Origin of the sequence: Pediococcus cellicola (genome assembly GCF_001438655.1) — a bacterium.
Classification (GTDB): Bacteria; Bacillota; Bacilli; order Lactobacillales; family Lactobacillaceae; genus Pediococcus; species Pediococcus cellicola.
Genome location: NZ_JQBR01000003.1, coordinates 1 through 57,671, shown reverse-complemented (window position 1 = coordinate 57,671; position 57,671 = coordinate 1). Strand labels below are relative to the sequence as shown.

Sequence of the window (57,671 nt, the reverse complement as noted above, 5' to 3'; positions counted from 1 at the left end):
ACGAAGGAAGCCACACCTTAAAAACATGGTTCTGTTTGATTACAACGACCAAATCAGTCGGTGGGCACGTCTATAGCGCGTCTGCTCCAGGAAAAATGCATATTAGTCTACTTAACAACATTGGCTGGCGGCAAGTAATTCCATATATTTGGTTCGCACTAACGGGGAACTTGCAAAACTCCAAGGCCATTACACAGCTAACGGCAACCAGTGCACGAATTACGAGTGCAACTGGTCAAGCCGTGACGACACGTATTGACGGAGACCCAGCGGTTAAACTGCCAATTGAATTGACCTATTTGACAGACCGCTTCGAATTGATCGTACCAACAGTCATCGAATAACGACGTATTTTTTATTAATGGCAGATTGTAAAATTAATCCGAACGCTGTTCGGACAAAAAAATCAGCTGCCTTTAAAATGGTGTTTACCACAAACCCATCTTTTAGGAGCTGATCTTTTGTCTAGTATAACCTATTCCGAACGAATTAAAATCGAAACCTTTTGTGAACTAGGGCTGTCCAATATCCAAATGGGCGTTCGGATTAATTTTACAATCTACTATAATCCTACCGATTTTTTAATATTATTTTATTCATCAATTTCCGGCGCCGACCCAAGCTCTGCCTGAATCATCCAGATTTTCTTCTCAATTGCGGTTTTGAGACCAATGAAAATATCTTGGGTACTGAAGTCTTTTTCAACATCGGATACTTCAATGCCGTGTTGGTAAAGGTCTTCCAAGTAACGATAGCCATCAACTAAGTGTGCGAGGCGTTCTGGGGTTGTTTTGTTCCATTCACCAGGCCAGTCTTGAATCTTAGTGTTTTCGGCCATTTCTTTTAAGGTCGAGTAAGGACTGCCATCAAGCGCAATCAGCCGTTCAGAAATGACATCGAGTTGGCTGTCAATTTCTTCCATGAACTCATCCATCAAGGGGTGCAACTTCAAAAAGTTGGGTCCACGCATGTACCAATGCGTCTGATGGATAATCATTGACATCTGGCTCAAATCGGCAACGAGTTGATTTAATACTGCTTTGGTTTTCGTATATTTCATTAGATTGATCTCCTTTAGATATGGTTATTATAACATAGTGGTAGCTTAATCTGAAACGTTATACACTGGCAAATTAAGTTATTTATAGCCCGTAGAATTAAGTCGTTTTGAAAAGATGGAGACGTTATATGGTAGATTGTAAAATTATTTACGTTCTAAGATGACTAATATAGATAATTTGGCTAATTATCCATGTAATTTTTGTTGCAACGTATCACCAATGCCATCTACCTTCTTAGCAGCCAAGACGGTGCCACCGATGAGAACACCACCTACAATGAGCGTAGAAGCGATCATAAACTTAAATACACTTTTCAAGACGTCCATAAAATTCCCCCCTTACTTTTTACTGGTTCGACCAACAACTAATGAAACAATCAGAACTAAAATAATTGCCCCGATGATCGATGGTATCAATGCCATGCCAGCTAATGAAGGGCCCCAAGTGCCAAGGAGCCCTTGGCCAATCCATGCACCAATCAAACCAGCTACGATGTTTGCAATCCAGCCCATAGCAGCACCACGGTTAGTGATTGCGCCAGCAATGGCACCAATGATTGCCCCGACGATTAATGACCAAATAAGTCCCATATTTACTCACTCCCTTAGATAACACGACTAGATTTATTGTCAGACTTTACTTTATCAACGCTGTCACCTAATGTTTCCTTCGATTTCTTTGCGCCCTTACTGACGGCTTCCTTCGTTTTGTCTGTGGCATCGCTCACGCGATCTTGCAGAGAAATCGAATCTTTTTCATGTTGCTCCTTTGTCTTGACATCAACAACATTCACATTTACCTCAATTACTTCTAATTCGGTCATATTCTTTACTTCCCGAACGATAACATTTTTGATCTTGTCATACAGTTTAGAAATATCAATGCCGTATTCAGCAACAATGTCGAGATCCACTGCAACCTGCTTTTTTCCAACCTCTACATCAATTCCTGATGTGACATCTGAAGTATTAACTAGTTTATCAGCAACATTTGCGAAAAAGCCGCCATCTACGGTTAATAAGCCATCTACTTCAGAAAGTGCGATACCAATGATCTTTTGAATAACCTTATCATCAAATGTTAAATTGCCTTTAACACCAGACTTTTCGTTAGTTGTTGTTTTCTCACTTGGCGTTCCATTCTGCATAATTTTTCCTCCTTATAATTCAAACAGTTATTTAAAAACATTTGTTAAGATACCAGTTTTTTGAATATAATAACCCGCGGTAATCCCGATTGCCATAAAAATCAAAACAAAAAGTGTCTTGAAAAATCCAAATGTGATGATAAGGACCGCTAAGAGCAATCCCATAATTCCACCAATTAGTGGCCAAAAATAGGCTTTAATGAGTTCGGTCACGTTATCACCTCCTAGACAACTCGAGATTTATGCACATTAGCGTCCAACTCATTAAAATCAACGAGTCTGATTTTAATTTTTTTCTGTTCAGAAATTCCAAGACAAATACGCAAATCTTTTTTTAATTGATTAAGAAAATTTGCAGTCTGTTTCTTGGCATTGACTGAATTTAGTAGATCACCCGATATTTTAAGTGTGATCCCTTTTCGTGATAACTTAGATGATACCTTGGGGTTGCCAATAAAGGGTTCATGTTGAAGTGCTGAAAGCGCAAAATGTTCAATAGCTTTCTTACTGACGGTCACTTGACCATCAGACTTTTGATGAAGATATAATGATTGTGACCGTGGCCAAAAAAGTGTGATAAGCAAAAAAATAATTAACAGTACCGCCAAAATTACTCCACTCCAAAAGAGGTATATCGGTTCGTACTGCTCCAACCAACCAAGCTTTAATGACATGGGAGTACTAGTACCAATGGCCGTTGACCAATTTTTAAAGACAAGAGCTATGGATAAAGGAAATGCAAGGATAATAACAACTACTATTAAAGCCTTAAATATAAATCGCAAATCATCACCACCTTTACCATCATTATAGCAGACAGGTAGTGATGATGAAATTATATGCACTTATAAGAAACCAATTAAAATTTTTATTTGACTAAACCAATCTGGCCACTAGGGTATACCCTAGTGGTCTTTTTTATTTCTGTGCTATACTAGGAATTACAAGTGTTCATTAGAACTGTCCAAAAGGAGAATTGGAAATGGCTAAAATCGGTTATGCGCGTGTGAGTTCCAAGGAGCAACATTTAGATCGACAGTTAGCGGCTTTAAAAGACGTTGATAAATTATTTACGGATAAATTAAGTGGGGCTAACACTAATCGGCCAGAACTGCAAAAAATGCTGGCCTATATTCGTGAGGGTGATATTGTAATGGTCACTGAATTAGATCGCTTAGGCAGAAACAACCATGATTTGACTAAGATCATGAACTCCATTCAAAATAAGGGTGCCACCCTAGATGTGTTGAATTTACCGTCCATGACAGGGATTGCTGACCCAAATTTACGTCAACTGATGACCAACTTGATTATTGAACTCTATAAGTATCAGGCCGAAAGTGAACGTAAGCGAATCATTGAGCGCCAGCAACAAGGGATTGCCTTAGCTAAGCAGCAGGGTAAATATCATGGGCGCAAACCCCAATATGCCAAAGATGATCCCCGTTTGCAACATGCTTTTAAGCTTTATCGAGCTGGCATGAGTGACATTGATGTGTCCCGAAATACAGGTATTAAACGGACGACCTTTATTCGATACCGTGTGAAATACGGTATTAAAAGAAAATAGGGCCCCCTTTTGGTTAGCACATGTTAACTGAAAGGGTTTCTATTTTCTTTACTTAAAAGTTGTCTCAGGAATCAGCTTACATCCAAATTGTGTACAATCTATATCATGAGAACTAATTTTAGAGTACGATACAGTTGATTAACAATTTCGATAAAGGCGATGATGGGATGAAAAGCACGACGAAATGGGTAACACGGTGGCCCGAACGAATTAGTTACGGCTTAAGTGACGCCGCCGATAATTTAGTCTTTCAAATGATGACGACCTATTTGCTATTCTTTTACACGGATGTTTATGGACTGACACCAAGCGCGGTGGCCATTTTATTTGTCGTGGCGCGGGTAGCTGACGTTGTTGAAAGTTTTGTCATCGGGATCATGATTGATCACACACATTCACGGTTTGGCAAGAGCCGACCGTTCTTCCTATGGTATTCGTTACCTTACGTTATTTTTGCGGTTCTCACCTTTGTGACGCCTAACTTTTCGTATAATGGTAAATTAATCTGGGCATATGTGACGTATTTAGGCCTTGGATTTCTGTATACGGCTGTTAATCTGCCAATCACGTCAATCTTACCAACGATGTCGCAGAATACTCGTGAGTTGACGTTGTTGGGTGTCATTCGTCAATTCTTTGGCAGTTCGGTTCAAATTGTGGTGGCGGTATTCACATTACCCTTGGTTGCGTTCTTCGGCCACGGTAATCAGCAAAAAGGGTTCTTGGGCACAATCATCGTGTTTAGCCTGATTTCATTTCTTTTGATTATCAACACGTTTGTCCATGTTCGCGAACGGTTCGCGAATCCTGAAATTGCCCACCAACCGTTAACAACTGTCCTAAAAATGTTGAAACATAATCAGCCATGGATCGTTATGTCAATCGTGATTCTCATGTACTGGCTGGTGACGGCAATTAAGAATCAGACAACCATTTACTATTTTAAATATACGGTGGGAAACGAAAACCTGGTGCCACTAGCTAACAGTTTTACCCTGGCAGCGTTAATCGGGGTATTGCTGATCATTCGAATTACCGAGGTTGGCAGTAAGAAGCAAACGATGCTTCGCGGTATTTTAATAGCGCTGGTTGGTCAAGCCGTGATTGCGGTTGGGGTTTATACCAAAATACTGTGGTTCTTGTTTGGCGGTGTCTTGATTAACTCGATTGGCAATGGGATCATTATCGGCCTCGTCTCAATCATGATTGCTGACACAATCCGTTATGGTGCCAGCATGGGGATCCAAGCCGAGGGAATTCTGGCTTCAACGGATGACTTTGGCGTTAACGTCGGCCTTGGTGTTGGCGGCTTGATTACAGCTGGTTTGTTTCACTTTTCGGGTTACGTTGCCAATCGAACCCAGAATGCCGCAACTCTCACCATGATTAATTTGAATTATGTTTGGATTCCGTTGGTTATTTATGTGGGGATGTATTTTGTATTGCGGCTTTATGATGAGGGGCGGATTGAACGAGCAATAGAAGCAAGAAAATAAGTCCGAATTATATTCTAAATAATAGTTTTTGATTTGCTAACTAACACCGGTGCGGTGTGATATTATTACCTTTTTGCGCCAACGGTTATTGCAATTGGCCAAATAATCTTGCAACCTCACTTTTGAAATGCAATAGATTGTGAGTCGTTCCAGTTAGCACTATACTGAAACTGAGTCTAAATCTAAAAGGAGTGGTTTGCATGGCTGAAAAGTATACAGCAGAAATCGTGCCATTGAACGCTGAGAAGATTGGCACCGCGCCGCACGGTGCCGCGACGTTCACGATTGATGGTGCGCAAATGAAGATTCATATCGATATGTTTGATACACCTGCTAATGTGCAGCATTGGGAACATTTCCACGGATTCCCGGATGGTAAGCCAGCAGAAATCGCCACAGCGGCACAAGATGCTAATGGTGACGGTTTCGTTGATCTGCCAGAAACAGAACCGGTTTCCGGTACAACGATGGTGCCATTTGACGCTGAACCGGCCAAGATGCATGTGCCAAATGACAGTTACCCAGTGGCTGATGCAGAAGGTCACTATGCTTATGACAAACTCGTTGATCTGAAGGAATTGCAGACAGCGTTTAAAGCCGCTTTTGGCAGTGACGATTTGCAGCTTGATAAAAGGGTCATTTATATTCATGGTGTGCCGGATACCTTGAAGCTACCGGCTACTGTTCAAGGAACTGTCATGAACTACGATGCCCACGTTACTTTACCAATTGCAGTTGGGAAAATCATCAAAGCTTAAACTAATTAGTTGAATAAATAACCTATAAGTAGTCTTGAAGCTTACTGGCAATACGCCAGCTGTTTCAAGGCTACTTTTGGGTTTGAAGACCTTATTTACCTATAAATAGAGCTTTTTACATTATATGTACAGATTAATACCTATAATGTCAATAAGTATGAACTGTTAAAAATATCTTGTTAAATAACGAACATTATCATTCCTTTGCGCGGGGTCAACTTGTTAAGCTGGTGTTGGAAGAAGAGAGACGCCAGAAACAATGGAAGGAGGCGCACAGATGCCTAAGAAGTTGATCCATATCGTCATGTTGGCGATGTTGATGCTGACCCAGGTCGGCAGCGCCGTTGTCCCTGTAGCCGACAACGGTGAGACAAACATCACCGAACATGACCGTGCGGCGCCAAAATCCGATCCATCCTCACACCAGAACGATGCGAGCGGACAAGCGGCAATTAGCCAAGACACAATTGAGTCTGACAAGAAACAGACAAGTGCAGCAATGAGCAGTTCTGAGAACCTGTCTAGTATCTTTTAAGAACTATCTTCAGGAAGGCCAATACAACCATTTGAAGACTGCTGTTAAGGGCGCGTTCACAGTTTTTCCAAAGTCGCCGACATTTGTCTAGCCAACTCCATGAACGTTCAACGATCCATCGTTGCGGTAGCACCGTGAACATATGCAACTCGTTGCGTTTAGCTACCGTCGTCTTAGCATTCAAAATGAGCTTCACCTGATCCGCAAAGTCATTGCCAGTGTAGCCACCATCAACCATGACATGCTGAACGAGCTCTAAAGTTTGGCTAGCCAAACTAAACATAGCCAATGCACCTGAACGATCTGATACATTAGCTCGTGTCACGAGAATGGCTTGTGGTAAACCATTAATATCAACCGCCATATGACGCTTAATCCCTGAAATCTTTTTGCCGCCATCGTAGCCACTATTTTTCGTTAAATCAGTGGTTTTAACACTTTGAGCATCAACAATCACAAACGACGTTCGGGCCGATCGGCCCTGTGCAAAGCGATAGGAAGCAACAGTTTTTTTAAAAGCCTTTCTAATAGCGAATCAGCTGTCGGGTCTGGTTTATCTCGCCACATATCGTAATAGCGGTAGACAGTGTGCCATTCCGGGAAATCGTGCGGTAATTCACGCCATTGACACCCTGTAGTAAGCGAGTAAAGGATGGCATTGAATACGTCATAAAGATCACAACGACGCGGTCTTGTATGCTTGCGGAAGTTTTCTAAATCAGGTTGTATTAACGCAAATTGCGCTCGAGAAATATTGCTTGGATAATCTGGCATGACAAACTCCTCAGTCGTTTTTCCACAATTCTACCAGATTCAGCAGATACTAGACAGGTTCTAATAACTTGGCCTTGAGGTCGAGACTGAGCCGATTACTTTTTTCAAGGCCGATCTGCTCATCAAGCAAAAAGATGCGTTCATTGGTACGAACATCTTCATAGTACCGACGGCGAAAAGATACAGTGCCAATGCTGGTATCGACATGGCGTTCACGCATACCTTTGATTTTAAAAAACTGCTTCCGGTAGGAAGAATCCGCCAAAACCTGATCTTGTTGTTCCAGCATGACACCAAGTAATTGACAAAGAGTCTTTCCAAAACTTTTTTGAGTTTCGATGACTAGATTGGCAAAGTCTAACTTTCCTGTCAGTAAATCAAAGGCAGAGTTTCCAAATGATGTCATCATTTCTGTGATGATTTGTTGTAAGATAGAGTTCAAGAGTGATTCCTCCTAATTGCTAGCTGGTTGATTTGTCATTAACATTCTAGCATGAGTAGGGATCGCTCCCTTTTTGTTTCTGATAATTTACCCACTTAAACTTTACGCTAAGCCTTAAATTTCATCTGTTGTCCTGTATTATATAATGAGTCTGTAATTTTGGGAGAATTTAAAATTTACTTTGTAAAAACAGACTAGTCTTTTCTTTCGTTAAGCTCAATTATAATTCTAGACTTTTGAAGGTAATCAATTTGGTACTTGTTAGTTAATTGGGCCAAAAAAGGTCCTAGTTTATCATTGTTCGGTTGCAAATTATCTAATAATCTTAAATACTGATGTAACTCTTCATCGGTACATTTTTTTTTGAAATATCCCCAAATATGTTGATACGTTGTTGTTAATGTTTGTTTTGTTGGCGAAACCGATTCAAGTGAGTCAATGATGTTCCCTAGTTCTTGTGTCTTTTGTGGCGTCCATTGATTATTCTTCGCCAGTAAACGAATGTAATCATATTGTTGCTGTGATTTAGACATTACCCAATATTTGTTGACTGCCCAAACTTTTTGCCAATTCATATTTTATCTCCATTTTATGTCATTATACGTAAAGCATCAGAGCGTTCTACTGAAGTAGATTGAAAAGCTTGCGCTAAACTCGTGAATGGACCTTCATGAGTTTTGTGTCTAGTTTGCTTGATTAAGAGACTTCAACTTCAGATTGAAAGAGCACCTTTCAAGAAACTTTAATTGTTTATGGTGGCTACCGTGCTCACATTAACAAGTAAAGCCATCCAAAAACACCCAAAATTAATAAACCAATCAGATTTAACACAGTGAACACTTTAAGGAAATGCCACAATGACTGTTCTTCGCTAAACAGCAATAATTGTTTTACTGCAAGCAAATTTGCAAGGGAGGCCACAATTGATCCCAATCCACCTATGTTAACACCTAGGAATAAGGCTGGTAAGTACTTTGTAAAATTGGCCAGTAAGATAGCGGCTGGAACGTTACTAATCGCTTGGCTAGTCATTAGGCTAGCAATATAAACGCTCTGCGGTGTTTGCATTAGCTGATTTAACCAGAGAGTAATATAGGAGTTGTGACTAATAGCACTAACAAAAAGGAAAAAGCAGACGAATGTTAAGAGCAAAGCGTAATCAACATGTTGAAAGACGTGCCAATCAATTCTCAAACCAACAATAATAGTAACAATAATAACTAATGAAATTGGTATCAAGTTAAAAATTCCGAGCATAATAAACCCAATCAGGGAAGTTGCAATACCAATTTGACTAACATGAATGGTAGTTGATTTTGCGGGAACCATCGTTAAGGACTTTCGTGGTACCCACAAGCTTAACGCTACCAGAAGAATCAGACTGGCAATCATCAGAGGAGCCGATAATTTGAAAAAGGTTAATATATCAATGTGATAAGATGTCACAAGGAACAAATTTTGAGGATTCCCAATAGGTGTAAATGAACTTCCAAGATTGGCCGCCATCACGATTAGAGTTAATGGGTAAGCAATTGCTCCCTTCTGATGCCGATTTACTGTCATAAAGGTGGGAACTAAAGTTAGGATAGCAATGTCATTGGTTAAAATCATTGATCCACCGAATGCCAATAAGATAAAAAATTGCGTCATCTGTCGAGTATGTTGTGATTTGACTAAAAGCCAGTTACTTAATGCATCCAAAATATGCATGGTTCGTAATAACTGAACCCCGATCATAAGCGATAAGAGCGTTCCAATCGTGTTCCAGTTAATATCGGTAAACCGTGGCGTCCCAATCAAAAAACTCAATCCCGCGCAAATTAAAGCAGTAATAAAAATTTTATCGCTGATGGTGCGGCGAAAAACTAAGCCCATTAGGCGCTCTCCTTTTTCCTGATTTTATAGTATCAGTTTGTGTAAAATACTTTGACGTAACTAGGGAAAGGTTTGTATAGTCATTCTTGTGCCTGTACAATTCTTACTTTTACAAATTTTCTACATACTTTTTTTGTCCTTATGATCAGATGTATCTTAGTATTCAAAACAGCAACAACTTTTTTAACGCTGTTCAGTAACCAGATCTCAACATAAATCCAAAGATTCATGAACACCCACACTCCTTTGGAGACAGAGCGGTTTTTCAGTGACGCCATTTCCGATGCCTGAAAGGATATGAAACAAATGCTGAAGACAATCAATAATTGGTGCTACTGGTCAACTCGTTAGAAAATGTATTGATGGTTCATTAATCTTTCTAAATGAGTTTCTCCCTATTATATATGCATGTTAACCAGAAATGGAACTAATCAGATTTCAATAGCGATAAGATCCTTAGAACCTTAAGAAGCCAAAGTCATGTGCAAATCCCAATGATTATTTACCGAAACCAATCTGAGAATGATTACGGGTCACTTATATGTAACTAACAATACTCTCCGTTCGCATTAGTTACAATAGGGTAGGCCCTAGCTAAACAACTTGATATCAATATACGCAAAAAGCCCGCCCATAGGGTGATGAGCAGTCCAATTACGCATATTTTACCGAGATAAATTTTGTACACTTAGGTGTACGATGTATATTATAAGCGGCTTGGTTAATCAATAAAATCTCTTCCGTTGAGAAGAGACTTTATCCGTTAACAATATTTTCGGCAAAGTAGCTTAATTGAAGTTACCTCCTTAAGTTTATCTTGGTAAATAAAAAAGCAAAAAATATTTTACGTAGTTTTTTAGGAGGCCTTAGCTGATTAACTCTAAGTTGGTTATTAACAGAATGGAGGAATTTTATGGCATCAACTCATCATATCGAAACCGTTATTAACGGCCATCATGTGAATAAGAATCATTATTTTAGTCTTAAAAGTTATCAATGGCGGGTTCGCCATCACAAAACCATGGGGAAGAATCTTGCGATTGGTCAATTAGCTTGGGTAGAAGTGACTGGCCAGGTTAAACCGGTTTTAGTGATCATTACCGGGATTCACAAGTTAACCGAGGCTGCTGATCGCCAAGTCGCACGACAATTAAAGACCGTCAAGACGATTACAACTAACTCAGTTAAAGATTTGGACGCCATCACTCAGAATAACTTTGAGCAATACTTGGCCACCCACCCCCAGGGAGACCCTTTTTATCAACCTCAGCAATAAAGCAATCGCTAAAATTATTAGCTAGTTGTCTCAGGAATCAGCTTACATCCACGTTGCTTGGGTGACTTAGAACATCAGCTTAAAGATGGACGGTGGTAACGTAAACAGCCGCAGCGACCACATAAGCCGCGTATTACAGTGTGGAGAAAAAACAGGGTAACAAGCGTGAAAAAATAAAAGAAGACCAGATTTTGGTCTTCTTAAAAATGATAATTTATTTATCGTCTTTATCTAACTTTTCCTTTACGTTATCAACCGTATCTTTAACAGCATCTTTGGCATCTGACAGTTTATCTTTAGCCTTACCTAGAATACCTTGACCCTTACCTTCAGCTTCGCGGGCCTTGTCGTTCGTAGCCTTGCCTTCAACGTCTTTAGCTTTTCCACTTACCTTATCTTTGGTGCTATCAATCTTGTCATCTAGACTCATAATATAACCTCCCATAATGTATTTGTTACAACAGTATTATTCCACATTTTAATTTGCTTGTCTAATAAGGAGATCCTACAAGAGATAGTGTGAATGACACTTATAAGGTAGATTGCAAATTTAATCCGAATTTTTGGACAAATTTGCAATCTACCTTATAATTAGATTTAGAAGGATGCAATTTAGATAATGGAGGATTTCATATGAAAAGATTTAGACTTTGGTCAAAAATATCAATTATCATTTCTATATCTCAACTTTTATTAGCCATTTTTAAAGAAATTCAAAACTATAACAAATCTAAAAAACATCCTTCGAAAAATAAGAGAGGATGATGTTTTATGCATTGGTTATGGGTTTTAATTATTGGTGCCATCATTGGTGCTATTGCTGGAGCAATTACTAGCAAAGGAAAATCAATGGGGTGGATTGCTAATATTGTTGCCGGATTAGTTGGTTCCTCTATTGGAGAAGCTATACTCGGATCTTGGGGCCCTCAATTAGCCGGAATGGCAATTATTCCTTCAATTATTGGAGCAGTAATTGTTGTTGCTGTAGTTTCTTTCTTTTTAAGTCGTAGCACAAGATAAATTTTTCCCTATATGTTAAACTTTTTAACAATCTTTTAAATGAATCCATGGTTGTTATTGGCTGGTCAATTACTGTAGTAATTGGCTTTTTTTATAAATGTTTTACTTTAATTTCATGTAAAGCCACTCTAATTATTAACAAGCTGAAAGAAGTGGACGAATTGGCTATGCAAAATAGAAGTGGAAGAAAATATGGATTATTAAATTACAGTGTTTACGTCATATCTTTGGGAGGATTCCTATTTGGGTATGATACTGGTGTTATCAATGGAGCTTTGGCTTTTATGAGCAAGACTAGTCAATTAAATCTAACTCCTTCCCGTCAGGGAATCGTGTCAAGCTCTTTAGTCTTAGGGGCTTGCCTTGGTGCATTCCTATGTGGAAAATATGCTGATAAATATGGCAGAAAGGTTACACTTCGTTGGGTTGCAGTTATCTTTACACTGGCAACTGTATGTTGCGCATTATCATTCAATTATATCTTTATGACCACATTTAGGTTTATCCTGGGACTAGCTGTTGGTGCTGCCTCAAGTCTTTCTCCAATGTATCTTGCAGAAATATCTCCAAGAGAAGTTCGTGCTAGCAACGTCAATAAGAATGCAATTTTTATCGTTTTAGGGCAACTAGTAGCGTTTATTATGAACGCCCTTTTAGGCAGTCTATGGGGTGACTGGGATCCAATTTGGCGCGTTATGATTTTAATGGCATGTGTCCCCTCTATTATCTTATGGATTAATTCATTCAATATTGCTAGAAGTCCTAACTGGTTAGTACAAAGAGGGCATTTAAAAAGAGCACGCAATTTAGCTCATCGACTAGGCTTCAAAAAACAAACTGCTAACAGGATCATTGATGGACGTAAAAAGAATATCAAAACAGAGACAAAGCTCACTTGGGACCAAATCTTTTCGAATAAACGATTAGTCTACTTACTCTTGATTGGAATCATTATTGCCTTGATTCAACAAGTATCGGGTATTAATACAGTTATGTATTATGGCACTATCTTGTTAGAAAAGGTTGGTATGGGAGAACGGGGTTCTTTGTATGCGAATATACTAATCGGCTTAACATCTGTCATCGCTAGTATCTTTGGAACCAGAATGATTGCCAATCACAACCATCTGAAAATGTTAAAAATTGGGTTAATGGGTAATATTATCTTTTTAGCGTTGTTAGGGGTTATTATGCACGCAAACATGCTGCCACAGGTAGTTACAAGTACTTTGGTTCTAGCAATGCTTGTCCTATTTCTAGCGAACCATCAAGGTATTGTTAGCCCTGTTACTTGGTTGATTATGGCAGAAATGTTCCCTAATAGTGTCAAAGCTAGATTTATGTCAATTGCTACGGCAACCACATGGATCACTAATTTTTCAATTAGCTTAGTTTACCCATTGCTAATTAATGCTTTAGGAACAGCCACTGTCTTTTTTGTATTTGCCATAACAAATGGGTGCAGTTTATTTCTTTCCTTGACTGTTATTAATCAAGAGAAAATGAAAAAATCCTATCAGGAAAGTTCCAGCAAATAAAATTAGAAGGAGGAAAATAATATGGCTAACTTTTATATCAATCCTAATAACGTTGTACACGAATTGCCTAAAAATAATCAGCCAAAATTTTTTATGTTTGGTGTTCCTAGCTATACCAATCTTGGTGACCAGGCAATATCATTAGCCGAACGAAAATATATTGAAGCTGAGTTTCCAGATTACCAATATATTGAAATAGTAGAGGAAGATGATGATGCGGCTATTCCAGTTGTTAAGCAATGTATAACTAAACAAGATATTGTTGCCTTTACTGGTGGTGGAAACATGGGAAATCTTTATCTTAATCACGAGCGAGCACGCCGAAAAGTATTTTCAACTTTTACTGATAACCTAACCATCTCATTCCCACAGTCTATTCATTTTGAAGACAATGAAGCTGGACTTTATGAACAAAAGTTAAGTCAAGAGGCTTACCAAAAAAACCCCAATTTAGTTCTAGTAGCTCGAGATGCACAGAGTTACCATAGAATGCAGACTACTTTCAACAATAAAGTCATTTTTACACCTGATATGGTTTTATATATGAAATCTGTCAACTGGGAGTTCAATCGAAATGGGGCTTTATTCGTTTTACGGCATGATTCAGAAAAAGTTGTTAAAAAAAGTACGATTGACAATATAAAAGATATTTTAGGAAATGAACGCCCTGTAAAAAGAGTTGATACCGTTCTAGACGAACCACAAAAGATAACACCTGTTACTCGGGAGGCATTATTTGATTCAGAACTAGAACTATTCTCGCACCAGGAAATAATTATTACAGATCGCTGGCATGCAATGGTATTTTCCGTTTTAACAGGAACACCTTGCTTGTTATTTGGAAATAGTTATGGAAAAGGAAAGCATGCCTATATTGATTGGTTAGAGCATATCAACTGGGTTAGTTATACCGATGAGGAAGATACCGAAAGGATTAAACAACAAATAAACGCGGTCATGGAAGCTAAAACTCACGCTTATGATCTTATTCCTGATTTTAAACAGTTACATGATTTAATTCCACATAATCGGTAGGAAAAAGCCAACTTTTTGATAACATTTTTCATTTGATGTTAATCAAAAATTGGCTTTTTATATAACTTTTTTAGTGTATCTCTTAATAAGGTGGTCATATGAAAAAGAAAATCAACCTTCAATGCATATTATTAACATTTCTAACGTTCACAATGGGTTTGAGTCAATTTATTATAATAGGAATTATAAATAATTTATCGACAGATTTTAGAGTTTCTATCGCAGACATTGGGGCACTCGTAACCATATTTGCAATCGTTTATGCAGTTGCAACACCAATAATTAACTTATCTATTGGTAGTATCGCTTTGCATAAAGTTATGCTCTTTTTTATGCTGATTTTTTCATTTGGAAACTTATTGACAGCTATAGCTAGTAATTTTAATGTACTACTTATGAGTAGAATTATAACAGCCCTATCATCTGGGCCTCTGATGTCGACTGCTGTTACCTTTGCAGCTGCAATTGCTCCTCAGAGAAAAAGAGCTTGGCTAATATCTTGGGTGTTCTCAGGCTTCAGTATCGCTTCAGTTTTTGGCGTACCTTTAGGTACTTGGATAAGTGATAACCTTAACTGGCGATTAACTTTTTGGACAATTTTTTTTGCCTCAGTCTTTATTACTATCGTAGTTTTCTATTTGCTACCTCATAATTTAACACAAAATGGAACACATAATATATTCAAACAGTTAGCTATCTTAAAAGACAAAAGAATCATCTGGGGTATTCTGGTCCCGGTCTTTAATTTTAGTGCCATTTATATCATTTATACCTATTTGAAGCCAATATTAATTAAAGAGTTAAGTTTCTCCCACAATAATGTCATAATTGTTCTATTTTTGTACGGACTATGTGGATTGGTAAGCAACCAAGTGAGTGGGCGTATAGCAAACATGAAATGGAAACGCAATTTAAAAAAATTTTTTATTCTTCAAGCTATGAGTATCTTTCTTATATTCATAAGTGGAAATTTAACATGGCTAAAAATCAGTGCCATTCTCATAATGGCTTTAACAATGTCTATTTCTAACTCACCCATGCAATTGTATTACATGGATATTGCCAAACAAAATTATCCCCAATCATTGGTTTTAGCTTCTTCTTTTAATTCAATTTTTTCAAATGTTGGAGTTGCTACCGGATCTGCAATTGGAGGACATGTCGTGGCCACTGTAGGCTTAAGCGGTTTGGGCATTGCAGGTAGTGTCTTTAGTGTTTTCACAATAGGTGTTCTAACAATATTAATCAAGTATAACTATAATTAATAAGATCTTTTAATGCCTGTACTGATTTTGGCAATTATTATTCAGGTTCAGTATACCAGAGAATAAGTCTTAATATTTATGTTAGCTTCTTCATGTGAGGATAGATAGAATTTTAATAAACCATCAGCCCAAATTTTTATGCTTGTAAAATAGCAAGCTACAAGATAGTATGGTGGTTTTAAAATTGACTCGATAGGAAAACAATTTATTATCATAAAACACCACTTAACAAAAAGATTAAGTGGTATATAGGAGCAATTAAATAATGAACAATCGTCAATTAAGGAATATCTTGTATATTATGACCCTAATATTTATTTGGTAGATTGTAAAATTAATCCGAACGCTGTTCGGACAAAAAAGATCAGCTTCCTTTAAAATGGTGTTTACCACAAACCAATCTTTTAGGAGCTGATCTTTTGTCTAGTATAACCTATTCCGAACGAATTAAAATCGAAACCTTTTGTGAACTAGGGCTGTCCAATATCCAAATGGGCGTTCGGCTGAACCGATCACCGTCAACAATTTCTTATGAATTATCTCGATGTCAACCTTATCAGGCTGAATTAGCACAAACAGATGCCGAATACAAGCGATCACGATGTGGTCGGAAAACTAAGCTGAGCGATGAGTTAAAGCAAAAAATTCTCAACCATTTACGTCTAAGCTGGTCACCAGGAATGATTGCTCACGAATTTAAACTAGCTACTAAATCTATTTATAATCGGCTAAATCAGGGGAGAATTGGTTTCCCCTTGAATGATCTACCTGAACATGGCGTACGCCAACGGCGTAACGTTGACCAACGATCCAAATATAATCAATCTTTGGGGCGATCAATTGAATAGCGTCCCATGATGATTAATCAACGTAATCGCATCGGCGATTTTGAACTAGATACATTCGTTGGTCCTCGTGGGAATAGTAAGGCAGTTTTATTAACTTTAATCGATCACAAATCACGGTTCCTTTGGGCATACCGGTTAAAAGATCGGACGACAGCGACTGTTAATGAAGCACTAACTAAGTTCCTAACCACTTTTAATGGTCCGGTGCACAGCTTTACTGTGGACCGTGGCACTGAGTTTAGTGGGCTAGTATCACTTGAATCACAATATGGTATTAAGACCTATTACTGCCATGCTTATACTCCAGCTGAACGTGGTAGTAATGAACGCTTTAATCGGAATTTACGTTATTTTTATCCTAAAGGGACTCGTTTTGAGCACATTAGTGCTCAAGATTTAACGACGACGTTACTCCAAATTAACCAGCGACCGCTTAAAATACTCGACTGGCAAACACCGTATCAGGCTATGCTGACAAATTTGTCCAAAAATTCGGATTAAATTTGCAATCTACCATATAACTAAAATATCATATACAAAAATACGTAATAATTTTCCTATAGATCCTGATTTTTCTGAATAAGACGTCTTGCTAAAAACCAAAACCAAACCGATTGAATCGCACTATACTGTATAAGCATAGTAGATGTGGGTTCTAAACTAATATTGGCTACAGGGGGCATTTTTATTGTTTCTTGAGAACTCTGGTTATTAAATATTTTTACAAAGTTATCATAGCCTTCTGCAGGTGAAGTATCCGCAAGAATTAGTCGCAATCCTTGCTCTATTTCTGATAGTGAGAATACATTTTTACATACACCGACCACAATTGCTCCTGCCAAATGTTTTCGTGCATATCTCTTCTTGATTGGAGCCTCAATAATCCCTGCTTTAAAATAATTATGCATCATTGTCTTGGTAATTTTTTCCTCAATCATGGGTTCAACAAAAGAATTGGTGATGTCTAATAATTGATCCAAATGTAAATTGAAGCTTGGTAATTCGCTCCATAACGGTAATCTCGGGAAATTATTTTTAGCGAAAGGCAACTTAGTCATCCTCCTTGCACAGAAATATTAATCAATCTGAACTGCAATTCCAATTAGCCCTGGGCCTGTGTGTACACATAATGCTGGGGAAACATCACCAGTATAAATGGTATGTTTTGGAAAGCTATTTCTAAGTTCGGTTAGTACATGACTTGAAATCGCTTTGTCATTGCCCTGAGCGACTGCAAGCCTAAAACTTTCGTTTGTTGAAGCATCTTCGATAGCCAGCTTTAATAACCTTGAAATTGCTTTCTTTTCAGAACGAGCTTTTGCTACTGGGTAATATATGCCATCTGAGTCGCACGATATGACTGGTTTAATATTTAAAACTGATCCCACCATCCCAGCTACTTTGCCAATCCTACCGCCAATTCTAAGATATTTTAATGTTGCAATATAAAAATAGACTTTACTTTTTAGCACGGACTGTTGAACTCGCTTAGTGATTTCTTGGTAATCATAATTAGCATTAATTAAGTCTTCTGCGTATGCTGCAATCAATCCACTACCAATACCAATACTTTTTGAATCAATAACTGTTATGATTGCGTTATTGACATTTTCAGAAGCTATTTTAAAAACCTTATTTGTAACTGATAAGCCGCTGGAGATTGTAATAGCAATGATTTTTTTATAACCTCGTTGCTGCAATTTTTTGATATATTGTGATACCAGTCCAAGAGTTGGACTAGCTGTTTTAGGAATATAACCATCTTCAATTAGTTGATACACTTCCTGAGGTTGAATAGTCACACGATCCAGATACTCGTGGTTGTTTGCTGTCACAACTAAGGGAACAACTTCAACATTTACTTGATTTTTTATTTCCGCGGGAATATCTGATGCGGAATCGACTAATAGTCCAATTTTTTTCATTTTCCCTCCATATAGTCTTGATAACCCTATAAATAGTATTCTACACTATATTATAAGGCTGTCAATACTACTATTATTCCATGATAGATTTTTGAAGTTGGCTTCTGATTATAACTTTCTACGGTGTGAGTCGCGTAGACCTGTAAATTCAAACCATCCACATAAACAAATGGGAAAGAGCAACTAACAAAATTGCGCCTACAGAGGACACCTTAGTACTGGAAAAATCAAAGCAGCTCAAGTTTTCAAGACTGATCAAATTAAACTTTCTATTTGCCATTTTTAAACAATAAAACACGCCAAGCTATTGTCATGGGAACAATAACTTGGTGTGTTTAAGTGTGTGAAAAGTACAAACGAGAGCGTAAAATATCTTGTGTAAATGCATAAAAGATATTTTACGCTCTCATACATAAAAATCGTGATACAATTAGATGAAGTTTTAAAGGATATTATGGTCACTAAGTTACACGTGTAAATTTTTATGGAGGTGTTGTACTATGGCGAATTTCTACGAAAATGATCCTTTTTTCAACAATGATATGGATGATGTTTTCAATCAATTATTTCGGCGCATGGATAATCAAAATTCGGAGCGTGCACGGTACTTAGTTAATGGAAAATCGTTGACACCAGATGAGTTTGCTCAATACCGAGCAACTGGTAAGCTACCCCAAAATAATAAAACAATAGAAGTATCTAAAGATGGTAAACAGGCTTTTAAAAAAGGAGGGATTTTAGAAAAGTTAGGGACTAATTTGACGGAACAGGCTCGTGATGGATTACTAGATCCAGTAATTGGACGTGAGAATGAGATTCAAGAAACTGCAGAAATTTTGAGTCGTAGAACGAAAAATAATCCAATCTTAGTTGGTGATGCCGGTGTAGGTAAAACTGCAGTCGTCGAAGGTCTGGCACAAGCAATTGTGGCTGGTAAAGTTCCAGAAACGATTCAAGATAAAGAAATCTATTCGATTGATTTATCGTCTTTGGAAGCAGGAACTCAATATCGCGGTTCTTTTGAAGAGAATATTAAACAGCTGGTAAAGGAAGTTAAAGCAGCTGGTAATATTATTCTATTCTTCGATGAAATTCATCAGATTATCGGCACGGGTGCCACTGGTGGTGAAGACGGTGGCAAGGGATTGGCTGATATCATTAAACCTGCTTTGTCACGTGGCGAGCTGACTGTAATCGGGGCTACGACTCAAGATGAATATCGCAATACTATTTTGAAAAATGCGGCTTTGGCACGGCGATTCAATGATGTTGTGATTAATGAACCGACGGCCGCTGACACTTTACGTATATTACAAGGTGTTAAAAAGCTGTACGAAAAGCATCATCATGTTGTATTACCAGATGATGTTTTGAAGGCGGCTGTGGATTATTCAATCCAATATATACCACAACGCACTTTGCCAGATAAAGCTATCGATTTGATCGACATGACTGCGGCTCATTTAGCGGCTAAAAATTCGCAAACTGATGTTGAGACATTGGATCAACGCGTTAAAAAATTAGAGGCAGCTAAGGAGGCCGCCGTTAAATCGGAGGACTTTACAAAAGCCGCTGATATCAAGAAGTCGATCGAGGAAACCAAGCAAAAAATTAAAAAAACGGATCAAAAAGAAAAAATCACTGCCACGATTGATGATGTGGCACAATCGGTTGAACGTTTAACTGGTATACCAGTTGCTGATATGGGCGCTAATGATATTGAGCACTTGAAAAATCTTGATAAGCGTCTGAAAAGTAAGGTAATCGGTCAAGATGAAGCGGTTGAAATGGTAGCGAAGGCAATTCGGCGTAACCGTGCGGGCTTTTCAGAGGGTGATCAGCCAATTGGAAGTTTTCTGTTTGTGGGCCCAACTGGCGTAGGAAAGACTGAATTAGCTAAGCAATTAGCCTTAGATATGTTTGGAAATAAAAATGCGATTATTCGGCTAGATATGAGTGAATATGCTGATCGTACAGCTGTGTCGAAATTAATTGGTACCTCGGCTGGATACGTAGGCTATGAAGATAATGCTAATACTCTAACTGAACGGGTTCGGCGTAATCCATATTCCATTGTATTATTAGATGAAATTGAAAAGGCTGATCCACAAGTATTAACGTTACTGTTACAAGTGATGGATGATGGGCGCTTAACGGATGGACAAGGCAATGTCATTAATTTCAAAAATACGATTATTATCGCTACTTCTAATGCTGGCTTTGGTAATGAAGCATTAAGTGGTGACAAGCAACGAGATCAGTCATTAATGGATAAGTTAGCACCATTTTTCCGCCCAGAATTTCTGAACCGTTTTAATGGAATCGTGGAGTTTTCACATCTGACTAAGCAAGACTTAAGTCAAATTGTCGATTTGATGTTGGCGGATGTACAAAAAACGTTAGCCAAAAAATCCATCAAACTTGAGGTAACTAAAGCGGCCAAAGATTGGCTGATGGAACAAGGCTATGATGAAGCAATGGGTGCGCGGCCATTACGGCGAGTAATTGAACAACAAATTCGTGATAAGGTAACGGATTTCTACCTTGACCACTTAGATGTCAAAAACTTGAAGGCTGATTTAGTGGATGGTGAGATTGTGATATCGGCAGCTTAGCTTAAATCAGTGTTCATAAATAACTTTATGTAAGAGGAGATTTATTGGGAAGGAGATCGCTTGATAGATCTCCTTTTTTCGTTGATTTTCACCATTTGATATTAATCTATTGAGTAAATATGGATATCGTCAAGAATCTTGTGTAAATGAAATACCTCCGTACATATAATATGTAGTTAATTTAAGTAAAGGATGATTCCAGGGTGTCCTGAAGTCCGTTGAATCCGCGATGGATTCGCTTCATGGACTTCTCGTTGTAGACATTAAACTGAGAAACCAGGAATCGATTCAGTGAATCTTCCGTTGGAAATTGTTCTTTGTGGTTGGGGTTGCGTTTGAGATGCTTATTAAAGTTCTCAATCAGGTTAGTGGAGTATAGTGATTGCCGGATAGCTGGTGGAAAGTCCATGAAAGTGAGTAAATTCGGCATTTTAAGCACATCTTTGATTAATTTGGGATAGGTCTGATGCCAGTTGTTGGCGAACTCATTCAGTTTCAGTTCGGCTGCTTCACGGTTGGCGGCCCGATGAACTTGTTTAAAGTCACTGATCACGGCCTTGCGGTCTTTTACGCGAACTTTGTTCATCAGATTCCGCCCAACATGAACCAGGCAACGTTGTCGTTTGGCTTTAGGGAAATGCCGATTCAAGCCTTCATCCAAACCAACTAACCCATCGGCCATAAACAACAGCACATCTTTAACGCCCTGCTTGATCAAGGTTCCCAGCAGTTCAGTCCAGATTCCAGTCGATTCCGTTGGCGCCACTTGGTAGTTCAGCACTTCTTTCGTACCATCTGGACGAATGCCAATCGCAATATGAACGGCTTCTTTTTGAACGGTATCCCGCTTTAACGGCAAGTAAGTGGCATCTAAGAAGATGGCCGCATATTGTGAAGCCAGTCGACGTTGCTGGAAAGCTTGAACCTGTTCATTGACAGCTTTAGTCATGTTGGAAACCGTGGCTTTGGAGTAGTGAGCACCGTACATTTTCTCAATGAGTTCGGCAATTTCAGCAGTGGTAATTCCCTTGGTATACAACTGAATGACCGTTGTTTCTAAATTATCACTGTGCCGACCGTAGGCTGGCAAGGTATGATTTTCAAACCGGCCATTGCGATCTCGAGGAATGGTTAAGTTAAGTTGGCCGTACTTCGTATCAAACGAGCGCTCATAACTGCCGTTGCGGTTATTACCAGTGTTAATCCCAGCGTATGAGTAGCGTTCGTAACCCAAAAACTCTGCCAATTCGGTTTGAAGCAGCTGGTTAATCGCAATTTCGAGGTGGTGACGAAAAACTTCGTCCAAATCTTGCTTTTGGGCTAGTGCAGCGATAATTTCTGTGGTAAGTTCATTCATGGGGAATGCCCCCTGTGATGTTTTCTGTGGTTACTAAATATCATAAGGGAAGGCATTCCCTATTTCTATACAATTCAGAAATCTTTTATGCATTTACACAAGATATTTTACGCTCTCTTTTGTTTACAAAATTCAACTATTTGAGTTTTTCTGTTGATTAGATCTATAATAAAGTTTAGATGGGGGTAAGTATAATATAGATTCTTTAGTTTCTGTATTGTCATATCAGTTCAACAACCATTTGGATAAGGTTATTGTACCTTTATTTTTTTATTATTTAAATAATGCCATTCTTATGTATCCAACTAGCCATAAGTAAACTATTTTCTTTGTTGATAAAATGAAAGCCGGGTGAATTTTAAAATCGAGTTCTGCATTTGTTTGAAACAAAATCACATACCTTAGCTGTCTGTACTTTTGTTACAACTGCATTATTGTGTTTTAAATTTTTTATAATTAACAAATGCGGTGTAACTATTTTTAGAATTTTTAAGTTAATTAACAATTACTGACTCACTAATACAACTTATTTAAGATTACATCAGATTAATGTTGGCTTCATAAAATGAAAGGATGAATTATCGTGAAAATAACATTAATAACACAGTATTTAGAGGGACATGGCGGTACCGAAAGAGTCATTTCGAACTTGGTCAACGAAGATTTAAAAAATGAATATCAGGTTTTGATCCCTAAAAGCGGAAAACCTGAATGGCTCCAATGGATTACACGTACTACCGGCTACCAACTTAAAATTTGCCATGCACAAGATACACAAGCACAAAAAGAGTTTATTGAAAAAAATGTTTTAGCAGCAGAACCAGATATCGTTTTGGGACTCGAAGGCAGAGCTTGTGTAACTGCCTATCAGATCAGGAAAAAATATGACCTTCATTATAAAATTGTTTCTTGGGGACATACCTCCATTGCTGAATCAAACATTTTTGCTCGTCAAGAACTTGCTTTCTCAGAATATCATCTTGCAATTAGTACAGGGATAAAAAAACAGTTGATCAAACTCGGGGTCCCAGCCCAAAAAATCTTTCTGATCTATAATCCTATCCGCACTGTAAATAAGAAAACAATCAGCACACCTAAAGCTAACGCTCCTTTCCATGCAATTTTTATTGGAAGAATATTGTTGGATGATCAAAAAAATGTACGTATGCTTCTTGAATCAATGGCACAACTTAATATTCCTTGGAAACTGGACATCTTTGGCAAGGGAGCTGATCTTCCAAAAGCAAAAACATTAGCAAATGATTTGCATATTTCACAAAACATTAACTGGCAAGGTTGGATGCCTAATCCTTGGGAAGCAATTAATGAAGCTGATTGCCTGCTGCTCTGTTCAAAATATGAGGGATTCCCAATGGTTGTTATTGAAGCTGCTTCTTATGGCTTGCCAATTGTTTCAACAAACTGTCCTACTGGACCGGCAGACATCATTAATTCCCACAATGGAATTTTAACTCCAATGAACGACCAAAAAGCTTTTATAGCTGCATGCCGGCAAATCTATCGTTTGCGTGGTAAATATAATCATACAGATATCAAAAAAACAGTTTTGAAATTTGATATTTCTCGCTATATTAAGCACATAGAAAACATCTATAACTTAATTGCTACTGATAATAAAAACACAGATAAATCAGCCAATAAACTTTCTTCTTTATAATAGGTTCTTTATCAAGTGGTACTGATGAAATGAGCAGCTTTTTTAATGTGACTATGAAAATTCAAACTGACATAACTATTCTTTAATTCGATGAGAAGACGTAAACGGAAGTTTTCAAAGTTCCGGAAACCGTAAGCAGTCTTTTTTGCTCCTATCCTAGTATTTGGTACATAAATTTCTGAACAGTTGTGCCATAATTAATAAAACAAGATAGGAGCATTCCAATGAAACGATATCAAGATGATTTTAAAGCCAGCATTGTGAAGATGCATCGTGAAGAGAAAAGATCTATTCGCTCGCTTTCCGAGGAATACGGTGTTTCTCCAGCCGCAATTCATAACTGGGTTAAAGACGCTAAATCAGTTGAGCTAGAAGACGGTACTGAAGTAACGTCCAAAGAATTCAAACAACTTCAAAAGGAAAATCAGCGATTAAAGGAGGAACTTGAAATTTTAAAAGCTGCGGCGGTGTTACTGGGGAAGCATTAGGACGAATTAATTGCCTTGTCTTCATAGAAGATCAGTTATTGCGACACCGCTTATCAATTATTCTTTCGGCACTGAAATTACCGCGCAGCACCTATTACCATTGGAAAAGATATCAACCTAGTCAACACGAACGTGTTGATAATCAGCTCAAAGAAAAAATTAAATTGATTTGGGAAAATAATTATCGTGCCTATGGTTATCCACGAATAACGATGGTGCTTCGCAAGTCAGGCATCTGTGTTGGGTCAAAACGAATTTTACGATTAATGAGGGAAATGGAGATTCACTCTTTAATGAATCGGCGATTTAAAAAACCTGGCACTCATGTGGATCATTCGCAATTAAATAATTTATTTAAAAAAGCAAAAAAAGGCAAAACCATTACGTTGATCGGCAATTTCAAAATGAATGGTAATGTTAAATTACCAACAAAAGCTAATGTTCATGTGAATGCGACAAAAGCTAATTTTACTGGAAAATCTGGCTTTTTTTATGGCGTGCTTACAAAGGGCTTAAATTGGCAAGGCGGTACCTTTTATGGTGGTGGGCATGAATTTCGATTGCTTCGCAACTCCAGAGCCACATTTAAAAATGCGAGCTTTCACCAAGCTTGTGGCATTGGGGGTCATATATTTGATTTGATGGGTTGCTCAAATATTACGATCACGCACAGTCACTTCTATGGATACGGGCATACGCTGAGTACGGCAATCATGCGTAAAAATGGGAATCATGGTGAATATGGCGAATCTATTCAAACGGACTATGCGAATTGTAATAGCGGTGGTCCTGGTTTTAATAAATATGGAAAAGGCCATTTTAATGGGACACCTTCAACCTATATCACTGTGACACACAATACTTGGGCGCCGGAATATAGTGGGAGAAAATTAGTTTCGTTAGCACAGGTGGCGATTGGACAGCACGATACAATTAGCAGTAATCGTCGCATGATCGCCCACATCAATTTTTCCTACAATACCGTAAAAAATGCGGTTCGGTTGAGCGGAATGGGTGTCGATATCAAGTATTTTGGGGCACCAGTTCATTTTGAATCTTCTAGAGCATTAACCATCAATCATAATACGTTTAGTACAACACTAAAACGTGCGCGACCAGAAAATGATATTATCATTTCAAATCAGTATGGCCACATGCCGCATACGACAGCTGTTTCCATTCAGAACAATTCATTTACGGGTTATCATGCCACCCATTCGGCTATTCAGTTATATGCGCGTCGTGGACATTCGATTAAGGGTGTTAAAGTAAGAAAAAATGCTACCCATGGGATGTGCTTAATTAAGCGATACGGAAATACAACAGTAAGTTATTAGAAGAACGCAAACAGTTTTTACCTAACTGTTAGTTCAGACTTGTTAATTTTACTTAAATTAAGTTAAAAATCACCATAACTAATTGTGTTTACAATGAATTATTTTTCTATTAAAGATTGGCATATTATAATGGAAATCAGGAGATGTTGCGGATATGAATTTACTGTTTGCCATTGATAATCACGTAGTTGATCAATTGTTAACCACCTTATATTCGATTGTGATGAATACGCCCAATCAGACTTTGAATGTGTATGTCATTCAGAAGAATAAATTAAAGAAAACAGACAAGATTGAATCATTCTGTAAAAAAATGAACATTAGGTATCATCCACTTGTGCTAAAAAACGCTCTGTTAGGGGATGTGCCAGTCACTAATCGTTATCCAGAAACCATCTACTATCGGTTACTAGCTCAAGATTACTTACCTAAAACGATTGATCGTATTTTATATTTAGATGTAGATATCTTGGCCATAAATGACTTATCGCCGTTGTACCGCTTGGATCTGGGTCATTTTTTGTACGCTGCAGCCAGTCACTCTGCGTTGACCAATAATGTGACCGAACCGCTCAACAAGCTCCGGCTGGGAAACTACGAGGCTGAGAGCTATTATAATTCTGGCGTCTTACTGTTCAATCTGACGGCAATCCGGAAGCAAGTGAAAAAAGTAGATATTGTTAATTATATTAGTCGTAATAAACTTTCTTTGTTCTTGCCCGATCAGGATGTGTTAAATGGTTTATATGGACATCAAATTAAAAAGATTCCGGATGAGCTATATAATTTTGATGCACGTCGCAGCCCGCTTTACTATGCTTTAAGTAATGGTAAATGGGATTTAGACTGGGTCATTCAACATACTGTGGTGCTTCATTTTTGTGGTCGTGACAAACCTTGGAAAAAAGACTATCACAATCGCTACGCCGGGTTGTATAAACATTATGCTTATCGGGCAAAACGAATTTAAGGCATTTAGAATGATAAATAAGCGTCATAGCTGTATAAAGTCACATCAAGAATTTTGTTGCAGCAATGAAACGCTTATTTTTTTGTTGTTTGTAAAAGTTGATTGGCTTAAGCACAATGAAAATATCTGCTATTGACACGTTATGCTTTATTGCTTAATAATGGCTGTATTAGCCGCAAATTTAGCAGCTATATACATATAAAAGGTAATGATGGAGAAGACGTATGAAAAATATTATTTCAAAGGGAATTGATCAAGTTATTTTGTTTTTGTTGGTCATTAGTTTAGTTGGGGCGTTAATTTCTACAAATCTAGCAAATACCTATCAATTTGGTTTTATTGTAGGCACATTGATTATTTTCGGTATGGTGCTAGCAGTACTACCTTTACCAAAGGATAAGGTTGGATCGCTTAGCCGCTTTTTTAAGCAACCATGGTTATTTTTTCTAGTTGTTTTGGCCTATCAAGTCCTGTTAGTTGTGAGCCTGACAGGAGAAATTGGGTATGATGCCTATACCATTAAGCACGCAGCTATGGGAAATCCGGATTATTATTACTTTTCTGTTTATCCAAATAATTTGGGGCTTCTTTTTTTGATGCGCTTTCTATATGTGATTACTCACGCCCTGGGGATAACAAATTTTACACTTGCCTTGAATTTCATCAATATGATTTTTATTGACATTACCATCTTTTTAATTTGGTATTTTTTGAAAAAGTACCTAAAAAAGTCGATTTTATGGGGTTTATTTCCTTTTGCTTTTTTACTCGCCCCATGGTTAGTTGTTTTTTATTCTGATACAACAGTTTTGCCATTCACGGCTGCAATGATTGTGACATTGTATGAGTTACTTCAAAACTTTAATAATAAACAATACTCGGCCAAAAAATTATATGGCTTAAGTGCAATTTTTGGTATTAGTACCTTTTGTGCCTATGCGTTAAAACCAAGTACATTCATATTTGTGATTGCCATTGTGGTTGAGTTGGCCTTGAATTTATTAATTAAGCCTTTCCCAAAACGATCGGTTGGAAAAATATTAACGCGACAGGTGGGCTTAATTGTAGCAGTTATGATTTTATCTTTTGGTGTCTTAAAAGTTGGAGAAACAGTCTTGGTGGATCATCAACATTTAGTAGCAGTCAATAAAGAAGTGGCAATGCAACCGAGTCATTTTATTTTAATGGGTATGAATCAAAAATCAGGTGGTCGCTTTTCAGATGATGACTATCATTACAGCACAAGCTTTAAGAATCCTAAAGCACAAAATAGCGGTAACTGGCGCCTTATTAGGCAAAGGCTTAAAAAGATTGGCGCCGTCAATTATATTAGATTTTTGTTTGTCAAAAATTATACCAACACTAGTGATGGGACATTAGGGTGGTCAAATGACAGTCAGTTTAGTAAAACACCATCATTAAATAAAAACAAATTTATTCGTTCATTTTTCTTCTTATACGGATCAAGACAAGCCGTTTATTTTGTGATAGCCCAGTTGACCTGGATCATAATTTTGAGTGGGGTTATCTTTAGCTTCTTTGATAGGTCGCTTTTTGTCAGAATATTGAGAATGTCAGTATTAGGGTTACTCCTATTTCTTCTCATTTTTGAAGGCGGACGTTCAAGATACCTCATTCAAAGCTTTCCCGTAATTTATATATTAGCGGTGATTGGCTGGCATCAATTATATAAACGCGTCATAACTAAGAAAAAAATTACAATTTCATGGCACTCATTTAGCCGATTGTTTTAAAAAATTTGTGAATGTTGAGGAGTAGTTATGCAACGAATAATTAAGAGAGTTATTGATACGGTTATTTTGATTTTATTTTTAATAACATTTTTGGGTACTTTGGTTACAACCAATCTCAATGGGCAAGTCATTGGTGGTATCGGTGCAGTTTTTGTCATTATATTTTATTTGGGTTACTTATTTAGAAATCATTTGTCGTTTTTGAAGAATATACAAAAAATGACTGGGAAGTACCATGTTGACGCCAAATGGTTCTTTTCAGTTTTAGCATTGATTTATCAAATGATCTTGTTAATTAGTTTGGCTACTGAAACGGGCTTTGACACGGGAATTATGAAGTGGGCGGCGACTAGTAAATCGATTGTACCAGAAAGCTACTTGGCTAATTATTTTTCTCAAAACCCAACTGATCTCTCATTTATGTTTGTTGAGCGTGGTCTCTACCATATCGTAAATGGGCTAAATTTAACTAATTTCACGTTGGTTTTGGATATTATTAATTTGATATTAGTCGATATTAGCATTGTTTTAGTTGGTTTGGTTTTGAAACGACATCTAAATAAAGCCACTGTTTGGGTGTTGGCACCTTTGGTTATTTTGATTTCACCGTGGATCGTGATTGTTTACACGGACACCTTTGTTTTGCCTTTTATTTCTGGGATGATTCTTATGATGGATATTCTTGCAACTGATTGGCTTGCGAGTAAGAAGCCCAAAAAGCAATTTATTTGGCAATCAGCTTTGCTAGGGTTGTTAACCTGGGCAGCATATGCCCTGAAGCCAACGGCAATGATTTTGATCATTGCTTTAATTTTAGAATTGGCTTTCGTCCTAATTTTTAATCGGACGAAATTTGATTTGAAAACAGTTGCTTTAAGTTTATTAGTGGCTGCAGTTTGCTTTGGTGTGTGTCAGGGTGCAAACCAACTGGCTTTAAAACATCAACAATTTGTAAGTATTAATCCAAATCAAAAAGAATTACCCAGTCATTATTTGATGATGGGAATGAATAAAGAAACTTACGGTAGTTATTCACACCAAGATTATTTGTATAGCACAAAATTTCCAACGAAGAAGACCCAGCAGTCAGCTAATTTCAAAATGATAAGGAAACGACTTCAAAATTTTGGCTTTGGAGGGTATGCTAGGTTCCTGTTGGCAAAAAATTATTATAATACTAACGATGGTACTTTAGGATGGCTAAAAGAAGGAGATTTCTTCAACAAGCCGAGCTTCAAAAAGCATAAATTTATTCGCAGCTTTTACTATCCTTATGGGTCTAATTTGAGGATTTCTCAGACTATTTTACAAGCCATTTGGATTCTGATTTTTGCCGGCGTTGTATTTAGTTTTCTGGACAAAATCTTTTTCATTCGCGTCCTGCGTATGTCACTGTTTGGACTTCTTTTCTATCTACTACTATTTGAAGGCGGTCAATCCCGATATTTGATCCAATTTCTGCCTATTATTTACGTACTGGCCATTTTTGGATGGCAAAGTATTTTTGTGTGGTTTAAGAAAAAGAAAATTATGCAACGTAAAGACGGAAAATTAGTTGTTTATCTAGGCGTAAAGAAAGGCAAATAAAAATTTGGATGAGAATAAAAAAGAATCAATCGAAACAAAAAATTTAACAATCGTGATTCCTTGCTATAACGAAGAAGCGGTCATACGTGAAACTACAAAACAAATTAGTAAAATTTTACAGCAACTTTTAGACAAGCAAAAAATCGGTAGGGGGAGTCGAATTTTATTTGTTGATGACGGAAGTTACGATCGTACTTGGGAACTAATTAAAAAACTCATGGACGATAATCCGTTTGTGACCGGTATTAAATTTAGTCGTAATTTTGGTCATCAAAATTCCCTTATTGCCGGGTTAACCACTGCGGTCAAACATGCTGATATGATGATCACAATTGATGCCGATCTTCAAGATGATGTCAATGTTATTCCGAAAATGGTTGAAGATTACCTGAATGGCATCGATGTTGTTTATGGTGTACGTAACAACCGAGACACAGATACGTGGTTTAAGCGGGTGAGCGCGGATGCTTTTTATCAATTAATGGCAAAATTTGGTGTGCGGATGGTACCAAACCATGCCGACTACCGTCTGTTAAGTAAGCGCGCTACACAAGCGTTGCTTAAATATAAGGAAAGAAATTTATTTCTACGTGGAATTGTGCCATTGGTAGGGTATCCAAGCGCTGAAGTTTTTTATGCAAGGAAAAAACGTTTTGCTGGAAAATCAAAGTATCCATTAAGAAAAATGATTAATTTTGCTATTGACGGTATTTCTTCATTTTCGATTGCCCCAATCAAAGCGATTATGTATTTGGGCTTCACAATCGTGTTTTTAAGTATTTGCTTAATGGCCTATACAATTGCACAGCGAATCATGGGAAATACTACAGCAGGATGGTCTTCGTTGATGATTTCAATTTGGTTTTTGGGTGGTGTACAACTCATATCCTTAAGCATTATTGGTGAATATGTAGGAAAGGTGTTTACAGAAGTTAAAAAAAGACCTCGTTTTGAGATTGAAAAAGATTTGTATTCAAATCAATTCAAATCAAAGCCCTGATTTTAAGTATAAATATCCAAGTGTTTTTGCCTTGATGCATAATTTTACCTATTTTCATTTATATTAAGAATTTGTATTGAATATGAATGCTTTATGTTTGATAATTAATGGTATACAATACAGTCAGCTGTGTGAATGCGTCTACATAATCTGTCAATTGCCAAGGCAAAAAGCAGTAAATTTTCAATCAAGTTTGGTAATTGTAAGAGGGGGTTAATATAATGCGGAAATTTTTAATAACAGTTATAGCGTGCATAGGAGCGCTTTTGTTTGCAGTACGTATTGTGAGTGCAGATGCTCAAATGAGCACTACAAATACTTCACCGATTACAATTGATGGGGATTATGATGATTGGAGTGGCGCAAAAAAGACCTCTTCTATAACTGGTTATACCAGTTCAGTAGTCACGAATGGTAAATATATTTATATGCATATTAATACGACTAGTCAGTGGTATATTCCAAGTACTGGTTATCTTGTAAAGGTTGGTAACGCACTTTACAGACTGACTTTCGATGATTTGCAACAAAAACAAGTAAATGGTCAAACAACAGCATTTTCTGTATCAGCAGCCACAGAAGGCTGGCAGTCACTTGGCACAGTGGGTGATGGTGAAATCACCTATAATTCTAAGTGGGATGCTTCTCAAAATGCTAATGTCATTTAATTGCAACTTGAATGTCGGGTGGCAGTAAGTGCTTTGGGAGCAGATGATACAATAAGTCAACCTGTGTCGGTTGCTAATTCTAGCGTAAATACGCAAGAAATTCAGGCACAAGACAGTGATTTTATTACTTCAACTGATAAAGCGACTGACGGTTCGAATAAAAATACAGAAACTGGCAGTACTGATGATAATTCAGCATTGAGCAGTTCTAATCTAGATTCTGCTAGTTCAACGAGTTCTTCTACTTCGGATCCCGTTAAACAAGCCATTACAGGCAGTGATAAAACAACCACTGATAGCGGTTTAGCAGAAAATAATAATGTTAACGGCAATTTAAACATTAAAATTGATGGCAACTTTGATGACTGGAAAGACATTACCAAATCAGACATGAAGATTAATGGTGATGATGATAATATCAAGCCAGCGGCATTAGTCGCAAATGATAAAAATGTCTATTTCTACGTCTCTATGGAACCAAAATTAGCTGGTGGATACAATACATTTCAGGGCAATGGCTATGAATTGAATGTAGGGGGTCACACTTATTATGTGACGCTCAATGATCACCACGATCTATCGCTTGCAGTGGGTGAAACTAAATTAGTTGATGTTGGCATCTATAGTGCGGAGAACGGTAATAAAACTGTTACAAATGGGTGTGCAGTTACCAGACGAAACCTTACTCAAAAGAACGGTGATGGTTCTGATTATGCTGGAACTAGTTATGTTTGGGAAGTTGCCGTTCCTTTTAAAGATTTAGGCAATATTTCAAATACAGCTGATCAAGACATCACGCTTTCCGACAGTGAGCTTTGGTCAGGAAAATTAACGTCAACAAGTGGCAGTACTGGGCCGGTTGTGTTAGCTGGAATTGGTTTTCTGTTTGCACTTGTTTCTGTTTTAAAGTTTAGTGGCATTGATAAAAAAATACTCAAAAATAAAAATTCGGAGAGTATCTAAATGAACATTTATCAAATAATTGGCGCAATAATTTGGCTCTATGTAATATCCGTTTTAAAACGGGCCAATTTATCTGCGTTTTTCTTTATTGTAGGCAGTGTAGGACTATTCTTTATCTTAATTACACTTAGTGACCCGTATTGGGTATGGTTCTTTACACATGCAGTCATGCATGGTATTGGCTGGTTTGGATCACTTACCCACATGAGTGAGATTATGCCTAAATATGGGTTGGTTAGTATTAACAATTCAACTTCACCTGTTATGATGGCAATCGATTATGAATGTTCAGGGATTATTGAAACTTCTGCGTTTATCAGTATGGTTGTCTTTTTTCCGCTATACAATAATTTCGAAAAAATATTTTTTTCGATTGTCGGGACATTGTGGATCTATGTGGCTAATATTATTCGGTTGGCTACTGTCGTTGTAATTGTTCATTTTGGTGGTGGAAATTTGTTTTTCCTAGCACATACCATATTAGGAAGACTGGTCTTTTATGTTCTTGTGATTATGTTGTATTACAATGTATTCACCTATTCACAAATTTCTCACAGTTTGTATCGTAACTTTAAGACGCATATCCAACGATTTCGATTCAGAAAGGGATAATGTTAATGGCCTATTGGTTTAGACTCACAATTTTACAAATTGGTTTTTGGCTAACTTGGTCATTGATTCCAATTGTCGTTGAAATTATTCCGGCAGTTTTTTCTGCCGGAATTTTGTTATTCAAACAATTTAGAAAAAAGCGGCTAGAAATGCCGGCCAAAATGCCTTTGATTACAGTTATTGTTCCTGTCTATAACTCAGAGGACACGCTTTTTAACTGTATTCGTTCCATTGAAAATTCAACGTATCCATCTGATTTGATTCAAATCATTTTAGCTGATAATCAAAGTACTGATAATAGTTTTCAAGCGTTCGCACATGCGCAAAATGTTTTTACAGATTTACACATGCAACTGATTCACACCGATCAAGGAAAAGCTAAGGCACTAAATTCGGCTATTTATGAAAGCATTGGCACTTACATTATTAATATAGACAGTGATGGAATTCTTGAAAAACACGCGCTTATGAATATGGTTCTGCGCTTTGAAAATGATTATGATGTTTCTGCTTTGACAGGAACCATTTTGCCACAAAAAAAGCTTATCAAACAGACCAGGGGCTTTTGGCGTCGTCTTCTTCAGAGAAATGAATATTTTGAGTATGCGCAAGCTTTTTTATCTGGTCGCACAATTGAATCGGAAAATAACCAGCTGTTTACGATGTCAGGTGCGTTTTCCGCCTTTCGCAAAGAAGCTTTAATGTCTACTTTCCTGTACAGCACGACGACAATCGGAGAAGATACTGATATGACTTTTCAATTAAGAGAACGCCTTAAACGAAAAGTAGTGATTTGTTCTGATGCTATTTTTTATATTGAGCCAATCCCTAGTTTAGGTCAGTTATACACGCAGCGTCAACGATGGCAACGTGGAGAGATCGAAGTAACGCAAGCTTATTCGACACGAATTGAAATAAAACATTTTTTTAATAATTTCTTGATTCGTCGCATGATTCTTGACCATACTTTTCTGTTTCCACGCATGATTTGGCTGTTTGCAAGCCTCGTGCTACTACTTTTCAATTACTCGCCAGTACTATTGGGAATGTCTTATGTCGTGATTTACTTACTGTACGTCATGATGGAAATTATGAATTTTGTTTGTGTCCAACTTTTATTAGGCGATTTTCCAGATGAACGGCATTTCTATTCTTCTCAGTGGTGGGTAGCCTTAACAATGCCTGCCTACAATTTTATTTGTGCCTGGATTCGATTTGTGGGTATTATTAATAGTATGACGGAGTTATCACATTGGAATTCAACAAAATTCGATGCTGAAACCCGAGATATTCGAACCGTTATTAGAGATGATATTTATCGGTTTAAAAGTAAAAGAAGGTAATTATGAATGGTCACACCATATCATACGTATAAGTTAATTTCTTACGTGAACGCGAGTCACGCTATGCGTTGGAAGGGTGGAGAAGGCAAGCAACATAACCATACTTGGGAAATTGTCTGTGAAATCCATACTAAAGGGGATCACATGATCATTTTTAATGATTTGGAAAAGGCGGTCACCGAGATTCTCTCCCAAATTAACGGTAAATTTTTAAATGATTTAGATTATTTTAAGAAGATTAATTCGAGCGTTGAAAATGTAACGGAATATTTATTTGATCAAATTGGTCCGGAATTAAAGAAGCTAGAGGCAAGTTTAATTAGAATTGAAGTTGGCGAATCGCCTACCCGTTTTTATTGCATTACCGTTGATGATTAGTCACAAAAAATTAGGAGATTGAAAGTGTGAATGCCAAGTTCTTTAAGTTTAGTAATCGATTTATTCTGTATTTGTTCAACATTTTATTTTTCTTAACACTCATTTTTGCGATCACCTCCCCAAATATTATTGTAGGAGATAACAAGGTTACCGGAGCTGGAACGACAATGTTTACCAGCCTCTTTTTGATTGGCTTAATTAGTCTAATCTTGGCGATTATTGTCTATCCGCGGGTGCGGCATTTCTTTTGGCTGGTCTTTATTAAGTATCAAAAAAGGACCGCCTGGATCCTTTTTAGTTTAGTCATACTATGGCAACTTATTTTCGTACTTTGTGTGCATCCACCCATTGGATTCGACGTCGGAGCTATTCATGAAGGTTTAATTAACACAAGTGATATGGAATTGCGCGTGTATTTTAGTCTCTATTACAACAACATTGCGCTATTGCTAATTCAACACTATCTGTCAACACTTTTTTCAACGACTTCGTGGCTGTTCTTAGACTTAATGACGATGCTAGTTGTGGATTTGGCCGCCTTTTTTAATTTTGTCACGATTGCGATAATTGATCGGAGAAAATTACCGCTAGCCGTTTACATTCATGCAGTGTGGTTATTCATTTTCCCGACAATTATTGTGCCGTACACTGATGCTTGGGTGTTACCGTTAGTTTCAGGCTATCTAATGAGTTATTGTTTTGTACGTTCACCTAAATTTAAATTATGGTTGCGTATCATTATGGCACTTATATTTGGCCTATTAGTTGCAGGTACATACTTCATGAAACCTTCCGCGATTGTTCCAGTGGTTGCCATTGTCATGATTGAAGTCATTTTCTGGTTGAAAAAACAGACTTTCAATGGCATATCTTCGTTGAAAAAGATATCGATTGTTTCGTTAATTTTGCCGTTTCTCTGTGTGGCCTCAATATTTGCGGGCTATTATCAGGGGCAAAAGGTGATCAATAATCAGAACTATATTATCGTCAATCGACTACGAGGGGTTCCAGTTGTACATTATTTAAGTATGGGTTTGTCCGGTGATGGTGGTTATAATCCAAAGGATGCTTTGGCAATGGCTCGATTAGTGGATAAAAAGGCGCGGACTACGTATTCTAAAAGACTCTTAATAAAACGACTTAAGAAAATGGGTCCACTAGGTTATGCCAAGTTTTTATTTAACAAGCATCGAAACGACACGGCAGATGGCACTTTTGCTTGGGTCAAAGAAGGCCATTTTATTAATGAAAATCCACGCCCAAAGGGAACTGGATTTGCAGGCTATCTCCGTCAATTTGTGTATTTATATGGCACACATTTAGGAGACTTCCGATTTATCTCGCAGCTATGGTGGATTATTTGGCTTTTTATGATCGCCTTTGGGTGGCATAATCACCAAAAGCTTGTACAATTGCTCCGATTAGCTATTATTGGGGGATTCCTGTATTTATTGCTTTTTGAAGGTGGCGAAGTCGTTATTTGATTCAGTTTCTGCCAGCGTTTCTGCTGTTAGCCACATTGGTGGCCGATGACTCATGGCGTTTCTTTAAGAATTTATATCGAGCAGCTTTTAAAAAAGCAGCGCTTCCCAAACATAATTAAATTGATAAATATAGCCAATGATCTTTCACGAAGATTGTTGGCTTTTTTGTTATTTCAGGATTGCTTGCTGGTGTTTAAATATATTTAATATACGTTAAGTGAGCTATAATAGTTATAAACAAATTTTTAAGTGAAATTAGGTTTGATATTATGGAAGCACTGAAACAACTCGAAAACATTCTTTTGATCATTAGTGTATTGACGATTGTGGTGTTTGTGATCATTATTGTGTTCTACTACTATAATTCACGAAAACGTTCCAATAATTACCTCGCCAAAAAGCAAGTAGAATTACGTTATTTTATTCAAAAACAAGTTGATTATCATGGGGAGCTCATCGGCTATGAGTGCTTATTGCGACAACATCAAGCAGATGGAACCTGGAAATTACCCACTGGTTTAGAGACTCTCCCGCTACAAAGGGTGATTTCTCTGCTGGAGGATACTTTTAAGTCTTTACCGGAAATCCCAATCACGTTATCAATTAATTTAGAATATGAACAAATTGTGAGTGATGAGTTTGATTATTTTGTTCGTTGGGCCATCAGCAACATCGAACCCATGAAGTTAAATGTAGAATATACCACAGGAAGAAACAATCAGAATTTGCACAAACGTAAGTTTCGGCGTCATATCCAAAATGGCCGACACTACGGCATGCATTTTTCCATTGATAATGTGGGGTCAAAGTTAACTGATTTGTCTCGCATTGAGTGGATGCTGCCGGTTACAGATACCTTGAAGTGTTCTATGCGCAGTTTTCGGAAAACGGATCCCAGCGAATGGTTGGATTTGAATCTGCAATTTTGGAATCGTTTGACACAAGAACGCCATATTAATTTAGTTTTGACGGGAATTGAAAATGCAGAAGATGAGGCTTTGGCAAAACAGTTGAAGATTGAAATTCGGCAGGGGTATTTATTCGGACATCCCATTGACCCACATCATGATAGAGGTGAAGATAATGGCACCAAAAAAGAAAACGAAAAATGATGATGAGACACAAATGGCTTTTACAGATCATTATTTTGAAAAAGGGCACTGGCTTTTAAAAATTTGGCAGACCATAGTGGCCTTGCTGGGGTGGCTGGGTGTGTTTATTCCTTTGGTTGTAACAGGTTTGTCTTATTTTGGTGTTAAATATCATTTCTTTAAACCTTTATGGATATATCGCGAAGGTATCTTTGAAGTCCAGTTTATTAGTGTCATTTTGCTTTTTTCTTTTGTAATGGTCCTAGTGTTCAGCGTTTCGATGGCGTTAATTCAGAATCGTAAACGTGATCGGTTGGTTGAACAGTGGCCGACTTTTAATCCGATCAATCAAAAAAAACGTTCAACAGAACTCAATCAGTTTATGGATCAGCGGTTTGGTCCTGCCGAAAAACGTCAAAATGTTCGTAACTATCAAGTCGAACCGGAACAAAACATAGAGACTCACGAAATAAAGCAGCTTTTTGATCAACATCATATTGATGAGTTGTAGGGAAGTGATGGTGAATTATGATTAATCACGTATTTGAAAATACGACAGGGGCGACGATTCTAAACGTGTTTCTGTTGATCCTTTGTTTATATCCAGTGATTGGGTCGTTTTTCTGGTTTTGTGGTTCACTTAGTTACCGATGGTTAAGAAATGAGAAGACTGACCGGAATTGGTCACCACTTCCTGCAAAAAAACAGCCTATGGTCACAATCATGATTCCAGCGCATAACGAAGAAATTATGATTGCGGATACGATAAAATATTTATTCGAACAATTGCACTATGAGAATTTTGAAGTTTTGGTCATGGATGACGGTTCAACGGATCAAACTGCAAAGATCGTGCTGGATTTAGAAACTAAATACCCGCGTTTGCGAATGATGCATATCGTAAAAAATGCTGGTAAAGCGCATGCTTTTAATATTGGCATGTTTTTCGCTAAGGGAGAGTATATCCTTAGTAATGATGCAGATACGATCCCTGAACCAGATGCACTGATGAAGTACATGAATTATTTTATTCATGATCGTGATTTAAATACTTCAGCAGTCACGGCCAATATGGATGTGTCTAATCGAACGAAATTACTGGGTAAGTCACAGACAGTTGAATTTTCAAGTATTGTCGGTGTTATTAAACGCAGTCAAGCGGCAATTAACGATTCTATGTATGCCTATAGTGGCGCCAACACCTTGTATCGCAAAAGCTTTTTGATTGATGTAGGTGGCTTTCGGCAAGATCGCGCCACTGAGGATATCAGTATTGCTTGGGACCATCAAATGATCGGTGCTGTCCCACGATTTGCACCTAATATTGTGTTCCACATGAACGTCCCAGAAACCCTCTCGGATCTGTATCGACAAAGAAAACGTTGGGCACAGGGTGGCACAGAAGTCTGGTTAACAAATATAAAGAAATTTGTCTTTCATCCCATCAAAAAAAGGTATCAAATGTCAATGTTTGTTGATTCGACACTATCTATCATTTGGTCATTTTTCTTTTTAATTACAGCCGTATTATTTATTGTCACTTTGATCTATTTTGGCATGACTGGAAACTGGGAAAGGTTTATTCACAGCATTGAAATGTCTTTTATTTTTGTGAGCTTTGAAATGCTAGCTGGATTTATGCAACTTTTGGCCGCCTTGATTTTGGACCATCATGGTGCCAAATTAAAATATTTGATCTTTGCTCCGCTTTACATGTTGTTTTACTGGATGATTAATCCAATTACGGTTGTGATGACATTCATTCCGGCATTGAAAACCATTTTTGGACATGGTTCAGGAACCTGGGTTAGTCCAGAGCGGCAAAAAATAAAAAAATAGTGTTCGTGCTTTGGGGGCAAATTAATTAAATTAAGATTCCTTCACAGTGGTCCACTTCGTGTTGAATGATTTGAGCAATCCAATCCGAAAATTGCTGTTGATGTGTGGTAAAATTTTGATCCTGATAAGTCACTTCAATGTGCTTGTAACGGGTGGTTGAATGTTCCCCCAATAACGAAAGGCAGCCTTCTTTTGTAGAAAAAGGACTGCTTTTTTTAGTAATGATAGGGTTGATTAGCGCAACGGGTAAGACCCCCATTTGAACCACAATAATTCGTTTGTTGATCCCAATCATGTTAGCAGCCATGCCCACACAATCTGCCTGGTGGGCTTTAAGGGTATCTAGCAAATCAGTGACTGTTTGGGTATCTGCTTTGGTAGCCTTCACAGCTTTTTGAGAAAGTGTCTTTGTATTGCAGTTAATTGGTTGAATCATTTGGGTTCTCCTTCGTATTGTCGGTGATTGGAAAATAAAGTTCTTTATTTTCATTGTGACGATAACTATCAAAAATAGCTTGTACTACAGGGTTGAGATGAGCACTGGCAATTTTATTGGTCGTGAGCCATAATGTTTGTCCTTCATTTTTGGTGCCAACTTGATTTTGCGTGCTGCGCTCAAAGGGAACAGCAACCTGATAAATAAAAATCAGCTCTTTACGGCCATCTTCACGTGCAAAATTTACAAAACCGTGTAAAGCGGGCTTGGTAATGTTTAAACCAGTTTCTTCTTTTATTTCACGGATAGCTGCTGTTGTAACTGACTCGCCCGGTTCCACATGACCACCAGGAAAAGTTAAAGACGGTTCAAATTCAGAGTCTGTTTTTTTCATAACAAGTAATTTGTGATGACAGCTAATTAAGACAATGCAGGTAATCTCACAAGGGTAGGTACGATCCATTCAGTTTCGCCTCTTTTAAGTTTAATGCCAATTGTAACGAAGCACTGTTATGATTGTATCACGATAACTAGAATCTAAATACTTCATGAATTGTGTTCGTCAATGTAGTTGTGTTTTTTTAAATACGACTTGACAATTCAACTTGTCACGATTAGAATTACGTTAAAATCAAATTAAATAAATGAACAATGAAAAGATGAGTAGTTAAAAGATTGACTTGTAGAGAGGTCCTGAGTTGGTGTAAAGGGCTACAATTGCTTAACGAAGATGGTCTTGGAGAGAAACGTTGTTGAGCCTATTGCCAGGCAGCGTTGGGTACGCCCATTATTGCGTGAAGTATCGCAAGCTTGCTTGCCGTACTTTTTAAGTCATTTAGTGTGAACTAAATGAAAAATAAGGTGGTACCACGAGATCAATCGTCCTTGGAAGTTATTCCAAGGGCGTTTTTTGTTGTTTAAAAAAGGAGAGCATTAAAATGACAGTAAGTGTAAAGAATCAGTTTCCATATCGTTACGATGAAGTCGGGAGTTTATTACGCCCCGCAGCTTTAAAACAGGCACGTGCAGATTTTCAATCGCAAAAAATTAGTGCAGATGACCTCAAGGCCGTTGAAGATCGCGAAGTGAAGCGAATTGTTGAAAAACAGGCCGATCTAGGTTTGAAGGCAGTTACGGATGGCGAATTTCGCCGTAGTTGGTGGCATTTAGATTTTTTTGATGGGTTAAATGGCGCACATTTCTTCACACCAGCTAAGGGATATAATTTTAATGGACTCGAGACACGTAAGGGTGGCATCAAAATTACCAATAAAGTGACATATAATCCAGGCCATCCGTTTTTTGCTGGCTTTTCTTATCTGAACAGTATTGTGCCAGATGGTGTGACTGCCAAACAGACCATTCCAAGTCCTTCGGTAATGTTTCCAAATAAAGATGCTGAGATCTATGACGAACATTATAATAATGATCTAAATGCCTTTGTGGATGATTTGATCATTGCTTACCAAAAAACAGTTCAGCATTTCTATGAATTAGGATGCCGTTATTTACAGATTGATGATACTTCTTGGGGAATGTGGGCAAGCTTTTCTAAAGGAACTTTGAACCCAGCCTTAAAACCAGTTGCTGAGGCTGCCGTAAGAGCAATTAATGCGATTGCGGATAATAAGCCAGAAGATCTTGTTTTGACGATGCATGTGTGTCGCGGTAATTATGCTTCTACCTGGGCAGGCGCTGGTGCTTACGATCCAGTGGCAGATTATTTAGCTCAGTTGCATATTGATGGTTACTTCCTAGAATATGATGACGAGCGTTCCGGTGGATTTGAGCCGTTGAAAAAAATCGCGGACAATGGTCGCCACCAGCGCATTGTATTAGGTTTAGTCACGTCAAAGAAGCCAGAATTGGAATCTGAGGACAGTTTAAGAGCTCGTATCCAAGACGCAAGTCAATATGTACCTTTAAACGATCTTTGTTTGTCGGCCCAGTGTGGTTTTGCTTCTACTGAAGAAGGGAATCACTTAACGGAAACAGATCAGTGGCGCAAATTAAAGCTTGTGATTGATACAGCCAAATCTGTTTGGAAGGACTAATTTATCCCCAAAGATGGTGAATGAGAAAAGGGCGTTCTGACCTCAAACATAGCCTTATTTCCGTAATTGCGACGATTAGAGTTCAGAGACAGATAGAGACTGGGAGTTTTTTCTCAGTCTTTATTTTTTGAAAAACATTTTGCTGTAAATGCAACAAAATGCTATAATGATTTTTAATAAGTAAGGGGGTCACATCATGGGGGATGTGTTACGCGAAATCGGCACGATTGCACGAGCGTTAGATTCCATCAGCAATATTGAATTTAAGCAGTATGACTTAACAAAAGGGCAGTATCTTTATTTGGTCCGCATTTGCGAACATCCAGGTATCATTCAAGAGCGAGTGGCCGAGATGTTGAAGGTGGATCGAACGACTGCTGCGCGAGCCATTCAAAAATTGACGGCAAATGGTTTGATTGAAAAAAGAATGCAGACGGAAAATAAAAAAAACAAGCAACTTTTTCCGACAGCTAACGGCTTAAAAATTTTTCCAATTATTCAACGTGAAAATCGCCATTCAGCCGAAGTGGCATTAACCGAATTTACTGAAGCAGAAAAGCAACAGATAGCCGAGTTCTTAACCCGAATGAGGAAAAATGTAGCATCGGATTGGGAATATGTCAAAAAGGGAAATCAACGGAGGTATTGAAATGACAAAAAAGCGATCATTAGTAAGACTACGTGTTCAGGACTGGCAAGAGTTGCAGAAGATTAGTATTGAAACTTATTCGGATACATTTGGACCATATAACTCACCGGAAATTATGCAAGCTTATCTCACGACTGCGTACGAAGCTAAAAAATTACAAGGAGAGCTGGAAAATCCAAATTCACAGTTTTATTTTGTCAAAGTGGAACAAGAGGTTGCGGGCTATTTAAAAATAAATGTGGGCGATGCGCAAACCGAAACAATGGGTCCTGAGAGTTTGGAAGTTGAACGCATCTACATCCGACCGCCGTTTAAGCAACAAGGATTGGGAACGTATCTGATTGGCAAGGCAGAGCAAATTGCCAATGCCCAACACAAAACTAAACTCTGGTTAGGGGTCTGGGAGCATAACGAACCTGCTAAACATTTTTATGAGAAATTAGGATTTCATCGCATTGGTCAGCATTCCTTTTTTATGGGGGACGATGAGCAGACAGATTACTTAATGGAAAAGAAACTATAAAAGAGTTGGGAAACCAACTCTTTTTTGATAGGGATAGAATTAGTTGAAAATTAAGTTCTCGGCTCCAGAAAGGTGCAGATAGTAAAGAAATAACACAGCAGCGTTGATAAAAAGTGAGGCCACGATAATAGCGTATCTTAACGTGAAGTAGCGATACCCCTTAAATGTGTAATCATGCTTTTCTCTTCGCTTTCCATGGTAGCCAAATGTAAAAACAAGTAGCACCAAAACAACTAGAATTTGAAAAATAAATCCAACGATAAATATAGAATTGGTACGCAAACTATCTTGTAGATAGTAACCTGAAAACGCCATAATATCGATAAGAATAGTAAGTAACGGCATTGTAATCACCTCATTAATTTTGTTCTATTATAGCATGTTTTTTTAATGAAAACGTTTTATGGTAGGGTTTGTTTGAAGCAAAAAAAATAGCGTGTTACGGTGTAAATGGATGGCACTTTAAATTAGTTAGCAAAGGAGGGAAACTTTCGAGGCAGAATACTGATTTGAGAGTCATTTTTAATTTTCTAAGGAGTGATTTATTTGCATCAGAGAACGCGAAATTTACGACATACGACAAGTGTGATTACGATTGGCGGTCTGTTGTTTGGTTATGATACAGGTGTTATTAATGGTGCCTTGCCGTTTATGTCGAATCGTTCGCAGCTTAATCTAAATGCCATGGGCCAAGGATTAGTCTCTAGTGTGCTTATTTTAGGAGCTGCGTTAGGATCTATGTTTACAGGAAAGATATCGGAAGTCTATGGTCGTCATCGCGTAGTGCAATGGATTGCCAGTTTGTTTATTGTGGCAAATCTCTTGTGTGCACTTGCCATCAATGAGCCAATTTTTATTACCTTTCGGTTTGTTTTGGGGATTGCCGTAGGAGCCGCTTCCGAAGTGATTCCTGTCTATTTATCAGAAATTTCACCCATTAGGGCACGTGGCATGGTTGTGACACGTAACGATTTTAAGATCGTATTGGGTCAATTCTTTGCTTACGTCGTGAATGCCATTCTTGGCGGCGTTTTTGGCCATGTCATGTGGATCTGGCGGGTAATGTTATTTATGGCGACACTGCCAGCTTGGCTTTTGTTGCTTGAGAATCGGAGTGTACCAGAAAGCCCGGTTTGGCTTTGGAAAAAAGGCTATTTAAAAAAAGCCAAGACCGTTATGTTGAACTATCTCCGTCCTAAAGAGGCTAAACAAGAAGCAGCAAGCCTTGAAGCGGATGGCACAAAAGTGCAAACGCTGAACTGGCGGGAAATTATTTTTTCACGTCATTTTAAACTTATCATGATTGGTGTGGGACTGGCCATTGCACAACAAATTACTGGCGTGAATGCCATTATGTATTACGGAACGTTAATGTTGGAAAAAACGGGATTAACACGAAGTTCTTCGCTATATGGCAACATTATGATTGGGTTAGTTTCCGTTCTGAGTGTGGGTATTAGTGTCCGAATTGTCGGTCGATATCAGCGCCGTCATTTATTATTGATGGGCTTAATCGGTAGTTCTACTATTTTAGCAGCTTTGAGTTTGATTACACATCAGCTCGCTGGGACAACACTGGCTCTGACAGTTTTAGGATTCATCACGTTATTTTTAATATGCCAACAAGGGTTAATTAGTCCGCTTATTTGGTTGATACTGTCAGAGTTGTTTCCGATTAACATGCGTGATGTGGGGATGAGTGTCGCAACATTTTTTGTTTGGTTCGCGGATTTCGCCGTGAGCTTAGTTTATCCCATTCTAATGAATGCGATCGGGCTATCTCAAGTGTTCCGAGTCTTTGCCGGATGCGGGGTGTTGTGCATTATTTTCGTTTACTTGGTGGTTCCGGAAACCAAGAATAATTTGTGGACAACAAGTAGCAAAGCAGATCTACAAGCACAGGAAATTCAAGCTTTAAAGTAAGGAGGAGTCATATTTTATGAAACCAGTGAAAACAGTTATGCAAGATGTACCACAAGGAGACATTCACGAATACGATAATATTTTAAAATATTTTAATTATGAACCAGCTAAGCAAGAGAAAAAGGATGTTTACCATACCATTACCTTTGTCACTACGGGAATCATTGCTTATGACGGTGGGCAAACGACCATGCTACATTTAGGTACGTTACTTAGTCAAGAAGGCTACGACGTTTATTATTTAAGTTACGTCCCGCAGACGCGCCAAGAGATGGCACAAAACGCTGAATTTAACTATCCGAGTTATCAAGGAACTTGTTTAGACATGAGTCAGTTGGATGAGCACAAATCTGATATTTGGATTGCCACGTTATGGGAGTCGGCTTATGTCATTAAGAACAAACCAGGATATAAAATGTATTTTGTTCAAGACTATGAACCTTATTTTTATCCTTTTGGGGATCGTTACCAGTTGGCTAAAAAGAGTTACGAGCTAGGATTGCACATGGTGTCTTTGGGACCATGGTGTGCGAAAATGATCCGTGAAAATTGTCAGGTAAATAGTCCAATTGATCAAATTAATTTTCCAGTTAATTTAGAAAGCTATCCTTATCAAAAACGAGATTTTAGTCGTTATCAAAATAAAAAGACGTTTGATGTGGCAGTTTATACCAAATGGCGTAGTCCACGTCGCGCACCTATTAATATTCAACTAACGCTGAAGAATTGCCAAAAGATCCTTGCTAACCATGGTGTAAAACTAAATTTACATTACTTCGGCACCGAAAAAGACGCTCAGTTTATAAGTGGTGAAAATTTAGGAAAACTAACGCAAGCTGAAATGATTAAACTGTATCATGAAAGTGACTTTGGTATTGCACCGTCCATGACTAATTTCTCACTCGTTCCATTTGAAATGATGAGTTGTGGCTTACCACTCATTGATTTTAAGGAAGGCACAGGTAAGTATTTCTTACCAACGGGATCCTATTTACAAACGAGTTTCAACGAGAAAGATTTAGCACAAGCTTTCTTGAATGCCAGTCAGAACAGCTTTGTCATTGAAAAACGTGTCCAAAGGGGAGTTGCGCATTTGCAATCGATTACGTGGAAACAAACGCTAACTGATTTTGCCGCGATTATTGAAAAGATCTCAGTAGCCGTAGCTTAATAACTGAACAAGCGTAATCAAAAAAGTGAAAAAAGGTTTTGGCTTCGCGCATACGACGTAGTTAAGTGACGAAGCCAGCTTTTCCCCACTTTCGATGATTAAAGTTTAGAGACCCAAAAAGGCCGGGAGTTTTCCCGGCCTTTTGTTTACGAACTTTTATTTGGTTGTGCTTTCTAAGATTTTTGTATCGGAAGACACCTGATTGTTAAGTATTTTAAACTTCAGCAATGAAACAGCATCCATATTAGTAATAACGACTAACATGGAAGTTTGTTTGTCGGCGTCTTTAATAGCTTGTAAATTCACTTGAGCAACCAAGTCACCGTGTTTAACAGATTGTCCCTCGGTCACTTTGACGTCAAAAGGTTTGCCTTTCAATTCAACGGTGTCAATTCCCATGTGTAACAAAATTTCGAGACCGGAATCGGTTGTAAAACCGATCGCGTGCTTGGTAGGAAAGACAGTGGTGACTTTACCATCAACGGGGGCCGTGATGGTACCATCATCGGGATCGATCGCAAATCCATCTCCTAACATTTTTTTGGAGAAGGTTGGGTCAGCCACATCTTCAATATTTAAGTAGCGCCCAGTAGCCACGCTGTAAAAGTCATTTACGACACCTGATTGAACGTTGGTATCTGCAGGGTGGCTTGGAGTTGATTTTGAAGCTGTGGTGGTCGCTTGTAAAGCCGAAAGAGGTGTCTTTTCATTAAATAGTTGACTTAAGGCGTCAGCGACAAATTGCACTTCTGTGCCAATCACAATGTGGAGATTAGTCTTGTCTAACTTGTTGATACCCACGGCACCGCTGCGTTTGATGGCGGCCTCGTCAATTTTGTCTGTATCTTTAAGTTGCAAACGTAAACGGGTGGTGCAATTATCAACGGCAGTTAAGTTGTCACTGCCGCCTAAGGCAACGTAAATCTTTTTAGCCTGAAGGGTATATTTATCATCTTTTTGATCCGTTTTAATGGCCACTGGTGCGCTTTTTGTGTCACCAGTTGTAACGGGTTCGCGTCCAGGAGTCATTAAATTGAATTTTTGAATGGCAAAGTTAAAGCCAAAGTAATAAATCACAGCCATGACGAGACCTTGAAGAATTAACATCAACGGTTCGTTGGCAATGGGATTTTTTAAGCTTAGGACATAGTCAATGAGTCCAGCACTGAATGAGAAACCAGCTGTCCAGTGCATAAAGGCGGCAAAAGCCATTGAGAGTCCCATAAAGAAAGCGTGAATCACATACAATGGCCAAGCCACGAACATGAAAGAAAACTCAAGTGGTTCCGTAACACCAGTGAAAAATGAAGCGAAGGCTCCAGCAAGCATCAAAGAACCCACTTCCTGTTTTCGTTCTGGACGGGCATTGCGATAAATAGCGTAAGCACCAGCTGGTAAGCCAAACATCATAACTGGGAAGAAACCAGCTTGATACATACCGGTGATACCTTTGGGACCTTCATGGGCCAGAAATTTGCCAATATCATTAATGCCGGCAACGTTAAATAGAAAGACAGAGTTTAACGCTTGATGGAGGCCGGTTGGAATTAGTAAACGATTGAAGAATCCATAGATACCGGCTCCAAGTGGTCCTAAGCCAACTACAAATTTACCAAAAAGAACTAAGGCATTGTAGAGTGGAGGCCAAACAACTAGTAAAACAGCACTGATGATTAACATAACGAGTGCCGCTAAAATAGGAACTAATCGTTTCCCACTAAAGAATGACAGCGCCATAGGCAATTTTGTTTCGTGGAATCGATTATAGAGGGCTGCAGCAATGAGTCCGGATAGTATCCCGATAAAAACATTACTGATGGCCGCAAATGATGGATCAACGGCCGAAACTTTTGTTCCCAGCAAGGTAGCAACCGAACTCGTTTTTAAAACGTTAGTGGGAACTTCAAAAGCCACTAACCCGGCAAGTGCGGCGGCACCATCTTTGTCTTTAGCCATTCCTAAAGCCGTCCCGACCGCAAAGAGTAACGGTAGTTGGTTAAGAATTGCATTTCCGCCAGCCTGCAAGAAGTTAGCGATAAAGCCGTTGTCGGCAGATGCCCACCAAAAGCCAACGCCAACAAGCAGCGCGGCGGCTGGTAAAACAGCGACGGGGAGCTGCAAAGAACGCCCTAATCTTTGAAAATATGTTTTCATAATGGAAAGCCTCCTGAAAAAGAATGAAAGTTACAAAATAATTTCATTTATTAGTCTAGAATATTTAACACAAAAACACAAGTGGTCATGTTACATTATGTCACATGATATATAACTTTTTGGCTGTTTTACAAAAATTGGTCTAGTCATCCTTGCTGTGAGTAAATTGAGATTTTACAATCTGAAAATGAACTTTCTGAACAAATCGTGCCATAAGTTTCATGAAAAGGTTTGACAGCGGATACATTCACTGTTAATATAGAAACATTGTCACAATGTGATTGCGTTCGGGTAAGCATGTGTGGCCGAAACTATTAAATTTGAATAATTAAGGTGTTATCAAAATTTTGAGCATGACTTATTTATTGTAGGAACAAGTGAACCTATGATGGATAAGTCTTTTTAGGTGGTTTAAGTGAAAATAAAACGCGTTTTAAATAATAATACAGCCATCTCTGTAAACCACGATGGCATGGACATTTTGCTGATGGGACCCGGGATCGCATTCGGTAAAAGACAGGGACAAGAGATTGAGATTGAAAAAGTAGAGAAGACTTTCATAATTAAGGATCCGGATACCATGAATAAATTTACGGATTTAGTCATTGATGTTCCTTTGAATGAAATTATGATTGCCGAAAAAATTATCAATTTTGCTAAAATTAAGTTGGGTAAACAACTCAACGAGATTATTTATGTGAATTTAACGGATCATTTGCACACGACTATTCAGAGGTATCGGGATCAAATTATTTTAAGAAATCCTTTGAAATGGGACGTGGCGCGTTTTTATCCAGATGAATTTGCGGTCGGGCAAAAATTGGTGGAAGTCGTCAAAAAGGAACTAGGCATCGCACTTGAAGATGATGAGAGTGCTTTTGTGGCTTTGCATTTTGTGAATGCAGAGACAGAGTCTGGTGTTGAGCAAAATTTAGCCTATGGCGTCACCAATATGGTTAAAGAAGTTGAGGACATTGTCAAAAATTATTATCATACGGAGTTTGACGAAGGTTCGTTAAATTACTATCGATTTATCACGCATCTGAAGTTTTTTGCACAACGGGTGCTTTTAAACAAACATTATGACGACGATGATGAAGATCTTCTTCATACTTTGGAAAAGAAGTATGCCCAACCGTATAAGTGTTCTCGCAAAGTACAAGCGTTTATTCAAAAGAAATATCAGTACGAGATTAGTAGCACAGAATTATTATATTTGACGGTGCATATTAGTCGGTTAGTTAAAAATTTATAGGGTGTTATCTTAATTGAGCATGACCTAAATAGCGTATTTGGCTATTTGGGTCTTTTTTTATAAAAGAAGGGAAGTTTATTCATGGATTACGTAAATTCAGCTAAACAAATTTATAAAGCAGTGGGTGAAGATAAAAATATTCATTCACTGATTCATTGTATGACCCGACTACGCTTTCGTTTAAAAGACGAAAGTATTGTGGATGACGAAGCGGTAAAAAATATCCCCGGAGTCGTGGGCGTGAATCATCAGTCAGGCCAATACCAAGTTATCATTGGTAATGATGTCACTAATTACTACAATGAAATTTTGAAGTTAGGCAAGATCGATACCGGAGATGCCAGTCAAGCTGATGAGCAAACCGACAGCAAAGAAAAGGTCAACTTGTTCAATCGATTTGCTAATTTTATTTCGTCTTGTATGTCACCTTTGATCCCTGCTTTAATCGGCGGTGGGATGATCAAGGTTATCTTGATTATACTGCCCCTATTAGGCTGGTTAAACGAAAAAGGACAAAGCTATGCCATTTTGAATATCTTTGGAGATGCTCCTTTTTATTTTCTACCAGTTATGTTGGCATATACTGCCGCTAAGTACTTTAAAGTAACACCAATGTTAGCCATTACAATTGCTGGTGTGATGATTCATCCTAACTTTATCGCGATGGTGACGGCGGGAAAAGCCGTTCATTTTATGGACTTGCCAATTACATTGGTAAATTATTCCTCATCAGTTATTCCAATTCTGATGGTCGTTTGGGCGATGAAATACATTGAAATGGGAATTGACAAAGTTTGTCCAGCATCTTTAAAAAGTATTTTGAAACCATTATTAGTTTTATTTATTACAGGTACTTTGGCATTGGTTTTGATTGGACCAATTGGCACGTACGCTGGAAAACTATTGTCAGCTATTATTCTGTTTATTCAAAGCAAGGCTGGCTGGTTAGCGATGGCTTTGATGGCAGCCTTTATGCCACTTATTGTCATGACAGGCATGCACTGGGCATTTGCCCCAATCTTCTTAGCAGCTTCAGTGGCATCACCCGATACCCTGATCTTACCAGCAATGCTAGCGGCGAATATTGCGCAAAGTGCTGCTAGTTTTGCGGTTGCGATCATGACTAAAAATCGAAACACTCGCCAAATTGCAAGTGCTGCAGGAATTTCGGCCTTGTTAGCTGGGGTGACTGAGCCCGCCTTGTATGGTGTCACGCTGAAATATAAAAAGCCGTTATATGCGGCCATGATTTCTGGTGGTGTCACTGGATTGTTCATGGGCTTTGTAAATCTGAAGTCCTTCGCATTTGCCGTACCATCTCTAATTTCGTTGCCACAATTTGTTAGCAAAACAGACAGCAGTAATTTAATTAATGCCATTATTGTGTTGGTTGTGTCCTTTGTGCTTACATTTATTTTGACATTTGTATTTGGTATTAATGAAAAACCAGTTGAAGCAGCAACAAAAACAGAAACCAAAGATCAGCCTAAAACAACTGTGCCATCTGGCGCCAAAGAAACTAAAAAAGTTTATAGTCCCGTTAAAGGTGAAATGATTAATTTAGAGAGTGTCGCAGATGATACCTTTGCCCAAAAAATGTTGGGGGATGGGGTGGCCATTATTCCTGAAGAAGGCAAAATTTATGCGCCGTTTGACGGTGAAGTGATGACCGTTTTTCCAACCAAACATGCCATTGGATTAAAGAGTGATAACGGCATTGAGTTGTTGATTCATATTGGCTTAGATACCGTTAATTTGAAAGGAGCACCTTTCACTGCACATGTCGCAGATAACGATAAAATTAAAAAGGGACAGTTACTGATGGATGTTGATTTGGCAGCGATTAAGCAGGCTGGATACGATACTACCACACCAGTGATTGTGACGAATACCAAAGATTTTGTTGAAATTGTGTCGAATGAAAAAACAACGGTCACTAATGAAGATGTGGCTATGTATATTATTTAATTAAGGAGGAAACTAAATATGAGTCGTTTTCCCAAAAACTTTATGTGGGGTGGCGCAACAGCTGCTAATCAATTAGAAGGTGCCTACCAAGCTGATGGTAAGGGCTTGTCCATTGCTGATGCTTTGCCTGGGGGACCAGATCGTTTTAAATTGGTGAATGCACCCGACTTTGATTGGACGATTGACGAACAACAGTACACCTACCCTAATCATAATGGCATTGATCACTATCATCGTTTTAAGGAAGATATTGCCTTGTTTGCCGAAATGGGCTTCAAGTGTTATCGCTTTTCGATTGCGTGGTCACGAATTTTTCCCAATGGTGATGATCAAGAGCCTAATGAAGCTGGATTGAAATTTTATGATCAAGTCATTGCAACTTGTCAAAAATACGATATTGAACCCGTGATCACCATTTCACATTATGAAATGCCTTTAAATCTCGTTAAAAAGTACGGTGGCTGGAAGAATCGCCAATTAATCACGTTTTATGAACGATTCGCACGTACGGTGTTGACACGGTATTATCATCAAGTTAAGTATTGGATGACGTTTAATGAAATTAATAGTGCCTACACATTTCCAGTAATGGGTCAGGGCTTAATTGCAGCTAACGGTGCTAATGACAAGCAAAATATTTACCAAGCTTGGCATAATCAGTTCGTTGCCGGGGCTAAAGCCGTTCAAATTGGACATACCTTGGACCCTGAGCTAAAAATTGGGTGCATGCTGTTATATGCCACAACCTATTCTTACGATGCTAATCCAATTAATCAGTTGGCCACGTTAGAACAAAATCAAGCTTTTAACCACTTTTGTGGGGATGTTCAAGTGCGTGGAGAATATCCAGCTTATACGGAAAAACTCATGAATAAGTTTGGTTTCAGTTTTTCCGATTTGCAGGTTGGTAATGAGGATTTAGCACTTTTAAAAGCCAATCCCGTAGATTACATTGGGTTTAGTTACTATATGTCTACAACTATTGATGTTGCTGACTCGGATCGAGAACAAGCCTCAGGTAATTTGATTGGTGGGGTAAAGAACCCCTTCTTGAAGACTAGCGAGTGGGGCTGGCAAGTGGATCCTGTTGGACTGCGAATTGCTTTGAATGAGTTGTACAATCGTTATCGTAAACCATTATTTGTTGTTGAGAATGGTTTAGGAGCAGTTGATAAACCGGACGCTGAATTTCACGTGCAAGATGATTATCGTATTGATTATTTGCGGGAACATATTCAGGCCATGGCCGGGGCAATTGAAGATGGTGTGGATCTCATGGGATATACACCGTGGGGATGCATTGATTTAGTGAGTGCTTCAACAGGTCAAATGTCGAAACGATATGGCTTTATCTATGTCGATTTAGATGACCAAGGACATGGAACCTTGAATCGATACAAAAAGGCTTCTTTTGATTGGTACAAAGAAGTGATTGCTAGCAATGGCGAACGATTAAATTAGCTTAGGCATTACTGTCGAAATAGCCTTCCAAAATGAGAGAATTTTCTCGTTTTGGGAGGTTTTTTTGATGCAGTCGGAAGATGTTGAAAAACATTTGCGTCAAAATGCCATTTCTTGGTGGGTGTGAATTTGTTTGTATGGCTGGCTAAGATTTACTGGCCATTCATTTTGCTCCTTACCATAAAATTATGGAGATTTATGATTAAAAGAATCTAATTTAATTTTAACCGTTTACAAATAAAATAAGGAGTGATAGGATGCTTTTAACACGGTAGCGGTTTTAGAGGAATAGGTAAGAAAGTAGGTGATTTGATGCGATTAAATGATGTTTTAAAACTGGTGCCTAGATCAGCATATCCATGGCTCATTTTAAGTAAATTATTTATGAGTGGCTTTAATTTGTTTGTTTCTATCATGATTCAAGTGGGAATTGCGATTGCAATGCAACGCGAAGGCACACGACTTTGGGGCGTTTTAATAGCTTTGATTTTAGGATCGTTACTTTATGGCCTCATTTTCTATAAGTATTCAATGCTTATGGAAAGTATCAAGAAGCACATCAGCGAAACAGTTAGTCTCAAACTTATGCGAGGCTTTTTAAATTACCAAAATAGTAAGGATATTAAAGAGGGAGAACTAGTTAATTTAGTTAATCAAGATGCTGAAACGATCGCAAATTATCTATACTCTGGTGTTTCGCCATTATTTGATTTTTCACTCTCTTTACTTTTGGGGTTAGGCTATGTCTTTATTGCGTCATACGTAGCTGGTTTTTTTTACCTTGTCATTGGCATAACTTTTTTCTTGTTAGCACGTGGCTTTTATACTAAGCAGGCTAAGGCACGAAGAAAATATGAACGCCTTGATGACCAGCATAAACGTTTCTTTACAGAGCTATATCGAAACATACCGCTCCTTTCAGTTTTTCATGTGGCTAATTGGGCTTTGGATACCCATAAACATTTTTATGACCAAAAAATGCCTGATTGAAAGCAAAATGTGAATACAGCAGCTGCCAATAATGGTTTGTTTACGGGTGGTATTTATTTTGTAGAAATTATTTCGCTGGTTGGAGGACTCTTTTTAGTCAAAAACAATTTTCTTAACCTTAATGTTATGGTCGGAGTTTGGAATGCTGGAATTGGCTCAATTTTGGATCCGTTTATGTCACTACCGGTTGTGACTTCTTTTTTGGCACAACAAAAAGTTGCGATTGACCGAGTAAATAAACGATTAGCGGCTGTTAAAACTGAACAGACTCATGAAGATAATGTAAAAAGCACAACACAAGAGCCATTGCAGAAGTTGATTTTTCACAATGTTGACTTTACTTATCCCAGTCAGACTGAGCCTGTCTTTGAAAAGCTCAATTTATCTATTTTAAAAAGTCAAATCACTTTTGTTGTGGGTCATAATGGTGCTGGTAAAACAACACTAATTAAGCTCCTTTTGAACTTGTTAGATCCTGGAAAAGGTAGCATTTCAGCAGTAAACGAGAAAGGCCAACAGCGGACACAATTTCAAGGTGCTTTGGCTTATGTTCCGCAAAGAAATCAATTGTTCAATACCACAGTTTGGCGTAATTTGACGTTGGATAAGCCTTATGATAGGCAAGATGTGCATCAAGCTTTACAGGCGGTCAATATGGATCGGATTATAGATGCACTACCGGACGGTTGGCACACAGAGGTTGGTAAAGTAACTAATTTTTCTGAAGGTCAGATGCGGCGCCTTTCGATTGCCAGAGCACTTTTAGCGCATAAACAATTTTTAATTATGGACGAGCCCTTTTCGGATTTAGATGCCAGAAACCAGTCTGAGTTAATGCATACAGTTCGCGAGCTTAGCCAAAAAATCGGTGTTTTAATTATTACGCACACTTTTGATCTTATTCAGGATAGTGACACGGTCATCAAAGTAGGTAAATAGCTTATGGAAAAACAAGAAAGACAATTTTTGAAATCACTTTTTAGGGAAAAACGACTTATTTGGTTATGGATTGCCGGTGTACTAGGTGCCGTTGCTGAATTCTTTTTAGCAAATGGTTTAAACGGGCTAGTAAATTACTTGAGTGCAAGTCCGGTGCGATTCGTTTGGAATGCTGTTTATTTGACGGCTTTAAGCCTTGTGATTGGGCTTTGTCGTCTTTTTACAGTTCGTCGTCAAGGCGTTTTGAAACAAGTTTATGAATTCAAAATTGTTGATCAACTGATTCAAAAAGCGTTCACGAAAAAAACGAGAGTTCTTGAACAAATGGGAGAAGGAAGTTGGCTGACGTTAAGCACCTCGGATGCCAATTTGTTAGCAGGTGTAGTTCCGGAAACGGTGACGAGCTTGTTGGTTGGTATAAGTTCATTTGTGGCAGCCCTAATATTTGGATTTTCGACTTCGTGGTTACTAACGTGTGTGATCTTAGTTCTGAGTCTCTTTTCAGCATGGGTGCCAAAAATAACTGGGAGGCTAATCAGTCAAACACAGCAAAAAAAGCAGGTTAACCAAGAAAATATGCAAGAAACGATGTTGCAGGTTTTTGATGCTAGGGCCCTATTGTACAGTTTTTTTGCCGAGAAATTTGGACTGACTTTATTTAAGGAAAAGTACGAAAAATACACACAAAGTCAACTTGAAAATGCAAAAAGTCAGTGGAAAATGACGGGATTGAGCCTAGCGTCAGGATTCGTTTTTGATGTGACGCCGCTAGTGTTCAGTATTTACTTAATCAGTATTAACCAGCTGACACTGGGGCAATTTATGGGATTTAATGTGTTAAATGCCAATTTCACATGGGTCTTCTATCAGTTGCCTGGACTGTATGCCAACTGGTTACGTCAAAAGGTCTCTTTAACAAGAATTGTAGACTTTTTGGAACAACAACAAGTTACAGAGATTGCCATGGAATCAATGAGTCATCCAGATAGCTTGGGTTTCAGAAATGTTTCATTTCGCTATACGAAAGACCAAAAGTGGGTTTTGAAAAATGCAGACTTCTTCATTAATTTGAAAAGTAAAGATAAAGTTCTTTTGACAGGTGAGAGTGGAACAGGCAAGACAACCGCCGAGAAATTATTAATGGGTTTTTATAGGCCTACTTCCGGAAACATAGAGATTTTAAAAAATAAAAAAGTAGTGCAGCGTGTCGCTCATAGGGAACTTGTGTCCTATGTTCCTCAAAAGACAGAACTTTTTTCGAGTACATTAAGAGAAAATATTCTCTTAGGTCGTGAACTTTCAGACAAACAGTTGGCCAAGGTCGTTGAAACAGCAGAATTAACTGATTTGGTCACAAAATTACCTGATGGTTTAGCATCTAGGGTGTCTGGTGGAGACCAAATTAATTTATCTGCAGGGCAGTTACAAAAAATTGGTTTGGCACGAGCGTTGGTGGAAGAACGACCGTTATTAGTTTTGGACGAACCTACTGCGAACTTAGATCAGAAAAGCGAAAACGACTTTTTACGCGTTTTAAAAAAATTACCGGTGGCTATTTTAATGGTTTCTCATCGCCCAAATTCGACTGCAAAATGGTTAAGGCGGGTTATTCTAAAGAATGAAAAGATTGCATCTTTACCTGAAAAATAGCTCGTAAAAGGTAGCTCTAATTCTGAACCAATATCTAAATATTATTTTGATGGCTTTTCATGCATAGAAATTAAGAGTAACTGTCTTAGACTTGCTTCCAAGCTAGATTCTTGATAAAATACTCATCTAAGCGGTTATTGCGCCTAGCTACATAGGCTAGTTACTTGGAAAAAATAAATAAATTTCAAAAAAGCATTTTATTTATTGGTCAAATTCGGTATACTAGTTAAGGAGCAATTTTAGTTTTTATGCTTGTTTAGCTCAGTTGGTAGAGCATCGCTCTAGTAAAGCGGAGGTCGCTGGTTCAAGTCCAGTAACAAGCATGATAAAGCATTCACACTGGTGAGTGCTTTTTTTGTTGTCTGTGAGTCTAGCTTTATATCATAGTAAAAAATGATGCGCAATTTTGAGTGAAGCGACGCCTCAATAAAACAAACATATTAATATAATTTCACATTGACACTAAAAAAATCTGTGGTAAATTAAAAATATATTAGAAAACGAGAAAACATAAGATACTGCGATAAGAAGAGTAGCATGGTTAGTATGATTTTAGAGACCGTGGGTTGCTGAGAACGCGGATCAGAATACGATGCGAAGATGAACTTGGAGTAAATTGACAGTGCAAGCTGTGAATTCGTGGTGAGGTTCGTTAACGCCTCTGACTTTTGGAAACAGGAGTTGTTGAGGCAGGATATGCGAATATTCTACAAATCAAGGTGGTATCACGGAAAGCGTCGGAACTGAAGTTATAATTTGATACAAACAT

At 38.1% G+C, this 57,671-nt stretch carries 53 protein-coding genes, 1 tRNA gene, 4 pseudogenes and 1 other annotated feature (1 of these 59 running past the window's edge); of the genes and pseudogenes, 40 read left to right on the top strand and 18 right to left on the bottom strand.

The annotated features are described in order from the left end of the window. Together IV80_RS03495 and IV80_RS10260 are read left to right on the top strand one after the other, a co-directional pair. Positions 1-344 carry the 3' end of a diacylglycerol/lipid kinase family protein gene (locus IV80_RS03495; protein ID WP_057749573.1) on the top strand. It extends 553 nt beyond the left edge of the window, so the window shows 344 of its 897 coding nt (coding positions 554-897); its start codon lies beyond the left edge, outside the window; the stop codon is at positions 342-344. A 117-nt stretch (positions 345-461) separates the two neighbouring features. Beyond that, positions 462-551 (top strand): annotated as a pseudogene (locus IV80_RS10260) (IS30 family transposase); the annotation flags it as partial. A gap of 41 nt (positions 552-592) precedes the next feature. Here IV80_RS10260 and IV80_RS03490 read toward each other — a convergent pair. The 6 genes from IV80_RS03490 to amaP all read right to left on the bottom strand — a co-directional run bounded on the left by IV80_RS03490 (position 593) and on the right by amaP (position 2,993). Beyond that, positions 593-1,060, bottom strand: coding sequence for a Dps family protein (locus tag IV80_RS03490; RefSeq protein ID WP_057749570.1), 468 nt, complete (start codon positions 1,058-1,060; stop codon positions 593-595). 186 nt (positions 1,061-1,246) lie between these two features. After that, entirely contained in the window at positions 1,247-1,387 is a 141-nt protein-coding gene (locus tag IV80_RS10155) for a hypothetical protein (RefSeq protein ID WP_003681696.1), read from the bottom strand. Between the two features lie 12 nt (positions 1,388-1,399). Further along, on the bottom strand, positions 1,400-1,651 hold the full coding sequence (locus IV80_RS03485) for a GlsB/YeaQ/YmgE family stress response membrane protein (RefSeq protein WP_003680323.1): 252 nt from the start codon (positions 1,649-1,651) through the stop codon (positions 1,400-1,402). 14 nt (positions 1,652-1,665) lie between these two features. Further along, positions 1,666-2,208, bottom strand: coding sequence for an Asp23/Gls24 family envelope stress response protein (locus tag IV80_RS03480; protein WP_057749568.1), 543 nt, complete (start codon positions 2,206-2,208; stop codon positions 1,666-1,668). Positions 2,209-2,235: 27 nt separating this feature from the next. Continuing rightward, on the bottom strand, positions 2,236-2,421 hold the full coding sequence (locus tag IV80_RS03475) for a DUF2273 domain-containing protein (RefSeq protein WP_003596522.1): 186 nt from the start codon (positions 2,419-2,421) through the stop codon (positions 2,236-2,238). An 11-nt stretch (positions 2,422-2,432) separates the two neighbouring features. Then, positions 2,433-2,993 (bottom strand): alkaline shock response membrane anchor protein AmaP, encoded by a 561-nt coding sequence (gene amaP, locus IV80_RS03470; RefSeq protein WP_057749565.1) that lies wholly within the window; start codon positions 2,991-2,993, stop codon positions 2,433-2,435. 197 nt (positions 2,994-3,190) lie between these two features. Here amaP and IV80_RS03465 point away from each other — a divergent pair, with 197 nt between their 5' ends. The 4 genes and pseudogenes from IV80_RS03465 to IV80_RS03450 form a co-directional block, all read left to right on the top strand. Then, complete coding sequence (locus IV80_RS03465; protein WP_003596518.1) at positions 3,191-3,778, top strand: recombinase family protein; 588 nt, start codon at positions 3,191-3,193, stop codon at positions 3,776-3,778. Positions 3,779-3,945: 167 nt separating this feature from the next. After that, positions 3,946-5,274 (top strand): glycoside-pentoside-hexuronide (GPH):cation symporter, encoded by a 1,329-nt coding sequence (locus IV80_RS03460; protein ID WP_057750058.1) that lies wholly within the window; start codon positions 3,946-3,948, stop codon positions 5,272-5,274. A 200-nt stretch (positions 5,275-5,474) separates the two neighbouring features. Next, a complete protein-coding gene (locus IV80_RS03455) occupies positions 5,475-6,032 on the top strand; it encodes a hypothetical protein (RefSeq protein ID WP_003567312.1) in 558 nt (185 codons plus the stop codon). A 277-nt stretch (positions 6,033-6,309) separates the two neighbouring features. Further along, positions 6,310-6,549, top strand: a pseudogene (locus IV80_RS03450) (hypothetical protein); the annotation flags it as partial. A gap of 4 nt (positions 6,550-6,553) precedes the next feature. Here the strand turns inward: IV80_RS03450 and IV80_RS09965 are convergent. From IV80_RS09965 to IV80_RS03425, 4 genes are all read right to left on the bottom strand, one after another. Continuing rightward, a protein-coding gene (locus IV80_RS09965) for an IS5 family transposase (RefSeq protein WP_147186374.1) occupies positions 6,554-7,341 on the bottom strand; the annotation gives its coding sequence in 2 pieces (ribosomal slippage) (positions 6,554-7,074 and positions 7,074-7,341; 789 coding nt in all). Between the two features lie 49 nt (positions 7,342-7,390). Next, positions 7,391-7,783, bottom strand: a complete 393-nt coding sequence (locus IV80_RS03435; protein ID WP_057749559.1) for a UPF0236 family transposase-like protein — start codon at positions 7,781-7,783, stop codon at positions 7,391-7,393. 194 nt (positions 7,784-7,977) lie between these two features. Beyond that, positions 7,978-8,358, bottom strand: coding sequence for a DUF1722 domain-containing protein (locus tag IV80_RS03430; RefSeq protein WP_022669518.1), 381 nt, complete (start codon positions 8,356-8,358; stop codon positions 7,978-7,980). A 193-nt stretch (positions 8,359-8,551) separates the two neighbouring features. After that, positions 8,552-9,658, bottom strand: a complete 1,107-nt coding sequence (locus tag IV80_RS03425) for an SLC13 family permease (RefSeq protein ID WP_057749556.1) — start codon at positions 9,656-9,658, stop codon at positions 8,552-8,554. Between the two features lie 913 nt (positions 9,659-10,571). Between IV80_RS03425 and IV80_RS03420 the strand changes: the two genes are divergently transcribed. Further along, the gene (locus IV80_RS03420) at positions 10,572-10,934 is read left to right on the top strand and encodes a DUF5839 family protein (RefSeq protein WP_222591533.1); all 363 of its coding nucleotides are present in this window, start codon (positions 10,572-10,574) and stop codon (positions 10,932-10,934) included. A 214-nt stretch (positions 10,935-11,148) separates the two neighbouring features. Here IV80_RS03420 and IV80_RS03415 read toward each other — a convergent pair whose 3' ends face one another. Then, the gene (locus tag IV80_RS03415; RefSeq protein WP_057749553.1) at positions 11,149-11,364 is read right to left on the bottom strand and encodes a CsbD family protein; all 216 of its coding nucleotides are present in this window, start codon (positions 11,362-11,364) and stop codon (positions 11,149-11,151) included. Between the two features lie 341 nt (positions 11,365-11,705). Between IV80_RS03415 and IV80_RS03410 the strand changes: the two genes are divergently transcribed. From IV80_RS03410 to IV80_RS09950, 5 genes and pseudogenes are all read left to right on the top strand, one after another. Beyond that, the gene (locus tag IV80_RS03410) at positions 11,706-11,954 is read left to right on the top strand and encodes a GlsB/YeaQ/YmgE family stress response membrane protein (RefSeq protein ID WP_016511904.1); all 249 of its coding nucleotides are present in this window, start codon (positions 11,706-11,708) and stop codon (positions 11,952-11,954) included. Positions 11,955-12,121: 167 nt separating this feature from the next. Further along, positions 12,122-13,492 carry a sugar porter family MFS transporter gene (locus IV80_RS03405; protein ID WP_057750052.1) on the top strand — a complete coding sequence of 457 codons (1,371 nt, stop codon included), beginning with the start codon at positions 12,122-12,124 and terminating at the stop codon, positions 13,490-13,492. Between the two features lie 21 nt (positions 13,493-13,513). Further along, positions 13,514-14,527: a polysaccharide pyruvyl transferase family protein gene (locus IV80_RS03400; RefSeq protein WP_057749551.1), complete on the top strand. Its 1,014-nt coding sequence runs from the start codon at positions 13,514-13,516 to the stop codon at positions 14,525-14,527. A gap of 98 nt (positions 14,528-14,625) precedes the next feature. Further along, on the top strand, positions 14,626-15,792 hold the full coding sequence (locus IV80_RS03395; RefSeq protein WP_057749548.1) for an MFS transporter: 1,167 nt from the start codon (positions 14,626-14,628) through the stop codon (positions 15,790-15,792). A gap of 419 nt (positions 15,793-16,211) precedes the next feature. Beyond that, positions 16,212-17,141 (top strand): annotated as a pseudogene (locus tag IV80_RS09950) (IS30 family transposase). A 56-nt stretch (positions 17,142-17,197) separates the two neighbouring features. On the opposite strand, the gene IV80_RS03380 reads toward IV80_RS09950, so the two are convergent. Together IV80_RS03380 and IV80_RS03375 are read right to left on the bottom strand one after the other, a co-directional pair. After that, positions 17,198-17,689, bottom strand: a complete 492-nt coding sequence (locus tag IV80_RS03380) for a DUF1836 domain-containing protein (RefSeq protein WP_057749539.1) — start codon at positions 17,687-17,689, stop codon at positions 17,198-17,200. Between the two features lie 27 nt (positions 17,690-17,716). Then, positions 17,717-18,565, bottom strand: coding sequence for a DegV family protein (locus tag IV80_RS03375; RefSeq protein WP_057749536.1), 849 nt, complete (start codon positions 18,563-18,565; stop codon positions 17,717-17,719). A 500-nt stretch (positions 18,566-19,065) separates the two neighbouring features. Here IV80_RS03375 and clpL point away from each other — a divergent pair, with 500 nt between their 5' ends. Next, positions 19,066-21,180: an ATP-dependent protease ClpL gene (gene clpL / locus IV80_RS03370; RefSeq protein WP_057749531.1), complete on the top strand. Its 2,115-nt coding sequence runs from the start codon at positions 19,066-19,068 to the stop codon at positions 21,178-21,180. Positions 21,181-21,361: 181 nt separating this feature from the next. Here the strand turns inward: clpL and IV80_RS03365 are convergent, their stop codons facing one another. Then, positions 21,362-22,537, bottom strand: coding sequence for an IS256 family transposase (locus tag IV80_RS03365; protein WP_057749528.1), 1,176 nt, complete (start codon positions 22,535-22,537; stop codon positions 21,362-21,364). A 583-nt stretch (positions 22,538-23,120) separates the two neighbouring features. On the opposite strand from IV80_RS03365, the gene IV80_RS03360 reads away from it, so the two are divergent. The 15 genes and pseudogenes from IV80_RS03360 (at position 23,121) to IV80_RS03285 (ending at position 39,729) form a co-directional block, all read left to right on the top strand. Next, a complete protein-coding gene (locus IV80_RS03360; RefSeq protein ID WP_057749527.1) occupies positions 23,121-24,215 on the top strand; it encodes a glycosyltransferase in 1,095 nt (364 codons plus the stop codon). 224 nt (positions 24,216-24,439) lie between these two features. Further along, a pseudogene (locus IV80_RS10070) lies at positions 24,440-25,062 on the top strand (IS3 family transposase); the annotation flags it as partial. A gap of 1,132 nt (positions 25,063-26,194) precedes the next feature. Beyond that, positions 26,195-27,010 (top strand): glycosyltransferase family 8 protein, encoded by an 816-nt coding sequence (locus IV80_RS03345; RefSeq protein ID WP_057749525.1) that lies wholly within the window; start codon positions 26,195-26,197, stop codon positions 27,008-27,010. Positions 27,011-27,234: 224 nt separating this feature from the next. Then, complete coding sequence (locus IV80_RS03340) at positions 27,235-28,764, top strand: glycosyltransferase family protein (RefSeq protein WP_057749522.1); 1,530 nt, start codon at positions 27,235-27,237, stop codon at positions 28,762-28,764. Between the two features lie 27 nt (positions 28,765-28,791). Further along, positions 28,792-30,351 carry a glycosyltransferase family protein gene (locus IV80_RS03335; protein WP_057749519.1) on the top strand — a complete coding sequence of 520 codons (1,560 nt, stop codon included), beginning with the start codon at positions 28,792-28,794 and terminating at the stop codon, positions 30,349-30,351. A 4-nt stretch (positions 30,352-30,355) separates the two neighbouring features. After that, the gene (locus IV80_RS03330) at positions 30,356-31,351 is read left to right on the top strand and encodes a glycosyltransferase family 2 protein (protein WP_236699564.1); all 996 of its coding nucleotides are present in this window, start codon (positions 30,356-30,358) and stop codon (positions 31,349-31,351) included. 266 nt (positions 31,352-31,617) lie between these two features. Continuing rightward, a complete protein-coding gene (locus IV80_RS03325) occupies positions 31,618-32,019 on the top strand; it encodes a hypothetical protein (protein ID WP_157048827.1) in 402 nt (133 codons plus the stop codon). A gap of 33 nt (positions 32,020-32,052) precedes the next feature. Further along, positions 32,053-32,982: a Firmicu-CTERM sorting domain-containing protein gene (locus IV80_RS03320; RefSeq protein ID WP_057749513.1), complete on the top strand. Its 930-nt coding sequence runs from the start codon at positions 32,053-32,055 to the stop codon at positions 32,980-32,982. Beyond that, positions 32,983-33,594, top strand: coding sequence for an exosortase family protein XrtG (gene xrtG, locus IV80_RS03315; RefSeq protein ID WP_057749510.1), 612 nt, complete (start codon positions 32,983-32,985; stop codon positions 33,592-33,594). It abuts the gene before it with no gap. Positions 33,595-33,599: 5 nt separating this feature from the next. After that, positions 33,600-34,937 carry a TIGR03111 family XrtG-associated glycosyltransferase gene (locus IV80_RS03310; protein ID WP_057750046.1) on the top strand — a complete coding sequence of 446 codons (1,338 nt, stop codon included), beginning with the start codon at positions 33,600-33,602 and terminating at the stop codon, positions 34,935-34,937. 6 nt (positions 34,938-34,943) lie between these two features. Further along, on the top strand, positions 34,944-35,315 hold the full coding sequence (locus tag IV80_RS03305) for a 6-carboxytetrahydropterin synthase (RefSeq protein WP_057749507.1): 372 nt from the start codon (positions 34,944-34,946) through the stop codon (positions 35,313-35,315). Positions 35,316-35,341: 26 nt separating this feature from the next. Further along, a complete protein-coding gene (locus IV80_RS03300; RefSeq protein WP_236699563.1) occupies positions 35,342-36,799 on the top strand; it encodes a TIGR03766 family XrtG-associated glycosyltransferase in 1,458 nt (485 codons plus the stop codon). Between the two features lie 269 nt (positions 36,800-37,068). Next, positions 37,069-37,911, top strand: coding sequence for an EAL domain-containing protein (locus tag IV80_RS03295; RefSeq protein ID WP_057749504.1), 843 nt, complete (start codon positions 37,069-37,071; stop codon positions 37,909-37,911). After that, positions 37,883-38,401 (top strand): hypothetical protein, encoded by a 519-nt coding sequence (locus IV80_RS03290; RefSeq protein ID WP_057749502.1) that lies wholly within the window; start codon positions 37,883-37,885, stop codon positions 38,399-38,401. Before IV80_RS03295 ends, IV80_RS03290 begins: the two co-directional genes overlap by 29 nt. A gap of 17 nt (positions 38,402-38,418) precedes the next feature. Then, complete coding sequence (locus IV80_RS03285; RefSeq protein WP_057749499.1) at positions 38,419-39,729, top strand: glycosyltransferase family 2 protein; 1,311 nt, start codon at positions 38,419-38,421, stop codon at positions 39,727-39,729. Between the two features lie 25 nt (positions 39,730-39,754). Here IV80_RS03285 and IV80_RS03280 read toward each other — a convergent pair whose 3' ends face one another. Both IV80_RS03280 and IV80_RS03275 read right to left on the bottom strand, forming a co-directional pair. After that, positions 39,755-40,165, bottom strand: coding sequence for a peptide deformylase (locus IV80_RS03280; RefSeq protein ID WP_057749496.1), 411 nt, complete (start codon positions 40,163-40,165; stop codon positions 39,755-39,757). Beyond that, the gene (locus IV80_RS03275; RefSeq protein ID WP_083490501.1) at positions 40,149-40,628 is read right to left on the bottom strand and encodes an NUDIX domain-containing protein; all 480 of its coding nucleotides are present in this window, start codon (positions 40,626-40,628) and stop codon (positions 40,149-40,151) included. Before IV80_RS03275 ends, IV80_RS03280 begins: the two co-directional genes overlap by 17 nt. A 179-nt stretch (positions 40,629-40,807) precedes the next feature. Beyond that, positions 40,808-41,055: a binding site (T-box leader), on the top strand. A gap of 48 nt (positions 41,056-41,103) precedes the next feature. Here IV80_RS03275 and IV80_RS03270 point away from each other — a divergent pair. From IV80_RS03270 to IV80_RS03260, 3 genes are all read left to right on the top strand, one after another. Further along, complete coding sequence (locus IV80_RS03270; RefSeq protein ID WP_057749493.1) at positions 41,104-42,219, top strand: 5-methyltetrahydropteroyltriglutamate--homocysteine S-methyltransferase; 1,116 nt, start codon at positions 41,104-41,106, stop codon at positions 42,217-42,219. Between the two features lie 196 nt (positions 42,220-42,415). Then, entirely contained in the window at positions 42,416-42,868 is a 453-nt protein-coding gene (locus tag IV80_RS03265) for a MarR family winged helix-turn-helix transcriptional regulator (protein ID WP_057749490.1), read from the top strand. A 1-nt stretch (position 42,869) separates the two neighbouring features. Further along, the gene (locus tag IV80_RS03260; protein WP_057749486.1) at positions 42,870-43,391 is read left to right on the top strand and encodes a GNAT family N-acetyltransferase; all 522 of its coding nucleotides are present in this window, start codon (positions 42,870-42,872) and stop codon (positions 43,389-43,391) included. Between the two features lie 39 nt (positions 43,392-43,430). On the opposite strand, the gene IV80_RS03255 is transcribed toward IV80_RS03260, so the two are convergent. After that, positions 43,431-43,736 (bottom strand): hypothetical protein, encoded by a 306-nt coding sequence (locus IV80_RS03255; protein WP_057749483.1) that lies wholly within the window; start codon positions 43,734-43,736, stop codon positions 43,431-43,433. A 201-nt stretch (positions 43,737-43,937) separates the two neighbouring features. Here IV80_RS03255 and IV80_RS03250 point away from each other — a divergent pair, with 201 nt between their 5' ends. Both IV80_RS03250 and IV80_RS03245 read left to right on the top strand, forming a co-directional pair. Continuing rightward, positions 43,938-45,314, top strand: a complete 1,377-nt coding sequence (locus tag IV80_RS03250; RefSeq protein ID WP_057749480.1) for a sugar porter family MFS transporter — start codon at positions 43,938-43,940, stop codon at positions 45,312-45,314. A gap of 16 nt (positions 45,315-45,330) precedes the next feature. Beyond that, the gene (locus tag IV80_RS03245; RefSeq protein WP_057749477.1) at positions 45,331-46,485 is read left to right on the top strand and encodes a glycosyltransferase; all 1,155 of its coding nucleotides are present in this window, start codon (positions 45,331-45,333) and stop codon (positions 46,483-46,485) included. Positions 46,486-46,641: 156 nt separating this feature from the next. Here IV80_RS03245 and nagE read toward each other — a convergent pair whose 3' ends face one another. Further along, entirely contained in the window at positions 46,642-48,639 is a 1,998-nt protein-coding gene (nagE, locus tag IV80_RS03240; RefSeq protein WP_057749474.1) for an N-acetylglucosamine-specific PTS transporter subunit IIBC, read from the bottom strand. A gap of 415 nt (positions 48,640-49,054) precedes the next feature. Here nagE and licT point away from each other — a divergent pair, with 415 nt between their 5' ends. The 7 genes from licT to IV80_RS03205 all read left to right on the top strand — a co-directional run bounded on the left by licT (position 49,055) and on the right by IV80_RS03205 (position 57,225). Further along, complete coding sequence (gene licT / locus IV80_RS03235) at positions 49,055-49,894, top strand: BglG family transcription antiterminator LicT (RefSeq protein ID WP_057749471.1); 840 nt, start codon at positions 49,055-49,057, stop codon at positions 49,892-49,894. A gap of 81 nt (positions 49,895-49,975) precedes the next feature. Continuing rightward, on the top strand, positions 49,976-51,862 hold the full coding sequence (locus IV80_RS03230) for a beta-glucoside-specific PTS transporter subunit IIABC (RefSeq protein ID WP_057749469.1): 1,887 nt from the start codon (positions 49,976-49,978) through the stop codon (positions 51,860-51,862). Between the two features lie 18 nt (positions 51,863-51,880). Continuing rightward, on the top strand, positions 51,881-53,323 hold the full coding sequence (locus IV80_RS03225) for a glycoside hydrolase family 1 protein (RefSeq protein ID WP_057749466.1): 1,443 nt from the start codon (positions 51,881-51,883) through the stop codon (positions 53,321-53,323). 312 nt (positions 53,324-53,635) lie between these two features. Next, complete coding sequence (locus tag IV80_RS03220; protein ID WP_057749463.1) at positions 53,636-54,313, top strand: ABC transporter transmembrane domain-containing protein; 678 nt, start codon at positions 53,636-53,638, stop codon at positions 54,311-54,313. A 9-nt stretch (positions 54,314-54,322) separates the two neighbouring features. Then, positions 54,323-55,252, top strand: a complete 930-nt coding sequence (locus IV80_RS03215) for an ATP-binding cassette domain-containing protein (RefSeq protein ID WP_057749460.1) — start codon at positions 54,323-54,325, stop codon at positions 55,250-55,252. Between the two features lie 3 nt (positions 55,253-55,255). Then, on the top strand, positions 55,256-56,902 hold the full coding sequence (locus tag IV80_RS03210) for an ATP-binding cassette domain-containing protein (protein WP_057749457.1): 1,647 nt from the start codon (positions 55,256-55,258) through the stop codon (positions 56,900-56,902). Positions 56,903-57,152: 250 nt separating this feature from the next. Then, positions 57,153-57,225, top strand: a tRNA-Thr gene (locus IV80_RS03205). The last annotated feature ends 446 nt before the right edge of the window (positions 57,226-57,671 follow it).

Coding starts and splice junctions, on each gene's coding strand:
- IV80_RS03490 (WP_057749570.1), bottom strand. CDS start 1,060: ATGAAATATACGAAAACCAAAGCAGTATTAAATCAACTCGTTGCCGAT.
- IV80_RS10155 (WP_003681696.1), bottom strand. CDS start 1,387: ATGGACGTCTTGAAAAGTGTATTTAAGTTTATGATCGCTTCTACGCTC.
- IV80_RS03485 (WP_003680323.1), bottom strand. CDS start 1,651: ATGGGACTTATTTGGTCATTAATCGTCGGGGCAATCATTGGTGCCATT.
- IV80_RS03480 (WP_057749568.1), bottom strand. CDS start 2,208: ATGCAGAATGGAACGCCAAGTGAGAAAACAACAACTAACGAAAAGTCT.
- IV80_RS03465 (WP_003596518.1), top strand. CDS start 3,191: ATGGCTAAAATCGGTTATGCGCGTGTGAGTTCCAAGGAGCAACATTTA.
- IV80_RS03460 (WP_057750058.1), top strand. CDS start 3,946: ATGAAAAGCACGACGAAATGGGTAACACGGTGGCCCGAACGAATTAGT.
- IV80_RS03455 (WP_003567312.1), top strand. CDS start 5,475: ATGGCTGAAAAGTATACAGCAGAAATCGTGCCATTGAACGCTGAGAAG.
- IV80_RS03430 (WP_022669518.1), bottom strand. CDS start 8,358: ATGAATTGGCAAAAAGTTTGGGCAGTCAACAAATATTGGGTAATGTCT.
- IV80_RS03425 (WP_057749556.1), bottom strand. CDS start 9,658: ATGGGCTTAGTTTTTCGCCGCACCATCAGCGATAAAATTTTTATTACT.
- IV80_RS03420 (WP_222591533.1), top strand. CDS start 10,572: ATGGCATCAACTCATCATATCGAAACCGTTATTAACGGCCATCATGTG.
- IV80_RS03415 (WP_057749553.1), bottom strand. CDS start 11,364: ATGAGTCTAGATGACAAGATTGATAGCACCAAAGATAAGGTAAGTGGA.
- IV80_RS03410 (WP_016511904.1), top strand. CDS start 11,706: ATGCATTGGTTATGGGTTTTAATTATTGGTGCCATCATTGGTGCTATT.
- IV80_RS03405 (WP_057750052.1), top strand. CDS start 12,122: ATGCAAAATAGAAGTGGAAGAAAATATGGATTATTAAATTACAGTGTT.
- IV80_RS03400 (WP_057749551.1), top strand. CDS start 13,514: ATGGCTAACTTTTATATCAATCCTAATAACGTTGTACACGAATTGCCT.
- IV80_RS03395 (WP_057749548.1), top strand. CDS start 14,626: ATGAAAAAGAAAATCAACCTTCAATGCATATTATTAACATTTCTAACG.
- IV80_RS03375 (WP_057749536.1), bottom strand. CDS start 18,565: ATGAAAAAAATTGGACTATTAGTCGATTCCGCATCAGATATTCCCGCG.
- clpL (WP_057749531.1), top strand. CDS start 19,066: ATGGCGAATTTCTACGAAAATGATCCTTTTTTCAACAATGATATGGAT.
- IV80_RS03365 (WP_057749528.1), bottom strand. CDS start 22,537: ATGAATGAACTTACCACAGAAATTATCGCTGCACTAGCCCAAAAGCAA.
- IV80_RS03345 (WP_057749525.1), top strand. CDS start 26,195: ATGAATTTACTGTTTGCCATTGATAATCACGTAGTTGATCAATTGTTA.
- IV80_RS03340 (WP_057749522.1), top strand. CDS start 27,235: ATGAAAAATATTATTTCAAAGGGAATTGATCAAGTTATTTTGTTTTTG.
- IV80_RS03335 (WP_057749519.1), top strand. CDS start 28,792: ATGCAACGAATAATTAAGAGAGTTATTGATACGGTTATTTTGATTTTA.
- xrtG (WP_057749510.1), top strand. CDS start 32,983: ATGAACATTTATCAAATAATTGGCGCAATAATTTGGCTCTATGTAATA.
- IV80_RS03310 (WP_057750046.1), top strand. CDS start 33,600: ATGGCCTATTGGTTTAGACTCACAATTTTACAAATTGGTTTTTGGCTA.
- IV80_RS03305 (WP_057749507.1), top strand. CDS start 34,944: ATGGTCACACCATATCATACGTATAAGTTAATTTCTTACGTGAACGCG.
- IV80_RS03295 (WP_057749504.1), top strand. CDS start 37,069: ATGGAAGCACTGAAACAACTCGAAAACATTCTTTTGATCATTAGTGTA.
- IV80_RS03290 (WP_057749502.1), top strand. CDS start 37,883: ATGGCACCAAAAAAGAAAACGAAAAATGATGATGAGACACAAATGGCT.
- IV80_RS03285 (WP_057749499.1), top strand. CDS start 38,419: ATGATTAATCACGTATTTGAAAATACGACAGGGGCGACGATTCTAAAC.
- IV80_RS03280 (WP_057749496.1), bottom strand. CDS start 40,165: ATGATTCAACCAATTAACTGCAATACAAAGACACTTTCTCAAAAAGCT.
- IV80_RS03275 (WP_083490501.1), bottom strand. CDS start 40,628: ATGGATCGTACCTACCCTTGTGAGATTACCTGCATTGTCTTAATTAGC.
- IV80_RS03270 (WP_057749493.1), top strand. CDS start 41,104: ATGACAGTAAGTGTAAAGAATCAGTTTCCATATCGTTACGATGAAGTC.
- IV80_RS03265 (WP_057749490.1), top strand. CDS start 42,416: ATGGGGGATGTGTTACGCGAAATCGGCACGATTGCACGAGCGTTAGAT.
- IV80_RS03260 (WP_057749486.1), top strand. CDS start 42,870: ATGACAAAAAAGCGATCATTAGTAAGACTACGTGTTCAGGACTGGCAA.
- IV80_RS03255 (WP_057749483.1), bottom strand. CDS start 43,736: ATGCCGTTACTTACTATTCTTATCGATATTATGGCGTTTTCAGGTTAC.
- IV80_RS03245 (WP_057749477.1), top strand. CDS start 45,331: ATGAAACCAGTGAAAACAGTTATGCAAGATGTACCACAAGGAGACATT.
- nagE (WP_057749474.1), bottom strand. CDS start 48,639: ATGAAAACATATTTTCAAAGATTAGGGCGTTCTTTGCAGCTCCCCGTC.
- IV80_RS03230 (WP_057749469.1), top strand. CDS start 49,976: ATGGATTACGTAAATTCAGCTAAACAAATTTATAAAGCAGTGGGTGAA.
- IV80_RS03225 (WP_057749466.1), top strand. CDS start 51,881: ATGAGTCGTTTTCCCAAAAACTTTATGTGGGGTGGCGCAACAGCTGCT.
- IV80_RS03220 (WP_057749463.1), top strand. CDS start 53,636: ATGCGATTAAATGATGTTTTAAAACTGGTGCCTAGATCAGCATATCCA.
- IV80_RS03210 (WP_057749457.1), top strand. CDS start 55,256: ATGGAAAAACAAGAAAGACAATTTTTGAAATCACTTTTTAGGGAAAAA.